Below are 57671 nucleotides of genomic sequence, written 5' to 3' on the forward strand. Positions count from 1 at the left end.
ATTATTTTAGATTTTCAACGGTTTAATATAACCGTTTGAAGAATAAACATTTAACTGAGTATTTGAGAAACAGTGGTAACGAGTTAGCAACTGTGCTATTTTCAGCGTTTTGCGGTGCTATACTGTCAAATAACTCTTTCATTTGCAAAGTTATTACTTTTTATTGAAACGCACACTTTTCCGATATGAAATTTAACAAAAAGTCTCCAACAAATATATGTTAGAGACTTTGATTCATTACAATTGGATTTTTATTTATTCAAATGACGATAAACTATATTTGATATATCTGCCATTATTTTGGCGTTATCATCATCAGACTCACGAGAATCCTTTATCAAAACGACAATGTAGCACTTCTCACCGTTGGGAAGATATATCACTCCTGCATCTCCCTCGCTTATCTGTATGCCATCAGCAGTTCGGTTAGAACGTCCCGTTTTATGCCCAAATTTTATATCGGTAGGCAACCCCGCTATTAGTTTGTTCTTGCCAGACACACAATCAAGCATGGCTGTCTCTAAAAACGCAAAATGCTCTTTTGTCAAAATATTTTCTGTATGAAGTTTCTTGAGCAATTGCGCAATAGCTAATGGTGTGCTCCAATTGTTGTAGCATAACATAATGTCCGTATGCATGCTTTCCTCTGTCTCCGTGAAATTCATATCCTTTATCCCAAGAGATTTTATGTAGGAGTCCACTTTATCAATACCACCAACAAACCTTATTAACCAATCGCATGTGTTGTTGTCGCTAATCGATACTGTGTATTTGATTATATCCCTATAAGATATACGAATCCCTTGGTCGGGATATTTATCCCTTAACGGGCTATACGTGTTTTTCAGCATTTCTTTCTGTTTGATATACACCATTTTGTCCAGCGGAATATTCTCTGCTTCCATTTTTTTCAGAGCTGTCACTGCTATATGGAATTTGAATACACTCATAGTGGGATATTTGTCCTCGTTGGCAATGGCAATTATATCGTCATTATGGATAATTGCTACCCCGACAGACGCTTGCTTCCCTTTGATAATCTTTTCAATTTCTTGGGTCATGTTCTGCCCGAAAGCCATAATGCTGCAACAGCAACAAAGCATAACTGATAATAGCGTTTTTGTCATGTTCATTTTTGATAGTGGAACTTTTTGTTTCATATAGTTTTCTTTTTTGCTTCTTAGCCCAAAGAAGCGGATGCTCAAATGCAGAAACGTGGACTACCAATGCAACATTCTAAGTCGAAGGTCGTAGGAAACCTAAATGCACGAATGTAGTATAGCAGCCCACGCTATATGCGTGAGAACCACTATGCCATCCTTGTGCAGTGTCTTGAATTTCCTACGTTCTCGACTTACAAGAAAGCATAACGCTTCTTTTTCTTATGTCTTGGATAGAGTTGCCTCAATCCGAGTGCAAAAGTACAAAAAATCCGTGATATGTCATTCAACAATCACGGACTTTATTTTGATTTACAGTTGCATACCTCTGTTTTGTCTTGGTTTCGGTATTCCGATAGCTTCCCTAAACTCGTTCATCTTCTTTCTGAACCAGCTTATATGTGATACTCCATCAATCTTGAAATCGAACTTTCCATTTTCATCCTCTTTAATGGAGCAGACGGCACGTTGGGTTTCAAAGCCTTGGTTGAACTCGGAAGAATGTAGCTTGCCTTTTATGGGAACGTCCTTGAATGTGCATAATCTTCGGATAATATCGTCATTGAAGCCCAAGCGTTCACGCAGGAAATTTATTGTCGGTATCAGCTTCTCCACATATGGGAAGTAGCGTTTCACAAAGTCTGTAAACTCGGACAATTTGCGGTGTCGCAGCTCGTAAGCGTCTGTTATCTCCTGTATGTGTTTCGCCTGTTGCTGTTCCCTTTGTCGGGCTTCTTCTTGAAGTTCTGATACACGCTCATGCAGATTCTTGTTCTCCCTCTCCAGCGTCTTGACCTTGTTGCTGCCGAAAAAAGAACCGACACTCTCGGCTATGTTGGTCGCTGCGGTCGTGGCTGCGCCTTTCAGTTTCTCAGTCTGCACCTCTTTCTTGGCTTGGCGGAGTTCCTGCCGTGCCGCTTCTTTCCGCTCCTGCAAATCTACCACTTCCGCTTTGAGGCTATCGACAAGTTTCTGTGTGTCCCGATAATACTGCTGCGTGGACTTGTGCCGTGCCGTTGAACCGTCTATGCCACGCTGCAATCCGTACTTTGCCATCGCAATGGCGTAGGTATCTTGGTAGGTCTTCAATTTCAGCCGTGTCATAATGTCATCGGCACACAGTCTTACGGTGTCGGTCGGCTTCTTGCGGTAGCGTTTCTTTGTCTGTTCCTCCCGTTTCCTGCGCTTACGTTCCCCCTTTACGATTGGAACAAGGGTGATGTGTATGTGTGGCGTTTCCTCGTCCCGATGAAGGTGCGCAGCCACAATATTCTCCTTACCGAACATGAAGGCAAAGTAGCTCATGTTGTCGGCACACCACTCGTCCAATCTGCCTTCTTTTTCGATACGCTCCATGTCCTCATGCGTTCCCGACACGATGATGCGGATTGCCTGTACTTGGTTGTTACCGATTTTGCGTGTCAACCCTGCGTTTTCCAAACGGTGTTGGATGGCTGCTGTTCGGTCTTTCACTCCATCGGGATAGTCGATGAGTTTTCGGTTAAGATGCGTGCGAGTTGGATCGGCGTTCTTCGGTATGATAAAACGCTCGATGTGGGCGGTCGTTCCGCTGTCGGAACCGTGCGCCTTTTCCATATGTAATACGACAAATCCCATATATGGTTTTCCTTTCTTTTTTAGCTTGTGAAACAATGGTTGATTATTCTCCTGTACGGCTTCTGCCGTTGGCTTGGGAGAGTCCAGAGAGGTGCAACCTCTTTGGCTTATTGGGGAATTTTCAGCGTTGCTTGCAATGCGGCTCGGAAAATTCCCTAATAAGCTATGGTATTTTCCGCTTGTAAATATCCGCACGGCTGCAAGCGTTCTCACTCCCTACATCTTCAGCCCTCGCTTTTTCGGTGGCTGCATCATCCGCCTTGCGGATTGGACTTGCCTCTCCTGCTTCATCGGCTCTGCCGATTGGGACAAGGGCTTACCGCACAGGTAGTCGTTCAAGTCCTTATACTCACTATAGTGTATGGACTTGTCGGAAAGGCGTTCCCCGAACCTTGCTTGCAGATGCTCACAGGCTGTCCGTCCTGCCGTATCGTTGTCAAGGAAACAGCCGATTTGGGAATAGTCAGCCAATATGCCCTCCGCCTTTGCGAGATTGGAAACGGAGTTCAAGATGATATAATCCTGCGTGGTCAGTCGGGGGCATTGCGGATTGTTCCTCACACGGATGGAAAGGAACGAGAGGTAATCCATGAAGCCCTCGAAAAGATAACAGGTTGTCGGCTGTTCTCCACTTTGTCGGATATGGGTGATGTCCTTTGGAGCGACACAACCTTTGAAATAGCGGTTGCGCACCTCATAACCACCTGCCATATTCGGGAAACCGATGGCGAAGTATGGTCTGCCCTTGTTTTCAAAATGCAGTTCCTTACATTCCCTCTTGGCGAGTTCGGTGCTTATTCCTCGCTCCTGCAAATAGGATAATAGTACAGGAGAGGATAACTCCGAAACTTGCAGATGTCGGTACATCGGTTCTGAAACGGATTGCCGACCAAAAGAAAATGGTACATGGATGGCGGTGTGCAGATGCGGTGTCTGTTTGGCGATGCACTCCAACAGATACGGCACGTTGTCGGAGCGGTAGAGTTCCGAAGCCAATGCGATGATATTGCCACCCTTGCCGATGCCGAAGTCATACCATTGGTTGAGTTCGGTGTTTACCTTGAACGAGGCTTCGGCTTCCTCTCTCAGCGGTGACTTGTACCAAAGGCTGCTATCTTGTCGCTTGACGGGTGTGTACCCCAGACTTTGCAGATAGTCTGCTATTCTGATTTGTTTTGCTTCCTGTATTGTCATAATGTATATTCCTACGGATTTGATGATGGTTGATAAAGCGATGATTTGATGAACATATGGTTTAACACATTGATTTATATCTATATATCATCTCATCATTTATTCATCAAACCACTCACGAAAAGAGAAATTCATCGTTTACGGTGTCGGGCATGGTCTGTCCGTCCTGTTTTCTCCTTTCATCAGTGAGATACTTTTGATGAATGTTTGATGAGAATGTAAATATCTATATTTCAATATATTTATATACTTATTCATCATTTCATCAAAATAATCATAGTGTTTCCAAAAACGATTTTGTCACGGTGTAGAACCGTCCTGTCTTCCGCATGGGCGAATAGTGACAGTCACGGGTATAGTCCAACTGATAGGTGGTATAGGTAAGCGTGTTGGGTGCAGGATTAAGTTTCCAACACTCTTTCAATACCCTGCGTACTTGATGTTTCTCCACTTTTGCCTGTGAATACCGCAACAAAAGAAAAATATCGTTGCAGTCAAAAGAGAAAGTGTCCGTGCCTACACTTTCCATAATGTCAAGGATAAGCTCGTGCATCTCTATCTCCAATCTGTTGCGGTTGCTGCGGATAATCTTCTGCAAGGCTTCGGTATGCAGTAGTGAGGGCGTGAACCACATACGGCTTTTCTTTTCGGTGGATAGCTGCCTATGCTGTAAATGGTGGAGAAAAGCAGGTATCTCCGCTTTCAGTTTTTGCAGGAAGTCGGTATCATCCGACTGCAAGCGGTCTATCTTGCGCACCCAATAACGGGTTTCACCTGCATCAATGATGACAGGCAGGTACTCGTTGTTTGAACACAGCACGAATTTGGCGAAGAACGCAATTTCGTCACGGTCTTTGCCTTTGGCTTCCACCTTGTAGGATAGTGCCGTGCTCAGGTTCTTCAACCGCTCGCTGTCCTCCCGGCGGCTCAGCAATACTTCGTCCACCACGATAAGGAGTTTCCCAGCCCAGTCGGAATTGAACTGGCTGCGGAAATCCTCGTTGGTGTTGAATGTCACGTTATTCTGAAACAGGGCTTTCAGAAAATTGAGGAATGTACTTTTGCCTGTGTTGCGCTCCTCCGACACCAACAGCAGGATGGGCAACTTCTGAATGGGTTGCAGGTAGAGCAGTTGAAGATAGTCCATTCCCAACTCGTATTGCTCCCCGAAGATATGTTCCACCAATGAGCGGACAGAGGGGAAATCACCCTCTTGCGGTTGGTGGGGTATCGGCTCGTAGAGGTTAAGGAACTTGCCGATTACAGGCTGATAGCTGACGTGTTCGGGTACGGTGCAGAAGCCGTCATACTTGGGTACGCTGCCGATGTAGTCCTTGCCATAGTCTTGGCGCAGGGTCTCGTTGTTCCATGCGATGCGCTTCCTTACATACCCTCCGTTCAGTCTTGGCTGCTCCACAATCTTGTAGAGCGTTGTGCCGACACGGATAAACTCTTCCTTTGCCATGCCGCCATCTGTGGGCGGTCGGTGGCTGTCATTTACTTTGTTTGCTTCCATATTCCAATGATTTAAGTTTGAAAAAATGTCAGCTACAAAAGTATAATCAACTGTCGGATAAGTTGATACGCAAATCACAGCAGAACGCAGCAAAAAATACTTCGGGGCTGTTCGGGGCTGTAAAAACAAAAAATCCGAAGAAACAGAGCTGAAAACAGATGCTTCTTCGGGTGCGTGAGTATGTGTGAATGGCAATACGCCTATGCAAAGTATTTCGGATTTGCCGTATCAGTGATGTTCAGCGAAAAGAAGATGCCTGTTTTTTCTTTTCGCAAGTACAGTCTTTCAAGTATGGCTCTGCGAACCTGTTCCGCTCCGAATGTGTTGATGCGGAAAGCAAGGGCGATGATGGCTTCAAGACTGTAAACCTCCATGCTGCGTTTGTCCGACAGTTTGATGGTATGCTTTGTCTCATATTCCCTCAAAACACCGCTTTTACAAAGAGCCTTTATCCCTGCTCGGATTGTTGGGGCGATAACCCCGAACAACTCGCAGAGTTCCCACTCGGTCATGGCAATGGAGACTGTATCGGTCGGCAGGGCGATGTTGCCCTGTCCGTCCATCGTGATGATGCTTCGTTTCTCTTTCATCTGTATTCTTCTTTATGGGTTATCAAATGGCACTGCAAATGCTTTTCTCCATATCCCCCAACTTGTCGGACAACAGTTCCAAGTCCTGACTTATCTTTTGGGCGGTTATCTTCGCGTAGATTTGAGTGGTCTTTATGTTGGTATGCCCCAACAGGCGGCTGACGGTTTCAATGGGTACTCCGTTGGATAACAGTATGGTAGTTGCTGCCGAATGTCTTGCGACATGATATGTTAAATGTGTCTTTATACCGCACAAATCGGCTATGGCTTTCAGCTTTTTGTTGCAGGTCGTATTACTTGGCATGGGGAAAACCTTATTGTCCTTTGCCATCCCCTTATACTTCTCTATAATCTTTCGGGGAACGTCCAACAGACGGATATTCGATTCGGTGTTGGTCTTCTTTCTTCGGGTGATAATCCATAAGTTACCGTCAAAGAAAGTTTGCAGGTTGTCGGTGGTGAGGTTCTTGACATCGGAATATGCCAACCCCGTGAACACCGAAAACAGAAACAGGTCCCTCACAAGCTCGTGGGTCTTGTCGGGCATCTCGGTATTCATCATGGTGTGTATCTCCTCTTTCGTGATATACCCCCTGTCCACGCTTTCGGGAGAGTTGATATACCCTGCAAAGGGATTGAACGGCAGACGACCGTCATTTCTCGCTATGGAAATGATGTGCTTCAACACAATCATATAGCCCCAAATGGTATTAGTGCGGCATTTCTTCACCGTGCGCAGGAAATACTCGAAGTCGTTGATGAACGTGAGGTTTAACTCTTTGAGGGGAATATCCTCACGCTTGTATGTATGGGGCAGGAACTCCCGAATATGCTTGCAGACGGTTATGTACCGTTGGAATGTTCCTTTGGCACGGCTGTGTCCGACTTTCTTTGCAAACTCCGCATTGTGCTGCTCAAAGAGTTTCAGCAAGGTTTCCTGCTTGATACCGATACCGAGATAGGCATCTTTCAGTTTGGCAGCGGTCACATATCCGTCTGTCTGCATCAGTTCTTGGTAGCGGCGGTTCACCTCCACCCGAATCTTGTCAACCGCACGGTTGATTCTCTGCGCTTCGGCACTCTTGCCCGAAGCACGGTTGTTCTTCACATCCCACAAATGGGGTGGAACTTCCATTTTGCAACTGAACTGCTTAATCTCTCCGTCCACCGTAAGGCGGCACATCAGTGGCAGGTTGCCGTTGGGCTTTGCACTGCCTTTCTTCACGTAGAATAAGACCTTGAATGTACTTCGCATAACTCACTTCTTTTTTGGTGACAAAATTAGTTTACCGTGAGTTACCAACAGCTACGCAAAATTACGCAAATCGCAGAAAAACAGATGCTTATTCTGGAAGTTCACACATTACGGCAGTAATGATGTGGTAACTGAACTCTTGCGTTGTGTGGCTTTTGGATGTCTGCAAACGACCTTTTCCACATCAAAAGCAAAAGCGTAACGACCACTCTTTCAGTTGAATCGCTACGCTTTTCTCAAATTTACTTTTTAGCTATCTGTTTATTTTATACAATCAGCAGGTGTCATTTTCACATTGAAAGCACATTCTCGAGACGCATCTGTCCCCTTCGCCCTCGGTCACATAGCCCGCTATGCTCCCTCACCCGAAGGAAACATCTGCGCCCCGATAATGCACTTTCAATGTAAAAATAATTTTGAACACCTACTTACTCATTAAAATTAGTGATATTTACAGATACTGTAACATAAATAGCCTTAGAACTTGCAACGAATGTTTATAATATTGTATATTTGCCATATTATCATACTTTATTAACCTTGCAATGTTAACAAGACATTGACATTGCGAAAAACAATTTAGGCAAATGAGACGGAAAACAATCATGAAAAATACGCTCGCGGCCCTTTTGCTCTTATTTAGTACAACCCCAGCGTTGGCGCAAGACAAGGTCAAACTCACCTCGAATGAAGGCGAGATTGTGTGGTTCACATTAGGTCAAGACCTTGACAAGGCAGAGGTGCCGTACGTTGTAGTTCGATATGACTATCAACAAGGCAATGGCTACATTATTACAACTCCCAATAGCAGTTATACTTTCAGTTTCGATGCAAATTGGTCGCTCGAACTCATACCCGATCCAGCTACCGGCATAGACGAAGTACCAGCCACCAACTCCAGCAAGCAGGTATTGTTCAGCCTGAATGGGCGTAAACTATACATCAAAAATCTGCCCGCCAAATCATCGGTGACGCTCTACGATTTGCAAGGCCGTTTGGCCATGACCGTCCAGGCCGACAATCAAGGTTGTGCCACACTGCAACTGCCTGCAACAGGCCTTGCCACCCCCTATGTGGTGCGCACAGCAAGTATTAACTTCAAAATCATTGCAAAATGAGAAATCTGTACAAACATATAGGCAGTGCCTTCATGGCAGCATTGCTTCCTTTGACAGCTGCGGCACAATCACCTCTCGAGTCGGGACATAGCATCATGGTGGGCGATGACACTTATGACATGACCGATATTTACGAAATAGCATTTGTTGACAAAGCAACACTCGGCAGTACCCCACAAGTGGCGGCTCCCTCGGTGGTCAAACTCCTAAAGCAAGCACCCAATATGCGCATTTGGGCCAAACTGCTCGATGCCACAGGTTGGGGGGCTAAGATGAAGCCAGATGCTAAAGCCGAAAAGGCTTTTGCCGAGAAATATAAAGCACATGCTGGCACCTACCCCAACAATACCGTTTCCTCAACCCCTTTCCAAGCATATCGCCGCCAAGGATTCACCCTTTTTGCCGAGACCGATGAAGTGTTTAACAAAGAGTGGGGGGTGCCCATGCCGGTATATGATGAAGCCACACAAAGCATTACAAACTGGGAGGCCATAAAGCAAGTACTGAATGAGCAATGTGGAAAAATATACTCCAACCTCAAGCCTGGCGACCTTACCGACAAGGATAATGCCGTAAACATATTCGTGGCCACCCACCTGCTCAACAGCAACATGCAATTAGCCAACAACAGCGCTGTGCGGCATGCCACAGAATATGGCTACACCACGGGCGAGAACATAAACGAGCCTTCTACCAACTACACCGTCAACGTGTGGGACTACTACCGCACTGCCTGGCCACAAGAGAGCAAATTGCTCAAAATCACGCAAACGCCCGACGGACAATTCTACCTCAACCGTTTCAGCAAGTACGACAACGGTTTGACGGGCACCTATGTCGAGACAGGCACACTGCAAGAGGGCATTTTGGCTCACGCCCGCAACGAGGTGGACAACTCTGTTTATAATAATGTGGCATTAGATGGCAGCTATCACCCGATAGATAATATACTAAGTTTCAACTCAGACTATGCAAGTGCCATGAAGAGTGAGCGCGTGCGTATGGACTTCACCACGCTGCTGCCCGAAATAGCAAGCAACAACTTGCGTGGCAAGGACGCCTACTTCCCCACCGACTACTTCAGCACACTGACCAATGTAAGCCCCGACACCGAAATCCAACTGTTATATGCGTCCAAAGGTTGGGTAGACTATCAAGGAGACGAATTTCTTGTTACTGGCAACTACGACTTCACGCTAGAAGTGCCCGCCATGCCCAATGATGGCAGTTACGAACTGCGCATGGGCTATAGTGTCAATGAGGTGCGTGCCAAGAGTCTGCTCACCTTTATCTGCGAAGACGAGGCAGGCAATCAAGGCACTTGGGGCAAACCCCTGGTGCTTGACCAGAGCGAACCAGTCATGGCCAACGACGGCATTGCCCAAAAAGATGCCGATTTGAATTACGACGAAACGCTTTGCGCCGAAAACGACTATGCGCTGCACAAATTGGGCTACATGAAGGCACCAGCTTACTTCCACATAGCTGGCGACCAACATGCCAACTCAGCCCGTGACGAGTTGGGTAGAAGCTATAATGGTGGCAACATGCGGCGTGTGCTCATTACCTCAAATATGTCGCCACGCATGAGGTATTACATTCGTTTTCAGTCACTGAACAACAGCGGTCTTGCACAGTTGCACCTCGATTATATTGAGTTCGTGCCGCGGCTCGTAGATGTAGCAGGCGAACCTTATCGTGAAGACGTGTGGTAACAATTTGTTCTGTATTCATTACGACATTACTGCACACCCTACAATATTCCTTATTCAACTCATTTCACACACTATGAATACCATATACAAACATACCATACGGCGCATCTTTGGTTGTGTGTTGCTATCAACACTCCCATTAGGCGTCATGGCGCAAAATGTGCGCGTAATAAAAAGCGACGGCACCATCAAGATGTACGATGGCAGCAAGCAAAACATCAAAGTAACGCCCGTGCCAACGGTCAATACCAACGACAAGGTTAAAACTGGCAGCACGCTTTATGACAATTTGCAAGCATTAGGCAACTACACCACCTATTTGCGCTTGATTGACTCTTTCGCTGGCATACAACGCGCGTTCAAGAACGAGCTGACCGACTACGAACGCAAATACATGGGTAGTTTTGACACGCTTACGGTGTTTGCTCCAAACGACGAAGCCTTTGACCGTTTCTTTGCCCACAACGCATGGACAGACGAACAAGGCAATGCCATAAGCAGTTATGAGCAACTGAGCGATAGTCAAAAGCTTTCTCTCATCTACATGAGTTATATTCCGGGGTTCGTCACAGCTAATAGTCTGCACGCAAGTAAGAGTGTCAGGGGCTACTTGCGTCTGTACAGCTATGACAGGCAGTTTAATCTTGTGCCCTACAAACACACGGGTGGCACAGATATCAAGACCTTTCCGCCAGATAGCTACAGTTATATTGACTACGCCAAAGAACTCAACCAGCACATAGTGGATGGTGTGTGGATTGGGTATGGCACAATAGGCGACTACACAGGTGCACTTGCTTATCGTGGCGGCACCATGATATGGAATGATGACTATTGGCAATACAATGGGCTGAGCCATGACGACTTGGTTTTTATAGGCGCAGCAGACACCGAGGGTTCAGAGCACATCACAATAGGCAACGCCCACATTACCCAACCCAACCAGCGGTGCCAAAATGGCTATCTGCATTTGGTTGACGAGGTGGTTGTACCGCAGCCCAACCTCATGTGTGCCCTGGCACAAGCGCGTTGGGGCGGGAAATGCTCATTGGCAAGCAGTTTGGTGCAAAGGTTCAACTACCTTAAATACGACCCAGATTATACATATTATGATGAACAGATACTTAACGATGGCGACTCTGCTATGACTGTCCGTAATTCGTTGCTTGACAGAGTGTCTACCACCACGACACAAACCCCTGCCATCATACTACCCACCGACGAGGCACTGAAGGCATTCCTCTTAGCCTCCGACAATCCTCTTTGGCAGTGTGGCATCAACAAAGACAACTATTACGACATGCTTATGTCCTTGCCGCGCGAGGTGTTGCAGCCCTTTGTCAAAGAGTGGTTCCGCACATCATTCACCGACGTGTTGCCGAGTCGTTATAGCAATATGCGCAGTGCCAAGGGACACCAGTTGTTAGCCGATGTCACCTCGCCCGAAGCCTACAAGCTCACGGTGCAGCAAGTCATTCCCGCTGTTGATGGTATTATTGTAGTAGTTGATGCTGTGCCAAATGCCGAGGACCTGCGCAACGAACTTACTTTTGTCAAGCTTGCCGGCCGAGTAACTGGTACTGCACTGACCGCAAACGACCGTTACGAAAACAATACTAACGCTGCCCCATTCTCTACCGATTACCAACGTGAGATGCACAACAAGTCATTTACCATGTTCGTGCCTACCGACGAGGGGCTGAAACAGCACGGATTGGTTGACCCTATGAGCATGGCTTCAAACAACCGCGTTTCGTGGCGTTATTGGTCATTAACCCCCGATAGTATCAGCTATAATGGAGATGGTCAAATAGCCGTGGCGGCAAGGGCCTATCGCTATGATTACAACAAAGTACGCAACGCCGAGACCGATAGGCCGTTGGGTGCGACGTTTTCAAGTAATGCCAACGAAAATTGTGCTAATGTCAACTATGGACCTACAAAACGCCAGTTGTTGACCGATATGCTCGACCAGCACATTGTGCTGCAAGATGTGAATAGTTTGCTCAACACCCCGCGGCACTGGTATCTTTCGCGTAGCGGTATGCCCATCTACATGAAGGAGCACACCGACCTCAACATTGTGGTAAATGGTGGTATGCAAATCGACCTCAACAGGAGAGATGCTGCCGACAAACACGATTGCATCATGCAGCTCGTAGGCCAAAACAGCACAGGCACAAGCGTCGTCATAGACCGCCCCATGCAGCCAACCACCCAAAATGTGTACCAACGTCTTAAGTCCAACGATGCCTTTAGCACGTTCTTTGAATATGCCGAGGCACTGAACAATGCCTACACACTGAAAAATATGCTATTTGGTAATGAGGCATCGGAGGCTCTGAGCCGGAAGTACACAATCTTTGCCGACCCCAGCGGCAGCTATGCACGTTATGGCAATGATAACACCATGTTGGTCAACTTCTTCCATAACTTCAATTACACCATCTTCGTGCCTACCAACGAGGGTATGCAAAAAGCCGTCGAAGCAGGTCTGCCCACCATCGAGAGCATCGAGCAATTTGTCGAAGAGAGTTTGGACGATAACGGCCAACTGCCCGACGACAAACGCGAGCAAGCTCAAGCCAGATACCTCACGCTGCTTAACTTCCTGAAGTACCACTTCTGCGACAAGTCCTACTTCCTCGAACCCGACCTTGAAAGCGGCGACACCGAACAGACTACTACCGCTTGCATCGATGCCAGCAACCAACAGGCTCTGACTGCAGACATCAACAGTGGCAATGGCATGCTGATGGTGCGCGATGCCAGCAATTATTACAAAGCTGTAAAGCCCGACCTTGCAAACATCATTGCACGTGATGCGGAATTTAACGCCGAACCTACGAAGGCTAAATATATTCTGTCAGCCTCAAACGTGGTGCTGCATGGCATAGACAATGCCGATTACCTGCTCTTTGACAACACACTCAATGGCGACTTTACGCGTGCATGGCGTACACCATCTGCCGCCCGCAAGTTTGTGAAGAAATATGGCAAGTAGGCATATCGCACTCTGACAACGTACCGCTTTCCACCTACCGCGTACAGCGACAAGTTAAAAGACTAAGCTTTTCATTTGTCATTGTACGCGGTTTGCATTACCTTTGCATCAACAAATACACGAAACAACCACAAAACAAACATATCACGCAATGAATTTTGTAGAAGAACTCAAATGGCGCGGCATGCTTCACCAGATGATGCCAGGCACAGACGAACTCCTTGAAAAGGGAATGACTACAGCATATGTTGGCATAGACCCTACTGCCGACTCGCTGCACATCGGACACCTCTGCTCTGTCATGATGCTTCGCCACTTTCAGCGTGCTGGCCACAAGCCATTAGCACTCGTAGGCGGTGCCACAGGTATGATTGGCGACCCCTCAGGCAAAAGCGCTGAGCGTAACCTCCTTACCGAGGATATTCTGCGCCACAATGTGGCCTGCATCAAAAAGCAGTTGTCACACTTCCTCGACTTCGACTCTGACGCACCCAATGCGGCAGAACTTGTCAACAACTACGACTGGATGAAAGACTTCACCTTCCTCGACTTTGCACGCGAGGTGGGCAAGCACATCACCGTCAATTACATGATGGCCAAGGATAGCGTAAAGAAACGTCTTAACGGCGAGGCACGCGATGGCTTGTCATTCACCGAATTTACCTACCAGCTGTTGCAGGGTTACGACTTCCTCCACCTTTACGAGACCAAGAACTGCAAGTTGCAAATGGGCGGTTCCGACCAATGGGGCAACATCACCACCGGTACCGAACTGATACGCCGTACCCTCGGTGCTGAGGCCGACGCCTACGCTTTAACCTGTCCGCTCATCACCAAGGCCGACGGCAAAAAGTTTGGCAAGACTGAACAGGGCAACGTATGGCTCGACCGTCGTTACACCACTCCCTACAAGTTCTACCAGTTCTGGCTCAATGTGGGCGACGAGGAGGCAGAGCGCTACATCAAGATTTTCACCTCGCTCGAGCACGACGAGATAGACGCCCTTATAGCCGAGCACCGTGCCGACCCGGGCCGCCGTTTGCTGCAAAAGCGCCTCGGCGAGGAAGTTACTTGCATGGTACACAGCCGCGCCGACTACGAAATGGCTCTCGAAGCTTCAAACATACTCTTCGGCAAGGCCACTAAAGACAGCCTGTTGAAGCTCGACGAGGAAACCTTCCTCAGCGTGTTCGACGGCGTGCCACACTTCGAGGTAAGCCGCGACCAGGCAGTAGGTGCAAAGGCCGTAGACCTCTTTGCCGAGGCCACCAAGTGTTTCGCCTCAAAGGGCGAGATGCGCAAGCTCACCCAGGGCGGTGGCGTAAGTCTTAACAAGGAGAAACTCGCCGCCTTCGACCAGGAAATCAAGGCAGAGGACCTTATCGACGGCAAATACCTCCTCGTGCAGCGTGGCAAGAAGAACTACTTCCTCATCACCGTGAAATAAGTCAACTCACAACCGGCCCCTCGCAGGCCGGTCTTCCTACCAACAACCCCCAACGGGCAGCATCAAGTGTGCAACCTGTTGGGGGTTGTTTTGTTAACATACGTGACGCACGATTGCTCTTTTTGGCCAATTAGTATATGCAGTCTAAAAAAATATAATTACTTTTGCAAGCAACGGAACATTATGTAGCGAGGCCTAACAAATACCTAACTCAAGTTTCGGATTTAGCAAGGGCGGGCTGAAAGCCCAATGGAGCACATAGCCCAGGGCAAGCGTAGCGGCACCCTGGGGTTCCCGCATAGTAGAGTCTCCGCGCCCTGTAAGGGCAAAAGCCTTAACCCTTTATGTTGTTATTCTTGCTTGATAGCTGATTTTGCAGTCTTAAAGTGGAACAAAGTATGTATATTTTGTTCAATACTTGCGCCATGTCTTAAAGCTTTTGCCCTTACAGGGCGCGACTGCTCCAACACGCGATACCCAGGGTGTCGCTTCGCTTGCCCTGGGCTATGTGCTCCATTGGGCTTTCAGCCCGCCATTGCTAAATCCGAAACTTAAAACACCTAACCCTATCTGTTGGCGGAATTTTGGGTTAACGGGTTAATTGGTTGACAGGTTAACAAGTAAGTTTGCAATAACTACTTGTTATGTTAAAGTCTGAATGCTAAGAAGCAAAGATGCTTGACAAACTTACCTGTTACCCTGTTAACTTGTCAACATGTTTACTGATTTCGTCAATGCGCTTAATCCTTGCAGTAATATGATTCAGTCAGAATTTTCACGTGTGGCACGCTCCAATCGCCGGCATGCTGTCAAACAAATGTTTGGGCTTTCCAGCGCCTTTGGCATGTTCATGGCCGTAGTGGCAATCATAGCCTTGACCGTGGCAACAGGTCTTGTCGTATGGTTCTTGATGGTAGCTTAGGCAAAAGTGTTAACCAAGGCTGTGCGTTTTTGTGTTAAACAACATACTGGCGGGCGCTAATCGTCCGCCTATTTATTTATAACTTTGCAGCGAAGTGTGGCGCGCATATTCTTTCTGCATATTTGCAGGCCACGCCAGGCAACTATCTAAACGCGAAAAATACAATAAACTACTTACATTCAATACATCATGCGAAAACAGTTACTTACAGTATTTGCATTATTCTTTGCAGCCATGAGCGTTTGGGCTCAGGGCTCACCATGGCGCTATAACCGCTACAACGGTTTCAAGGCTCACAAGATTACCGACAAGACTATCGTATTCTTTGGTAACAGTATCACCAACATGCACGAATGGTGGGAGGCCTTCAACAATCCCAACATCGTCAACCGTGGCGTGAATGGTGCCGAAACCCCCATCATGCTCGAGCATTTCGAGAGCATCTTGGTGGGCCAGCCAGCCAAAATATTCTTGATGATGGGTACTAACGACCTTGGCACTCAGGGCATGAACACCCCCTCACACGTGGCCAAGAGCGTGCGCACAGCCCTTATGCGTTGCCAGAAGGAAAGTCCCAACACAAAGGTGTATGTGCAAAGCATTCTGCCGTGTACAGGTAATAACATCAAGGACACCAAGAACGTGCCCATTACCAACGACTCGCTCAAGAATATCTGCAACGAGTTTGCCAACGCCACCTATATCGACCTTTACCCATTGTTGCCGGGCATACCCACCCATCAATATTCAGCTGACGGCACCCACCTCAGCATGACGGGCTACCGCATCTGGTGTAACGAAATAGCCAAATACGTGGGTTCAGACTGCGTATATCCTGCTGACGCCACCGACAATTGGGGCAATCTCGGCGGCATAGCCGGCATGCGCAACACCTACTTTGCCGCTCTGCCTGTCAAGGCTGACGACATCATCATGCTCGGCGACGACAACAACGACTGGCACGAACTGCTCCACGCCAACAATGTGAAGCAGCGCGGTGGCGCTTGGGGCTACCCCAGCAACGACCTCGGCACAATGACCTCGATGCTCAACAACATCTTCAAAGGCCGCTCCGACAACAAAGAGCCCAAAATGGTGTGCATCATGCAGGGCTACAAAGAGATGCAGGACGCAACAGACGTGGCAACAGTGGCTGCCAATTACAAGACATTTGTTGAGAAAGTGCGTAGCTATTGCCCCAATGCCGTTATCAAACTGTTTGCTGTAATACCTTCGCCCACACAAGCTAAGAATGCAGGACGCAGCGACGTCTTCAATGCTGAAATTGAAAAGATTGCGGCCAGCATGGACAACGTAGACTATGTACCAGGCTCATACACCTCGCTCTTGAAAGATGGTGTGCTCAATGCAAGCTACAACATGAACGGACGCCTCAATGCCCGTGGCTACGCCAAACTCTCGCAGGTTGTAGCCGAGGCTATTGGTGCTGAAAATGGCGTGACTGCCACAACCGACGCTGAGGTGGAAGAACTCATTGCCAAGATTGATGCACGCAGCAAATTGGTAAGTGCTTTGCAAACGGCGGGTAGCCTCAGCATTGGCAATGGTGTTGGCCAGTATACGACTGCCAACGTTGCCCCGGTGTTGACTGGCATTGACGAGGGTTATGCCCTGCTTGCCGACCCCGCCACCACCAACGAGCAACTCACCGCAAAGAGCAGTGCCTATGCCTCGCTCGTTACAAGCGTGTTGCCTAAAATCAACATGCCGCTCGCGTCAAACGACACCGAAGAGCATTGGTATCAGCTCTATACCCCCAATCGTGGCTCATTGTATAATACCTCGCAGGGTGCTGAAAAGGATTTGATAGGAGGACAGAATACAAAGTATAAGAACACCATGTGGAAGTTTGTGCAGCGTGACGACAAGTCATTCGACATCGTCAATCGTGCAGATCAAACTTACGTGAGTCCCGATGCCAAATACGACACAATGATAAAAACAACCGCAACCCGCCCTGACAAGGGTTGGACGCTGAGCTATGCCAATGTGTCTGGCGTGTTTATCATCTCATCGGGTAACGTGCAGCTTAACCAAACTGCCAATAAGAAAAAAAACAATGGTGTGTGCAACTGGAGCAACAAGAATACGTTAGGCCAAGACCGTAGCGACACAGGTTGCCAATTTGCCATAGTAGATGCGCCAGCGCCTGAGGATATAAATATTGAGGACATAGACCCAACTTGCATTAAGGACTACGAGATTTCTTTGCAGACGGGTTCATTCGTTAACCCCCAAACGGGCAAGAACAATAATTTCCCCGAAGGCTACGTATTGGCCAAATCGTGGGAGAGCAGCGAGACTAATCCCAAAATAAAGATCACAACGGCGGCAAACAACATGATGCCTTCTGAGGTGTATAAGGGTGATTACTTGATGTGGCACCCAACCGCAGACTACACCGTATCGGTTGAGGGCGTAGGGCCTAATGGTCAGAAGTGCATCATTACGGGTTACACCTTTACCTATTCATCAGCCACAGAAGGTCAGACCATAACAGTAGCAGGCAAGACATTCACAGCCAAGGCTGCCGAACAGCAGGCTGAAGTTACTGATTTGTGCGAGACATCAACCGTATTCAAGGCGGGTGGTACAAGTGTATTGGGCAAGAGTGTGATCCTCAAAGACTTCATTGTAAAGGTATTTGTGCCAGGTTCTGCTGGTGACGTAACGGCTATTGGCAATGCCACAGCTCCCGCTATCAGCGCGCCTGTTTACTACTACGACCTTCAAGGCCGCCGTGTGCTGACCCCCACCAAGGGCTTGTACATCACTAATACAGGCCGCAAGGTGGTGAAGTAATCACGCGCCACACACAAAATATAGTAAACGCAAACAAGCTCCAATGCGATGCCATAATTAAAACGCAAGCTCTAATGGGGGCGACGCGTCTCGCGTCGGGAATTAAGCAAAGGCTCACAGACAGACACGTAATTTGTAATTCGTGCTATCTGTGAGCCTTTATTCTGTGTGTGAACATTGCATTTTTACCGACGCGGGACGCGTCGCCCCCATTAGAGCTTGCGTCAAGGGCATTACGCACTATTGCCTGTAACCCCCATTACGCAAGAATAGAGTAGCCGGCTTTTTCGATGGCGTCGTGCAGTTGGTCGATGTGGCGCTGGTCGCGTGTTTCGAGCACCATGCGCAGGTTGCACGAATTAACGTCAGGACTTTCACCATTGCGCTCGTGGTGGATAGAAATGATGTTGGCACCCAACTTACATATAACCTGGCACAAACCCAACAACGAACCCGGACGGTCGGCCATCTCTATCAGCATCTCGGTGGTGCGGCCACCCTTCATCAAGCCTCGGTTAATCACACGGCTCAAAATAGTCACATCGATGTTGCCGCCACTCACAATGCAACACACATTCTTGCCTGCGATGTCCACCTTGTTAAACATGGCAGCGGCCACGCTCACAGCGCCAGCCCCCTCGGCTATCAGTTTGTGTTGCTCAATCAAGGCCAATATGGCAGCGCATATCTCGTCCTCGGTCACACTCACAATGTCGTCAACATATTGCTGCACAATCTCGAAAGTGTTAACTCCCGGCTCCTTCACGGCTATGCCGTCGGCAATGGTCAGCACATTGGTGAGCGTCTCTATTTGGTTGTGGTCTACACTGTTCAGCATGCTCGGAGCCCCTTGTGCCTGCACACCGACCACACGCACAGAGGGCTTGAGCGCCTTAACCGCAAAAGCCACACCGCTGGCCAGTCCGCCACCGCCAATGGGCACAAATATGAGGTCGATGTCGGGATTTTCGTTCAGTATTTCCATACCCACGGTGCCTTGTCCGGCAATAACCTGTTCGTCGTCAAAGGGGTGGATAAACGTCATGTGCTTCTCCTCGTTCAGCTGCATGGCTTTGGCGTAAGCATCATCGTACACGCCCGGCACCAGGCAAACTTCAGCGCCAAGTTCGCGGGTAGCTTCCACCTTTGAGATGGGTGCTCCCGAGGGCATACATATCAAGGCGGGTATGCCATAGCGCTTGGCAGCCAGTGCCACGCCCTGTGCATGGTTGCCGGCCGAGCAGGCTATCACGCCGTGAGCCTTCTCCTCATCGCTGAGTTGTGATATTTTGAAGCCCGCACCGCGCACTTTGAACGAGCCGGTTACTTGCAAATTTTCGGGTTTCAGAAATACGTTGGCCGCGGTGTTGATTTTTTGAGTAGGGATGAGTTGTGTGCGGCGTACCACGTCCTTCAGCACCGTCGAAGCTTTGTATATCAAGTCGAGTGTTATCATATTTGGCAGATATTATGTCGTTTTGATTGATAAGTGTGTTGATTACTTGCAAATGTACTAAAATAATAGCACAGAACAAACAAAAGGCGAGAAATGATGCGTGCTTTGCTCTGTGCGGTGGCTCGTAAACTGCGTTTTGGTGCTTGGGTTCGTTCGCATATAATTATAGCAGACGCCGTAGCGTTGCTACTTGCCACGCTACGGCGTCTGCCCATTGGCATAGTTGAAAAGTTGACAGGTTGAAAAGTTTACAAGTTGAAAAGTTTACAAGTTAACAAGTTAACGGGTTGACAAGTTAACGGGTTAACAGGTAAGTTTGCATAGCTTTTTTAAGCTTCCTGTCATTCTGGCTTTAACATAATAAGTAGTGTATAGCATACTTACTTGTTAACCTGTCAACTTGTTAACCCGTTAACCGTCATCACTTGAACGGCTTGCGCCACGTGCAGCCCTCCTTCCAACGTGAGCAACCATAGGCCGTGTTGCCCTTGATAACCTTGCCCTGGCCACAGAGCGGACAGATACTGCCGGCCCGAATGATGCGTTTGCGTGGCTTCGCCTCCTTGTTTGCGGCAGAGGTTTTGGCTGCAGGCGCATCGTCCTTGGCCTTGAGCTGCGCCGAAAGCGGAATGTCCTGTGTAATGTGACGGTTCGTGTTGTCGCGCAACACCTGGTTCACCACCTCCGTCACCATATCCTTAAGTTCCGCTATGAATTGCGGGGCACTGTATTCGTGGTGCTCAATTTGCCTCAACTTCTTCTCCCAAAGTCCGGTCAGCTCGGCACTTTTGAGCAACTCCTCCTTGATGATAGAGATAAGTTGCACCCCCGTAGGCGTAGCCACAATCGTTTTGCGCTGGCGGCGAATGTACTGGCGTCGGAACAGTGTCTCGATGATGGCGGCGCGCGTAGAAGGACGTCCGATGCCGTTCTCCTTCATTGCGTCGCGCAATTCCTCGTTGTCCACAGTGCGTCCCGCTGTCTCCATGGCGCGCAGCAGCGTGGCCTCGGTGTAAGGCTTGGGCGCTTGTGTCATTTTCTGTGCCAAGTCGGGCAGGTGCGGTCCGCTCTCGCCCTTCACAAAGTCGGGCAGTGTGCGCTCCGTTTCGTCCTTTTTGTCGTCATCGTCGTTGGCAGTGGCAGCCATTTTGGCGGCCGATGGCGGCACGGCGCGCCAGCCAGGCTCCAATATGATTTTGCCTGTAGCCTTAAACGGCACGTCGGCAGCCTGACCCATGACGGTGGTGGTGGCAAACTTGCAGTCGGGGTAGAACACCGTGATGAAGCGGCGTGCCACCAAGTCGTATACGTTGCGCTCGGTGTCGGTCAAATTGTTAGCCTCGACGCCGGTAGGTATGATGGCGTGGTGGTCGGTCACCTTGCTCGTGTCGAACACCTTTTTGCGTTTGGGCAGCACCCCGTTGTTGCCGCGTAGCGGTTCGAGCAGGTCGTTGTACTGGTTGCGTATGCCACGCAGTATGCCCGGGCATTTGGGGTAAATGTCGTCGGACAGGTAAGTGGTGTCAACGCGCGGGTAGGTAGTCACCTTCTTTTCGTAAAGCGACTGAATGAGCGACAGGGTGAGGTCGGCCGAATAACCAAACTTTTTGTTGCACTCCACCTGCAGCGATGTCAGGTCGAACAAGCGCGGTGGCTGCTCGGTACCACGTTTTTTGTCCACCGCAGTCACTACAAATGGTTCATTCTGTATTTTGGCCAGTGCGGCGCGCCCCTCCTCCTCGGTGGTGAAACCGCGTCGGGCAGGGGTTTGCTGTTGCTGTTTGGCCTTGTCTCCCTTGTCGTCGCCTTCGGCAGCCGGCTCGTCTTCATTGGGGTCGGCCATCACGGCATTGAAGGTGGTGTCGCGATAGACGGTGGTCAGCACCCAGTAAGGCTCGGGCTTGAAATTTTCGATTTCGAGCTGGCGGCGCACAATCAGTGCCAGGGTAGGCGTTTGCACACGTCCTATCGACAAGGGCGGTGCCCCATAGCCGCCACCATACTTGATGGTGTAGAGCCGTGTGGCATTCATGCCGAGCAGCCAGTCGCCAATGGCGCGGCACAGTCCGGCCTCGTAGAGCGATTTGTACTCCTGTTGCGGTTTGAGCGAACTGAAACCTTCGCGTATGCTCTCCTCGGTGAGCGACGAAATCCACAAGCGGTCGACAGGACATTTAACCTCGGCCTTTTGCATGACCCACCGCTGTATGAGTTCACCCTCCTGGCCGGCATCACCACAGTTGATGATGCGGTCTGCCTTTTGCATGAGTTTCTGAATGACGTCGAATTGAGCCTTCACGCCTTGGTCGTCCTTCAGGCGTATGCCAAAGCGTGCCGGCACCATGGGCAATGCCCCGAGCGACCACCGCTTCCATAGTGGCGTGTAGTCCTCGGGGTATTTCAGTTCGCAAAGGTGGCCGAAGGTCCAGGTTACTTGGTAGCCGTTGCCTTCGAGGTAGCCTTGATGTTGCTGCGTGGCACCTAATATGTTGGCTATGTCGCGTGCCACGCTGGGTTTCTCTGCTATGCAGACTATCATTGGTGGGTGTAAAATTTATATTGGGGGTTAACCCGTTAACCAATAAATCTGCCAACGGGTTATAAAGTAGTTCAGAAGTCAGTCTCTCATGTCGAAGCGCATGGTGGCTGCGTCGAATTGCACGCCTTCGGTGTTGAAGAACCTGCCTATGCAGCCGTTGGCAGCCAGTAGCTGCGGCGAGCCGCTTGTGAGCGTCTGTTGGTTGAGCAGCCACAGGTTGTCGGCCATGTGCAAGGCCAGTTCCACATCGTGGGTGGAGAGCAGAATGGTCTTTTGTGCGTCGTGCGCCAATTTCTTGAGCAAGCGCATGGTGGCAATTTTGGCCGGAAAGTCGAGAAAGGCAGTGGGCTCGTCGAGCAGAATGACGGGCGTGTTCTGCGCCAGCGCCTTGGCTATGAACACACGTTGGCGTTCGCCGTCGCTCAGTGTGCTGATGGGGCGGTGGGCAAAAGGCGTGGTGTGTGTGAGCTGCATGGCTTGCTCCACCGCCTGGCGGTCGGCCTCGGTGGTACCCGACAGCATGGTAGTGTAGGGTATGCGTCCCATCTCCACCACCTCGGCCGCGGTGAGCGCTTCGGCCTCGGGCTTGAAGGTGAGTACCACGCTCATGGTGCGCGCCAGTTGGCGTGCGCTAAGTTGGGCAGTGTCGGTGCCTTGCCAACTGATGCTGCCTGCCAATGGGGGCTGAAAGCGTGCCAGGGTGCGGAGCAGGGTGCTTTTGCCCGCCCCGTTGGTGCCGAGCAGGGCAGTGAGTGTGCCCTGTGGCAGTGTGGCGTTGAGGTTCCGGCTAATGATGGTGTGGCGGTAGCCGGTGGTGAGTGCGTGCAGTGTGAGCATATTAGACTCTCCCGTTAGTGGAAACTCTTGCCCTTGAGGGTGATGCGCACGCGGTTGGCCACAGACTGGCCGATGTGCTTGAACTGACCGTGGCGCAGACTGATGCACAGCTCCTCGAAAGAGCGCCACACCTTGACCCATGGGTGACGCCAGCCTACTATGCGGTAGATGCGCTGGCGGTGGCGCACATGCTCAATAATGTGTTTGGGGTGGCGCAGCGGGAAGTTGAGCTCGTAGCGCTTCATGGTGAATATGCGGCGGTAGCCCGACGGTAGCGACTGCACACCGCCCGAAAAGTGTACCGACTCTTCCATCACGCCGATGTTGTTGACCAGATTGACGCGTGGTACAATGGCCAGCTGCGAGTTGAGGAACATGTGTGCCATGAAGATGCTCTCGTAGTGTGCCTTGCCGCTGGCGCGGTGGGCGCGTGCCATGGGCAGGAAGTCGCTGCGGAGTTTGCGTTCCTCAACCATCTGTTCGAGTTCGGCCACGGTTTGTGGTGAGTCGAGCCAGGTGTAGTGTTCGTCCCATTGGTTGACAACGCGTGCCCATGAGGCCCAGCCCGATATGACAAAGTTGGTGGTGAAGAGGTAGTCGGCCTCGGTTACATCGTCGGTACGCTCCTCAAAGTTGCAACCTTGTATCATGCCGATGCGGTCGTCGTGCTCGTAGCGGTCGAGCATCTCCTGGCAGAAACGGAAGAAACTTTGCGACGGCACATCATCGTCTTCAAGTACAATGCACTTGTCCACTTGTGAAAAGGCCCAGCGCTGTGATATGAACTCAGAGGGGTCGCACCCGTAGTTTTTTTCTTGATACATGCGTTGTACCTCGCATGGCCAGTCGATGTTGTCAACTATCTTGCGGCAGGCCATGATGCCTGGCATATCGCGCTCGCCGCGTGCACCGTCTTGATAGAGGAACAGGCGTGCGGGTTTGGCTTTGCGCACTTCGGCAAAGACTTTCTCGAGCACGTCGGGACGGTTGAAGAAGAGTATAAGTATTGATATGTCCATAGGGGGGAGGGTTAGGAGGTTAGAGGGTTAGGGGGTTAGGGGAGAGGGTTAGGAGGTTAGAGGGTTAGGGGGTTAAAAGATTACCTAAGATTGCTCAGTTCGGGGTATTGGGGGGGATTGGTTAGAGGGTTAGGGGGTTATTGTGTTAAGGGGTAAAAAGTCGCCTTTATGAATTAGATGAGTAAAGGTAATCTTTTAACCCTCTAACCTCCTAACCCCCTAACCCTTTTAACCCCCTAGCCCTCTAACCCAATCCCCCCTCTAACTCCTCCAAATAGAATACGGCATGTCCGCCGCGTTTGTCTTCGGGCGGCAACTGCATATAGTTGCGGTAGAGGTCGGTAAGGTAGGCATCGGGGTTGGCAGGCGCATTGAACTCTGCATCTTCGAACTTGATGCGTTGCACAGGAAATATGCTGTCTGTTCGGTGCATGATGCCGTAGCCATTGTTGTTGAGCGTGTTCGAGGTATATTCGTTGCGCATTTTCAGCGCACATGCCACGTTCCATTGCAGTTTGCACCAAGCGCGTTTCAATCCGAAATAGAAGAACTCTGCAAATGAGCGCATGGAATAGTAGTGCTGGCTGCACAGAATGGCGTTGGCGCGGCAGTAGCCTTTGGCCACGCGCTTGATGAAAGCTTTTGAACAGCTTGGGTAGGGCATCATCGGAAAGATGTCGACGTACAGCCCCTTGCCGTAGGGACGGCTAAAATCGTCGGCCGCTTCGACAAGGAAGGAGTCCGTGTCGCGCACCTTGTAGATGGGCATGCGCACATTGGGGTCGGTGTCGGGTGTTTGTATATAAAGGCCCTCGGGCAGTTCGCGTCGTGCTGCTTCCACAAATCGGGGCAGGTCGTCGAGCCGCATGGCAATGTCGATGTCGTCGTCCCAAGGTATGAAGCCGCCGTGGCGTACGGCACCGAGTATGGTGCCGCCGTCGAGCCAATAGTCAATGCCGTGCCGCAGACAAATGGCGTCGATGGCCTTGAGTATGCCGAGCTGCTTGAGCTGCACCGCGCGGCGGTGGCGGTCAAGGTATGTTGTGAGTTTGTTGCTCATTGGGGGGGGGGTTAAAAGATTACTTTTGGTTGCCCAATTCTTAGAGGGTTATGGGGTTATTGGATTAGGGGGTTAAAGGTAGGGCGTTCAAAATCGGCATCAAAAATGAGACTGGTTTTGTTGCAAAAAACGCAAGCACTAATGGGGGCGACGCGTCTCGCGTCGGGATAGAGAAAGGAGGGATGATACGAACTCTACTAAATAATAGCTGTATCTATTCCGACGCGAGACGCGTCGCCCCCATTAGAGGTAGCGTTCTTTTAACCCTCTAACCTTCTAACCCCCTAACCCCTCATAACCCTAACCTTGCCGTTTAACATCAATGACTTGGCCAGTGTAGTCGGCCATGAGGCAGCGCACCGTGGCGTCGGCCACTACCTCAGACTTGAGCAGCGTATCGTCGGGCTCCACGCCAAAGTTTTTGACGCGCATGGGGGTTTTGGTGCGCTCAGGATTGATGCAGTTGACGCGAATGCCAACCGATTCCCACTCCTGTGCAATGGCCTGCACAAAGTTGACAATGGCAGCCTTGGTAGACGAATAAATGCTGTAGAAAGCCCGGCCGCGGGTGTAGCTGCTCGAGGTGAAGAAGATGAGCTGCCCTTGCGTTTGCTTGAGGTAATTGTATGCCTCGAGCGCCACATTGACGGTGCCCATATAGTTAGTCTGTACCGCAGCTTGAATGATGCTGTAGTCCATGGAGCAAAGCGGCTCCTTGTTCAGCACCCCGGCGGTGTTGATAACATAATCAATTTTGCCCTCCTTGTCGGCCACCTCCTTGAGCGCACGTGCCACGTCGCGGCGGTTGCCCACGTCGGTGCCAGTGAGGGAGCGCGAAAAGCTGTACACCTTGGCACCAGCGTTGCGCAGTTCGGTGGCAATATCCTTGCCTATGCCGTATGAGCCGCCAAACACTACTGCCACGCGGCCGCCAAAATGCTCCTTGCCAGGCACCTCGGGTGCCTGTGAACCGCGGAGCTGGAATAGTTTGTCGAGCAAGAAGGTGTCCTCCTTGTAGGTAAGTTTCATGTTGCTCTCTTCGCCTGCAACAAGGTGTACGGGCACCTCGGGCATGTACTTGACCACCACGCCGCAGTCGTCGGTCACCTTAAAGTCGGGGTCGTTGAAGGCGCGCTTGTAGGCTTCCGAAATGACCGAGAGGCGGAAAGCCTGCGGTGTCTGGCCGCGCTGTAGCCGCGAGCGGTCGGGAATGGCTGCAATGTGGTCGCCGTCGGCCTCGATAATGGTGTCGACAGCTGGCACGGTGACATCGATGGCCTGATATGTGTTCAAGGCTTCGCACACATTGTCGATGATGCGTTGCGACACCAATGGGCGCACGGCATCGTGGAACACGAGGTTGACCTCCTCGCCGCCCTCGTAGGCATGAATGGCTGAAAGGCTCGAGTCGTAGCGCTCCTTGCCTCCCTTCAATATCTTTTTCACTTTCTTCCACCCGTTGCGCAGCACGATGTTTTCAACGTCGGGCACGTAAACGGGGTTCGACACAATGGCAATCTCGTCGATGTGAGGGTTGCGCTCAAAGGTGTCGATGGTGTGTTCGATGACCATCTTGCCGGCCACCTTGAAAAACTGTTTGGGTGTGCTCAGGCCCAGACGGCTGCCAACGCCGCCGGCCAGCACAATGGCTATGTTGCGAATCATATAAGAGAAGAGTGTTGCTATTTTACTAAGCAGGTGTTTGTAGCCTGCTTATTTTTCGAGTTTGAATAGATCGTTGCCGTAGGCCGAAATCAGCGGATAGAAAAATCCGCGAATGCGCCCTTTCAGTCCCCGTGGCCTGCCGGGGTAGATACGGTTGTAGTATTTGGCGCAGATGAGGCACAGCTCCAGCACGGCAAACGGACAGCGGCGCAGCATGAGACGCGCTATGCGTGCCGGCACGGGGTGCTTGCGGCGGTCGATGTGCTGTGCAAGGTAGGTGTAGAAGAAGCGGTAGTTGCGCTTGCGCTGCAAGTGCAGCCTGTGCAGTGTGCCCCATGCATAGGGTTGCCATGTGGGGTGTGGCACAGCCTCGTAAAAGCCTTTGCGATAGACGTGCGTGGTGGCCGAACCATCGTAGTGGCGGTGCCAGTTGAGCGCTTCGTCCACCTTGACCAAGCCGTGCCCCATCTGGGCGTGCATACTGAGCCACCAGTCATAGTATATGTCGTAATTCCACAGTTTGATGCCTTTGACAAAGTCGGTGCGCAGCAGCATGCTGTGTCCTGGCGTGCAGTCGTAAAAGAGCATGTGTTCGAAGTCGGTGCGCGGCGACACATAGTTGTGCAGTGGCAGTGTGTAGTGCAGATCTGTGTAGTAATCGGAAAAACACAAGTCAGCGTTGCCTATGGCTGCTACTTGCTTGCTTATTTTCTGTGGAAACCAAATGTCGTCCTGGTCGCTGATGGCCACGTATTGTCCTGTGGCACGCAGCAGGGCCGTGTGAAAGTTGCGGTTGAACCCCAGTTGCTCGTCGTTGCGGAACAGTTTGAACAGGCCCGGGTGCGCCTTGGCATAGGTTTGCAATATGTCCCAGGTGTCGTCGGTCGAGCGGTCGTCCTGCACAATGATTTCGTGCAGGGGGTAATCTTGCGCCAGTATGGAGTCCATTTGCTCGCGCAGAAATTGCTCGCCATTGTAGGTGCACATAACTACCGACACGGTGAGTGGAGTGCTGTTGTCATCGTTCATAGTATACAAAGGTATGCAAAATTTATAGTTATGACGGAGGAATGCAGCCACTATTTTTAATTAGTATAACTTTTTAGCCCGTACTGCGCAGGTTACGAATGCGTTAAGTGAGAGAATTATGTGCGGAGAAAGAGCCAATTTATAGATGCCAAATAAGTATCTTTGCAGCGTGCACTTTGGTACACGTGTATGAAAGGAGCACACCAGTTAATAATACACTATGACTACAAGATTCTTTACAACGATATGCGTTCTGCTGTCCGTCGTGCTGTCGGGCCAGGCCCAGAGAAGGACGTATGATGAGGCTGCCAAGGCGGCAAGCAACTTCTTTAAGACAACGGGACAAGACACTGCTGTCAGTTCGTGGCGCATGAAGCGTGACGATGGCGGTCGGCGGGTGCTGACCAAGCAGACGGGCGAGATGCCGTGCCAGGCGGCCTATTATCTGTTTACCAATGCACAGAGCGGACAGCTGGTAGTGGTGTCGGGCGATGAGCGTATGCCCCTCGTGTTAGGATATACCGACCAAGCCGTGACGGCAGACAAACTGCCCGACGGTTTGGTAGAACTGCTCGACGGATATAAGGCCCAGTACGCGGCGTTGGCTGAGGCTCCAGCCAATGCGGCCCGTGTGGCAACGCTCCATAAGGGCGAGCGCCAACTAATAACTGCCGATTGGGGACAAGGTGACCCCTTCAACCGCATGACGCCAGAGGCTACCCCAACGGGCTGCGCCGCTACGGCAATGGCTATTGTGATGCGCTATTACCAGTGGCCCGAAAGTGGGGCGGGGAGTAAGACACATATATGGAAGGACTCTGTAATGACGGCCAACTTTGGGCAGACACATTACGATTGGGGCAATATGCCGCTCAGCTACACTTCGTACACAGAGCAGCAGGCCAAGGCGGTGGCGCTGCTCATGCGCCATGCGGGCATAGCGGTGGAGATGTATTATAACGCTGAAAGCAGCGGTGCAAACCAAAGTCTGGTGCCGGGTGCGCTCCAAAAGTATTTCAGATATGCCGCTACGGCCCGCTTGTTGTCGGCCAGTAACTATGATGCGGCAACGTGGGACGGCATGATGCGTAACGAAATAGACAACGGGCGCCCTGTGCTATACACTGGTGAGTCTACCTTAGGCCGCGGCTCGCACGGCTTTGTGCTCGATGGATACCGCGACAACTTGTTCCACTTTAATTTTGGGTGGAATGGCAGTGGCAACGGCTACTTTGCCGTGTCGGCATTGAATGCAACAGGCCATTCAATAGAGTTTGCCAACCGGCAGCAGGCAGTGGTGGGCATTGTGCCGCTCAAAGACGATGGTTGTGCCCCGTTGACACTCGAACGCGACAATAAGTATCAAGGCTATTATACACCCCTCACAACGCTTGTGGCCAACACTGCGGTGGACATACATTTGTCAAACCTCACCGCGCTGCGCGACTGGAAGGGCCAGATGCAGTGGCACTTGTGTCATGCTGACGGCACGGTGGTGGAGCGTGTTGGCAGTAAGGACGTGGCAATGAATGGCGGAAGCAGCCAGAGTGTGGACTTTAGCTTGAGCGCTGCAAACGGTGCCGAAACAGGCGACTATTTGTGTCTTGTGGCACGAGAGGACGGTTCTGCCCAGTGGCAACCAGTGAGGGACGCCAAGGGGCAGAACGTGGTAGTGCCGGCTTTTGAGCGCAAGGTGCCGGTGGTGCAGGTTGTTTGTGACACAAAGCACGCTACCATCGACGACCAAAACCTTGGTAATGTGAGCTATGAAGGCAAACCCTTGCTCGGTTCACCCTATCATTATAAGGTAACCTTTGACAATGGTGTGGCAAAGCAGCTTGTGCAGTGGCGGCAGGGTGGCAGTTGGCAGACGGCCTCAAATGGTGCCTTGACGCTGACGGCAGACACGCTCTATATCAAGGCAAATGGCTATATGCCATCGGAGCTTGTGGCAGCGTGTGAGGTGAAAGTGGCTAATGCGGGAGCGTTGCAGTCCGCCTTGCTAAAGGTTGCTGCGGACGCTGATGCCGTGGAGTCGCTCACGTTGGCAGGTAATCTTGACAACAGCGATGTGCAGTATCTTTCAACTCTTCAAACGTTGAAGTCGCTTGATATGGAGCGCGCTACTGTGGCACAAGGCTTGTTTGGCGCCCCGTTCAAGGGGTTTGACCGTCTGGCAACCTGTGTGCTGCCCCGTTCCTTGACACAAATGGGGAGCGAGACGTTTAAGAATTGTAGTGCCTTGAAGTCGATCACATTGCCAGTCAGTCTGCAAACCACAGGCACAGACCTCCTTGCCGGCTGCGGCGCACTGACCGATATCTATGTGCCATCATCGTCGCCCGATTGTGTGTCCACAGGAGCGTTTGGCAATATGCCTGATGCCAGTGTCGTAACGGTGCATGTGCAGCAAGGGCTTGCAGAGGTGTTTAAGCGCAGCGACAAATGGAGCAGTTTCAGCCATTTTGTTGACGACCTGCCAGCACTGCCTCAGCGGTTTAGCAGCAATGGTATCACATATAACGCTATATATAAAGGTGAACCTGTTGGCGGAATTAATTTAGTGCATACTTAATTCTGCCAATGGGCTTGTCGTTAATGAAGTTTACGTATTGCAGAATGGTAAGTGCACTAATTTTGCCAATGATCCTGGCAAACAAACCATTCGTTATTTTCGCATAGTTCCTGATGACCAAGAACTGGTCTGTAAGTTGTGAGAATATTGTCTCAATCCTCTTTCTTGCCTTTGCAAACGGAATGAATGTCGGTTTCCAATCCTTTTGGTTGAGCCGATACGGACACTCCAGTCTTATGTGTGCGGTTTCGAACAAGTCAAGCTGTACGTCAGCTCCAATATACCCTTTGTCACCATAGATGCTACAGTCGTGATAAGTATGTTTTACATCCTTCATATAATGGAGGTCCGCCACACTTGCCTTTGACAGATCATAGGAATGGATAACTCCACTTAACCCACAGAGAGCGTGTAACTTATAACCAAAATAATACGTGTTCTGCGAAGCACAGAAGCCGAAGTCGGGAGCTTGCGAGAAATTGCCGGTACGTCCCATCTTGCAACGTTTTCCTCTTGCAACCCTACAGACCTCTATCGGCTTGGAGTCAACAAAGAATTGTTCCTCTCCGCCATCCATTTCCATGGCAATCCGCTTGCGCAGTTCCTCACACAGGCCTGCCGTTTTCTTCCTGCGGTCATTGAACTGTCTCCTTGATATGAGATTAGGAANAAGTCAAGCTGTACGTCAGCTCCAATATACCCTTTGTCACCATAGATGCTACAGTCGTGATAAGTATGTTTTACATCCTTCATATAATGGAGGTCCGCCACACTTGCCTTTGACAGATCATAGGAATGGATAACTCCACTTAACCCACAGAGAGCGTGTAACTTATAACCAAAATAATACGTGTTCTGCGAAGCACAGAAGCCGAAGTCGGGAGCTTGCGAGAAATTGCCGGTACGTCCCATCTTGCAACGTTTTCCTCTTGCAACCCTACAGACCTCTATCGGCTTGGAGTCAACAAAGAATTGTTCCTCTCCGCCATCCATTTCCATGGCAATCCGCTTGCGCAGTTCCTCACACAGGCCTGCCGTTTTCTTCCTGCGGTCATTGAACTGTCTCCTTGATATGAGATTAGGAATGTTGTCCTTGTACTCTTGCAATTTATAGTCGAACAACCACTTCTCACTATCAATGCTCTCGGTCTCTGCCGTCAAGGATAGCGCCACCACTTCCAAATCCGAAAACTTGGGAACAGGACCACGACGTGGAACATTACCCGATTCATTGACGAGATTTTCAGAGAATTGCTTGCATATCTCGAGTATTTTGACGAATTTTGTATAAAGGTTGTACATACGATGGTTTGGACTTAATGTTTTGAACACCACTAAGTTACTAAAAATCAGCGATATGTGCAACTTTTTACTCATATTTATCAACTTAAATTAATTCCGCCAACGGGTAAAGGTGATGGCAATTATGCCGAGGTGGCCATACCGAGTGGGCAAACCACCTACTACGGCGGAGAGGTGACCATACCGGCCACGGTGAGTTGTGAGGGCCTTGATTACACAGTGTGTGGTTTTGAAGAAACTGACGGCCTTTCGCCCTTTGTGGGTAATATGTTCGTGACATCGCTCAATTTGCAGTTGCGTGTCGACACACTCAAGGCCAAACAGTTTATGGGCTGCGTAAATCTTGCTTCGTTGCAGTTGCCTCCCACTTTGCGCTATATAGGCAGTGAATGTTTCCGCAACTGCCCCATGCTTATGCAGATAAGTCTGCCCGCCAGCGTAGAGGGACTGGGCGACAATGCCTTCTGTGGCTGTCAGTACCTTACCGACATATACAGTTATGCGGTGATGCCGCCAACAGGCAGCGATGGCAATGACTATCCTTTTGCCCAGTGCCGCCCGAATAATGTGACGCTGCATGTACCCGCATCTTGCGAAGAGGCTTATCGCACATCAGGCTTTTGGGGCAAGTTTGGCACAATAGTTGGCGACCTTGAAAATGTGGCCACGGGCCTGACGCCGGCGACTACGGGTCGTGATGCCGCCTTCACTATAAAGGCTGCAGGCTGCCAGTGGCTCGTTCTGCATCTTGACAAGGCACGTAGCGTAAGCATTTACCACCTCGACGGCACTTTGCAGCGTGTGGTGCAGTTGCCAGGCGGCGAAAGTCGTGTTTGGCTTGACGCGCCCAGCATATTGGTAGCGCCATAAGGTGGCAAGCACAAAATACAAGTACAAAACGCTAGCGTTTCTTCAAACACAAAACGATAGCTCAAAGTGCTAGCACTAAACGCGAGTGCAAATGCTAGCTCAAGACGCTAGCTCTAAACGCTAGCTCTAATGGGGGCGACGCGTCTCGCGTCGGGCAGAGAAAGGAAAGGCATACAAACTCTACTAAATAATTGCTGCATCTTTTCCCGACGCGAGACGCGTCGCCCCCATTAGAGCTAGCGTTTTGTGCTAGCATTTTGTGCTAGCGTCTTGAGCTAGCGTTTTGTGGTAACGTCTTTACTTGCGCCTTTACTTGCATTCCCCCCAAAGATTGAATTTGTTGATTTTGTCTGCACTCTGCACTTTTTGCCTGCACTGCATTGATAATCAATGTGTTGCAGAGTGTAGGTATACCTGCACTCTGCCTACACACTTACACTTTGCCTGCACTACACACTTACACTCTGCACTACCCAGAAACTGAGTAGCTCGCCTTTGGTTGTTCTGCCAACAGGCGCAAAACGAGGAAACTATGGTTAGCCCACACAGTAGTGTGTGCGACAAGATGGTTGTAGCACCGTGGCAGTCCTGTTACGGGGGAGAGAATTTTCAGTTGGAGCAATCGGCACGCCTACCTCCCAATGCAGGCAATGCCAACAGTCATAAGTGAACGCGTGCCCTGGTGTGGCCGAAGCACAATTATACTTATGCCTTTACACGAATTTGACTAAAAAACGTGCGTACTTGTGCCAGTAAGCAAATGTGTAAGCGCGTGTAGACAAAGTGTAGGCGAGTGCAGGTAAGTGTAGATAAAATGTAAGCGAGTGCAAGTAAGTGTAGACAAAATGCAAGCGAGTGCAAGTAAGTGTAGATAAAGTGTAAGAAGTGCAGGCAGAAGTGCAAGCAAGTGCAGACAAGTGTAGAAGAATTATTGACAAGTGCAGGTAGCGTGTATGTAAAATGCAGACTTACCTACACTCTGTAACGCATTGATAATCAGTGTAGTGCAGGTAAAAAGTGCAGGGTGTAGACAAAATCAACAAAATCAATTATTGGGGGTGCGTGCGCCACAAAAGCGCTGCCAAGAAACGCAAGCACTAATGGGGGCGACGCGTCTCGCGTCGGGAAAATATTCAGCTATTATTTAGTAGAGTTCGTATTTTCCTCCTCTCTCTATCCCGACGCGAGACGCGTCGCCCCCATTAGTGCTTGCGTTTCTTGGCAGCGCTTTCAGGCAACTTAAAACGCCCCTAAAAAGAAGCCTTGTCCTTGATGCCAATTTTGAACACCCTGGTTAATAAGTCAACCCGTTAACCCGTCAACTTGTTTACTAATTCTGCCAATGTGTTATGCGTTTGAACACCTGCTTGTGCAAAAATGTCCACGTGTGTGGCCCGCTCTCACAAAAAAACACTACCTTTACGCCTTAAATAGTAACAACATTATCAGAATAATGAAGCGTATATATACCTTTTTGTTAACCCTATTGCTGCTTTGGCCTTGTGTCTCGGCCCAGGAAGTACTGCCCAAACGTGAGTTTCGTGGGGCATGGATACAGATGATAAATGGCCAGTTTATGGGCATGGACCGCGACGAGATGCAGGCCAATTTGACACACCAGCTCAACGTGTTGCAGCAGTGTGGCGTTAATGCCATTATGTTTCAGGTGCGTGGCGAGGCTGATGCCATGTATGCCTCGCCCTACGAACCGTGGAGCCGTTTCCTAACAGGGCGACAGGGCACGCCCCCCAACCCTTATTGGGACCCCCTTGCCTGGATGGTGACAGAGTGTCACAAGCGCGGCATGGAATTGCACGCATGGATTAACCCCTTCAGAGCCAAGACCAAAACAACCAAGGAACTGGCTGTGACGCACCCTTATGTAAAGCACCCCGAACGCTTCTTTGAGTATGACGGGCTTTACCTGTTCGACCCGGGGCTCGATGTGAACCGCTCTTACATTTGCAAAATAGCTGCCGACATTGTGCGACGCTACGATGTGGACGGCGTGCATATTGACGACTATTTTTATCCCTATCCCGTGGCGGGGGTGAGCATTCCCGACCAGGCTACCTACGAAACGCACAAGAATGGCATCAACAACATCAACGATTGGCGCCGCTATAATGTCAACCTCTTTATTAAAGCCTTGCACGACAGCATTCGGGCTGTAAAGCCTTGGGTGAAGTTTGGCGTGAGTCCGTTTGGCATTTATCACAATGTGAAGGCCGGCTCAAACATTCCTGGCTCCAAAACCAATGGACTGCAGAACTATGACGACTTGTATGCCGATGTGCTTTACTGGATAAACCAGGGGTGGGTGGACTACAATATTCCGCAACTGTACTGGGAAATTGGACATAGAACGGCCGACTACGAAGAACTTGTAAAGTGGTGGAGCCGCTTTGCCGGCGGGCGTCCCTTGTTTATAGGTCAGGACGTGGAGCGCACGGTGCGTGCCGCCGACTTGAACAATCCGAATGTCAACCAGATGGGAGCCAAACTCCGCTTGCAGCGCACCTTGCGCGGCATTCAGGGTGGCTGCCTGTGGTATTCGGCCGCGGTGGTGCGCAATGAGGGCAACTATGCCACTGCACTGCAAAAGGTGTACAACCGCACTCCGGCCTTGCAACCGCTCTTCCCCTTTATTGATGATAAGGCACCGGGCAAACCACGCAAACTGAAGGCTATGTGGATGCCTAACGGCTACTACCTGTTCTGGACGGCACCGAAGGGTAGCAAGGAAATGGATCGCGCACGCAACTATGTGGTTTACCGCTTTAAGAAGGGTGAACGCGTTGACTTGTTCGACCCCTCGCACATTGTGACAGTGACACCGCAGACTTGCTACAAACTGCCTTACCAGGGCGGACACGACAAATATGTGTATGTTGTGACCGCGCTCGACCGCTTGCAAAACGAGTCGAAGGGCGTGAAGCGCAACGTAAAACTTTAGCACGTATAGGGTGTTGGGAGCTGCGGCCGGCGGTGCAGCTGGCCGGCATGCTCCTGTACATATCAACAAACTAAACAGACGCATGAAAGTACTGAAATTTGGCGGCAGCTCGGTGGGCACTGCCTTTGCTATAAAACACGTAAAAAGCGTTGTCGAGCGTGCTGGCACCCCCCTCATAGTGGTGGTGTCGGCACTTGGCGGCGTGACAGACCAGTTGATAAAGACCACCCAACTGGCCTCGAAGGGCAATGTGGCTTATTTGGCCGAGGTGGAGGCCATCACGGAGCGCCACCACCAAATGGTGTCGGACGTGATAGCTCCCGAAAAACAGGCACGCCTTGTGGCAAATATCGATGCTCTGCTGGGCGAACTGCGCAGCATTCTGCATGGCGTGTGCCTTATTCAAGACCTCACACCAAAGATTAGTGATGCCATTGTGGCATACGGCGAACGCTTGTCGTCGCTCATTGTGGCAGAACTCATCAGTGGCGCCACGCACTACGACTCGCGACGCTTTATTAAAACTGTGCATGAGAGCGACAAGCACTTGCTCGACTTTGATGTCACCAACCGCTTGATAACCGAGACTTTCGGCCGTGAACAGAGCGGGGTGGCCGTGATGGGGGGCTTTATAGCCAGCGATGCCGAGACTGATGTAACTACCAATCTGGGGCGTGGAGGTTCCGATTATACGGCGGCCATAATGGCGGCAGCCCTCGATGCGGAGGCACTTGAAATATGGACTGATGTGGACGGCTTCATGACGGCCGACCCACGCATCATACCAGGGGCTTTCACCATCGACGAACTGTCGTATGCCGAGGCCATGGAACTTTGCAACTTTGGCGCCAAGGTGGTGTATCCGCCCACCATCTATCCCGTGTGTCAAAAGAACATACCTATATATGTAAAGAACACCTTCCGTCCTGAGGCCAAGGGCAGTGTCATACGCAAGGACGCTGCACCGAGCGGACGCCCTATCCGTGGTATATCATCGGTCAAGGACACCAGCACCGTCACGGTGAGCGGTTTGGCCATGGTGGGTGTGATTGGCGTGAACCGTCGCATCTTTACCACTTTGGCGGCTGGCGGCATCAGCGTGTTTATGGTGGCACAAAATTCTTCGGAGACCAGCACGACTCTGTGTATGACGCCTGACGACGCCCGCGAGGCTTGCCGTCTGCTCGATGCCGAATTTGCGACCGAGATTGCTGATGGTGCCATGAATGCGGCCGTGTTGGTTGACGGACTGTCGAGTGTGGCGGTTGTGGGCGAACGTATGCGCCACATGGCTGGCATTGCCGGACAGTTGTTCAGCGTGTTGGGACGAAACGGTATCAGCATCAATGCCACCGCCATGGGTGGGCAGGAGATGAACTTGTCGTTTGTGGTAGATCGCGCACAGTTGCGCAAAACGATTAATGTGCTGCACGACAGTTTCTTCCTGAGCGAACACGAAGACCTCAACCTGTTTGTTTGTGGTACGGGCACCGTGGGCAGCAGTTTGCTCAGTCAGATAGCGGCGCAACGCGACAAGTTGTTGCGTGAGCGCGGCTTGAAACTCAACCTTGTGGGGGTGAGCGGCCGCAGCCATGCCGCATTTAATGTTGAGGGCATTGACCCTGCCAATTACCGCGAGGCCATGCAGCAGGGCGGCACGGGCGGCGTGGAGCGCATGATAAGCGAAATTGAAGAGATGAACACGTTTAACAGCGTGTTTGTTGACTGTACGGCGAGCGAGGAGGTGGCTGCACAGTATGGTCGCTTGTTGCGTCACAACGTAAACATTGTGGCTGCCAACAAAATTGCCGCATCGTCGGATTACGACAACTACAAGATGCTCAAACAAACAGCCCGTGAGCGTGGTGTAAAATTCTTGTTCGAGACCAATGTGGGTGCCGGCTTGCCCATTATCAGCACCATCAGCGACTTGCGTGGCTCGGGCGACCGTGTGCTCAAAATTGAGGCTGTGCTGAGTGGCACACTCAATTATGTGTTCAACACCTTGTCGGCCGATATTCCGCTCAGCCGTGCCGTGCATTTGGCACAGGAAAACGGTTATAGCGAGCCCGACCCCCGCATCGACCTTTCGGGCAAGGACGTGATACGCAAACTCGTTATCCTGGCACGCGAGAGCGGCTATCGTGTCAATGTGGAGGACGTTGAGAGCAACTTGTTCATTCCGCAGGCGCTCTTTGATGGTTCGCTCGACAACTTCTGGGCGCATCTGCCCGAACTTGATGCACAATTTGAGGCCGAACGGCAACGTCTTGCATGCGAAAACAAGCGTTGGCGCTTTGTGGCAGAATGGGCCGATGGCAAGGGCCGTGTGGGTTTGCGCGAAATCAGCCAGGGCCACCCGCTCTACGACCTCGAAGGCTCCAACAACATATTACTGCTCACCACCGAGCGCTACCACGAATACCCCATGCTCATTCAAGGTTATGGTGCCGGCGCCGATGTGACAGCAGCCGGTGTGTTTGCCGACATCATGCGCGTGGCTAATGTGTAAGCGCGGGTGGGCCGTACTGACCAGCTCTTCACTCTCAAACTCAAACACAAATGGGGGCGATGCGTCCCGCATCGGTAATATAGCGTGATAGCCCACGAATAGTTGGCTTGAAGGCAATATTCCGATGTGGGACGCATCGCCCCCATTTGTGCTTGAATAGAGTTAGATATTTCTTAACAACAGAGGAGGCAAATGCTTGACGATATGCAAGCATTTGCCTCCTGCTAATTTCAGCTATTGTGCAAGCGGTGCGTTTAACACATGAACAGTATAATGGATTGTGCCACCAAGATGCGCAAGAACATTGACAGCGGGTAAACCGTTGAATAGCCTACCGATGCAGCATCGTTGTTAGCCGTTTGGTTGGCGTAGCCCAATGCAGGGGGGTCGGTGTTAGAACCGGCAATGATACCCATCAGCGTGAAGTAGTTGAGTTTGAAACGCCAACGGGCCACCACACCCATAATGAGCAGAGGTATGATTGTAACCAAGAAACCTACCCACACATAGGTAAGTCCATCGCCCTGCACCACAGTGTCCCAGAAATTGCTGCCGGCCTTGATGCCTACAGCGGCAAGGAACAAGATGAGGCCAATTTCGCGCAACAGCAAGTTGGCCGAGGTAGTGGTGTAAGTAACCAGGTGGAACTTGTAGCCATAGGCACCAGCCAAGATGGCAATAATCAGCGGACCACCTGCCAAGCCTAACTTGAGCGGAGTGGCCATGCCGGGGAACTGGAACGGAATGCTACCAAAGATAATACCAACCAATATGCCAAGGAAGATGGCACCCACGTTGGGGTGGTCAAGACGCTTGACAGAGTTGCCGAGCAAGCGTTCCACGCGTGTCACACTGTCCTCGGGGCCTGCCACCATCAAGCGGTCGCCAATTTGTATGCGCAGCGCGCGGTCGGCAAAGAGGTTCATGCCCTGGCGGGTGATACGTGTTACATTCACGCCATACATAGAACTGAAGTGCATCTCGCCAAACGTTTTGCCGTTAACCTCGGGTTGGGTTACCAAAATGCGTTTTGACACGATGGGAGCCTTCTCTGCCTGCCAGTCCACTTCAATTTCGCGACCGATAAAGGCCGTTGCCGCTTCGGCGTCGTCCATGGCGCACACAGCGTTCATTTCGTCGCCAACGTGCAGCGTGGTATCTTTGGTGGGCGAGATGATCTCGTCGTTGTGCTTGTAGTGCGTACACACAAAGGTACGACCAAGGAACTGTGTGAGTTGTGAGAATGTTTTACCCTCGAGTGCCTTGTTTTCAACACGCAATGACAGGTGGTGAGGCTTGGCGTGGGGGTTGTCCTGCTGCGACATGCGTATCTGCTCCTCCTCCTTGTCGAGCTTGATGCGGCAAATGTAACGAATGGCGATGGTTGCGCCAATGATGCCCACTACACCAAGCGGATAGGCGCAGGCGTAACCAGCAGCAATGTTCTGCCCCTTCATGTCGATGCCAAGTGTGTTGATGGCCTCTTGTGCGGCACCAAGACCTGGCGTGTTGGTCACAGCACCATAAAGCACACCCACAGCCATAGGCAGGCTGGTAGGGTCTTTGGTGTCGAACACCAGATAGTAAAGGCCAAGCAGTGTGATAACGTTGAGCAATACGATGCCCACCGCCACCATGTTCATCTGCACACCGTCCTTCTTAAATGACTGGAAGAAGCTCGGGCCCACTTGCAAACCGATGCAATAGACGAAAAGTATCAGTCCGAAGTCCTGGATAAAGTTCAGCACTTTGGCCGGACACGCATACCCGCCGTCGGGATCGGTAATGCCCAGCTGGTGGTAGATGTGCCCTACCACGATGCCGGCAAACAACACAAAAGTGACGCCCAACGATACGCTGCCCACCTTAATCTTGCCCAGCATTACGCCAACGGCAATGACCAAGGAGAACAACAGCACGATGTGAGCCACCGAGTCGGTCGTCGAAAATAGAGATTGAAACCAATCCATGGTTGTAAAGATAAATAATTATGGTTATTGAAAATGTTTTATCAAGCAGTCACAATAAAGTTGTGTCAACAAGGTTGCGTCTTAATGTCTGTCGTACACTCTTTAGCAAGGTGTCAGACCTTAGACCTTGGCAAAGATACTCACATTTTCGATTTGGACAAAATAAACGCCTTTTTTTAGCGCGTACAACGTGGTGACTGCTTGCTCCCTTGCCTGTTTTTGTGCCGGCAAATGTGACTTTTGGGACTGATGTCTTGACAAGAGGCAATATAATTACTATATTTGCGATAATTACCAAAGCTTTATATAATTCATCAAAAAACCAACACTATGAAGACAAAAGCATTCTTTACTGCCATTCTTTTTGCCGTAACGCTGTCCGCTTCGGCTCAGGTAGAATTTCTTTACACCGACTTTGGACGCAATGTGATTTGTCGTGAGAAAAAGCTGTTCTGGATGGACGGCGACTCCGATCCGTGCTTTAACATTGTCAACTACAAAAAAGTGGGCAACAAAGAGACGTTCAACCTTACCCCAAAGGAGAAGGGCGATGGAAAATATAGCGTGACAATAACCCTTAAAGGCGACAGGGCTACAAGCATTGTGATGAAAGGCGAACAAACCTACTCTTCGTCGGTAACGGTCAAGACCGAGAAGGAGGCCGACCGCGATTTGGTGACCTATTTCAGAAATGAGGCTGGGTACCCCAGTACGCCTTCGGTAGCAGGAGGCGGCATACCCAGTAAGGACAATTTGACACCGGGCAATGCAAAAGAATCAGCAGGCTCGGTGGGGCAAACTGCCAAGAAAGCCTTTGGAAAAATAAAGGGCGTGTTTAAGAAAAAGAAGTAACGCCCTTATAGGCGGGCGTGTTCGAAATAGACTTTTTAGCGAGACCGTTTGGGGAATTTTTAAGTTGCCTGAAACGTGCTGCAAAAAACGCAAGCACGTTTCAGGCAACTTGAAAATCACCTTCCTTACCAAGCGGTTTTGTTTCTGATGTCAATTGAGATTCCCTTTTTCTTCACGAGTGGTGTCTTTTGCTACATCAGACACCGGTTCAGTATCAGTTTTCTCCATAGAGCGAGGTCCTTTACCTGTAAATATATCAACAAAGACTTTTACACGAGCAAAGTATTCCCTTATGTAGGTCATGATAGCCATGTTAGAAGTAGCATCAGCAGCATTGAAACCTACAAGGTTATGTACATCAAGCCCGCAATGCTCTGCGAGATAGATGGCACGCTCGCAGTGGAACTTCTGTGATATAACGACATAGCTGTGCACGTTATAAATTTTTGTTGCTCGAACAACAGCGTCGAGTGTCCTGAATCCTTTTTCGTCCAGAATAAATGCATTCTTTGGTATGCCTCTGGCGACAAGGCTGTCTTTCATGCACTCAACCTCATTTATTCCGTCAAGGCTGTTTCCGTCACCACTTATCAAGATTAACTTGATCTTTCCTGCTTTATACAAAGACTCTGTTGCGTCAATTCTGTATTTGAAAAACTGATTAGGTTTGTGTCCTATACGTGTCTGAGGCGTCGTACCTAATAACAATCCAACTTCTGACGGTGGTATAGAACCAATATCTGTGTATAACCTGCCTTCTGCATTACTGCAAATAATATTGTTGCATGTAGCCAAAAGCAATAGGGTGGTTATAACAGCACCAATAATTATATAGGAAAAGACTTTATATTTCTTCATCATAGCGAGGCTTTAGAACTTTCTTTTTTTTGCCGTGGAGGATAAGATCATCGCCTCCTTCTTATTTTAGCCTAAGGCACACAATGCAAAAAAAAGAGAGTATTACTTGCGTAATACTCTCCTCTGATTACTCTTTTGGTGACTTGCTTGGAATCATAAGTGACTCGCTTGGAAACATGCACTTAAATAGTTTGTTGATTTCACTAAATGCATGATAACCATCTCATTTTGAGCCTATATTTTGTCAATATAGCTGAATGATCAAATCCTTTTGTAAGCAGATTTTTCGGGTTCAAATCTTTATGTATCACCTTTTGTATCACCATGTAGCCTACATAAGCCTACATGTACCTTAGTCTTTTAATTCACCAAGTGATACAAGAGGAAAAGCATATTTCCAATATTGGAGATGTTTGATTTTTTTTTGTGGTAGCACTTTGCAAGTGCATTTGTTTCAAAGTGTTAAAGACTTAATACATACATATTTTTAGTACTACTTAAGATTTCTTTCGACAATTTTCATGGTCTATATTTGCACCCGTAAACGAAATGCAAACAGACAAATGGTCGTTCACTAAAGCAAAATGTTGAGTCTGAATCACTTAATTAACTGGCTACAAAGTTAGCTAAAAAAAGTGGATTAAGCTAACTTTGTGATAGTTATTTAGGACCTTTTGCATGTGTAAAGGTGTGCACGCCCGACAAGTCATTTCTATTGTTCAACTTATAAAAGGAAAGAAATGGATATTATTCCAAATATGACCGAATGGTCAATGAACATAGAATTAGGGGGCATAAAATGTGGTCGGCTAAAGCCACACAGCAGTGAGGACTCTTTTCGTTCTACTGTGGCATCACTAAATCGAAAGGTGTTTTACAAAAGAGGACTTGCTTTGCATGTCCGTAGCTATTGGAAAGAAAATGCTGTCGGCATCATCTGCGTTTCGAGAAAAGAATTCGATGAACATAAAAACGATCCTGTTTATGAAAACCAATGGCAACGCAAGATTGACGACTTCCACGACAGACTCCTCAAAGCTGAGGAGCTTGATTGACACGCAGGAAGTCATTTATAACATCACCCAACTCGCTAAGGTGTTGGACGTAACACCTAACACAATCCGCAAACGTATTAGGCGTGGTATTATTCCTGCTCACAAGGAAGGACGTTTCTATTACATCCTTAAAAGTGAGTATGTGAATGCTTTGCGAAATAAGTAGTAACATCACTTAATTCACTATATACTTTTTGCCCCTGCCTACGCTGTGAAGCGCATGGGCAGGGGCTTTTTAATCTCAAAACGTAAACAATGATACCAGACGATATAAAAGACCGCATATTGGAGGCTACGGATTTAGTGGCACTCGTCAGTCAGACGGTGCAGCTGAAGAAAAGTGGGCCTCGCTATGTAGGTTGTTGCCCGTTCCATGCGGAAAAGACGCCCTCGTTCTATGTGTTTCCGCAAACAGGCACATTCAAATGCTTTGGCTGCGGTGAAGGAGGTGATGCCATTGCGTTTCTGATGAAGCGTGATGGACTTTCTTATGTGGAAGCAGTCAAGCAGTTGGGCAAACTGTGTGGCATAGAAGTGGCGGAGCAGGAGGAAGATCCCGAAGTCAAGCAGAAACGCATGCACAAGGAAGCGCTGTTGGTGGCAAACGAACAGGTGGCAAAGTTCTATGTGGAGCAGTTTGCGCTATCTAAAGAAGCGCAAAACTATGCTTTTGGACGTTGGGGCGAGGAGTATTGTACGCTCAAAGGCATTGGCTATGCTCCGAAGTCGGGCAAAGCTCTCGCAAACTTGAATATCAAGCGCGAGTTTTTGAGTGAGTTGGGCTTGGTGAACAAAGGCGGCTATGACCAGTACCAAGACCGCGTGGTGATACCTATCCATGACCGATATGGGCATGTGATAGGCTTCACCGCACGTTGTTTGGGTGATGAGCAACCCAAGTATAAGAATAGCGCAGATTCGATTTTGTTTCATAAGTCAAGAGTGCTGTTTGGTATGGAGGACGCTTGGCGACAAGCTGCCAATACGGATAAGATGTTCCTCGTTGAAGGCGCACCCGATTGTATGCGGTTGCAAAGCATCGGGGTGCTGAACACGGTGGCTGCACTGGGTTCTGCCTGGAATAAGGACCACTTTGCACTGATCAAGAAAAGTGCAAGCAAGGTATGTTTCTTGCCCGATGATGATCCGCCTAAAAGAGGCGAACATTTCGGGCATGGCGTGCAAGTGGTGTTTGAGGCAGGCAAATTGGCTATGAAGTGTGGCTTGTCGGTTTCCATCAAGGAAATACCCGACATAGAGAATGCACACAAGCAGGATCCCGACACGTTCTATCAGAATATGAACGTGTTCCGCTCTGTGGAAGAGGTGGACTTTATTCTGTGGCGGGCGCAAAAGGCTTTCAGATTTGCGCAGACCACGGAAGAACAGCGTGTGGTGGTGCGCGAAATTGCGTATTTGCTGACATTGATTGACGACCCGACGGGCGTATCAATGTACGTAGATAAGTTGTCTGCCATTTCGGGCAAAAAGGGCTTTTGGAAGGAGGCTATCAATGCGGAGAAGAAACGCATCGAGGAGGAAGAGAAACGAGAACGAGGGGAGGCGGTGGACGACCTTTATAAACGCTTTGGCTTTTATGTGGAGAACGGCAAGTATTTCTCTATCACGGAGAAAGGGAATGTCTATGAGTGGTCGAACTTTACGATGGAACCGCTTTTTCATATCAAGGATAATCTCAATCCGAAACGTCTGTATACACTAACAAACGAATTACACATGAAGGTGTTGATTGAACTCAACCAAGAGGACTTGGTGAGCATTTCTAAGTTTAAGCAGAAGATCGAAGGGCAAGGCAACTTTATTTGGAAAGCTACGGAACGTGAGCTTACCAAACTCAAATCGTTTCTCTATGAGAAAACGGAAACGGCTTCGCAAATCAAGCAGATGGGCTGGCAACGTGAGGGCTTTTATGCTTTTGGCAATGGGGTGTTCTTCAAGAATAAGTTTTACACGGCTGATGATTATGGCATTGTGCGTTTGCCCGACTTGGGCAATTACTATTTGCCTTCTTCATCGAAGATTTACAAAGATGATGCCCGGCTTTTCACGTTTGAAAAGCAGTTTGTGCATCTCAACTACTCTTCCGTTACGCTGAAAGAGTTTACCACACAACTTTTCAAGGTGTTTGGCGATAATGGGCGGATAGGCTTCGCGTTCTATCTCGCCACCCTATTCCGTGATGTGGTCACGAATGCTTCGGCAGAGCATTGGTTTCCGATTCTCAACCTCTTTGGTCCGAAAGGTAGTGGTAAGTCGGAACTGGGACATACGCTTTTATCGTTGTTCACGATAGCGTATAAAGCTCCGAATATCCAAAACTCAACAATCTCTGCCCTCAATGATACAGTGGCAGCTTCGGCAAATGCCTTAGCGCACATTGATGAGTATAAGAATGACCTCGACCCCAAGGTCATTGAGTTCTTGAAGGGTCTGTGGGACGGCACGGGACGTAGCCGTATGAACATGGATTTGGACAAGAAGAAGGAGGTGACAGCCGTAGATGCTGGCATCATCTTGTCAGGACAAGAGATGCCCACGGCTGATATTGCGCTTTTCTCGCGATTGATTTTCTTGCAGTTTCCGCGTTCCACGTTCACGCAAGAGGAGAAGAAGAATTATATGCGACTCATGGAGATGCGTTCGGGTGGTTTGACACACCTCACCATCGCTCTCCTCAAATACCGCAAGCGGTTTGAGGAGCGTTTTACGGGTACGCTCAAAGAGGTACGCAAACAGGTAAGTGTTGCTTTGCAAGGCAAGCAATGCGAGGATCGCATTGTAAATAACTGGTGTGTGCCGTTGGCGGCATTGCGTGTACTGCAAGATGCAGTTCCTACGCTGGCTTACGATGACCTTTTCAAGATTGTCATCGAAGGTATTCTCAAACAGAATGCGGAGTGTAAGACGAATGGCGAGCTGGGCAGCTTTTGGAATGTGGTGCAGTATCTTGCAAGTGAGGGTATCATCAATGATACGGGCGATTTTGTTATTCGCTACCTCACCAAGCTTAAAACGGACATGGTGGATACTTCTTGGCTGGATAAACGAGCGGTGTTGTATATGCAGACTTCACGTATCTTCAATCTTTATCGCAAGGAGGGACGCAAGACGGACGAGAAAACTTTGCCTACTGATGCTCTCAAATACTACCTTGCCAACAGTGCTGCTTATCTCGGTCAGAAGGTGGTGCGCTTTATTGTGTTCCGCAATGGCTACCCTGTGTTGGACTCTGCCAAACAGGACAAGCATGGCAACCCGGCCAAACTCTCTCAATCGGCACGCAGCTATTGCTTTGACTACCAGAAGTTAGTAGACCAGTTCGGCATCAATCTGATTACAGGTGATTCGGACGATGAAGAGGAATAATCAGCGGAACTTTTCGTTTATTACAAAAGGCACGGAGCTTTCACCCCGCTTCCGTGTTTTTTTGTGTTTTAGAGGTACATGACCATTGCAAAAGGTGCAGCCCGTCCTAATCCCATGCACAGCGTGCGTTATCGAAGGAGAGAATGCCCGTCATGCTATCCAATCGCAGCACGGAACAATGGTATCGGCAAAATCCTCCTCCGTCTCAAATTTTCCTTTATGTGTGGCGAGGGCGAAAAATCGCTGTAACATTTGTAACATTTGTAACACTCTCATTTTCAGACATCTAACAGTATTCTTTTCTTGTAATCGAATGTAATTTCTTGTAACATTTCTCTCAATACCATGCTTTGGGGAAGCCTTTTCATCTTAAAAGCGGTGGCGGGAACCTCTTCGTCATCATGCAGCAGGGCGGTTTTATGAACTCCTCGCTGCTGTCGAAAACGTACATATCCTTATCGCCAATCTCCCATGTCAAGGTTGTACTTCTTGTTCGTGCCTTTCATGGGAGGCTGAACCCACAGGCATTCAACGAGGTAAGGCTGCATTCATGGAGCGCTCTGCCGAACCTAACTTTAATGTTTGGGCTTCTGTGGTGTCGTGTCCATTTCTTGATTTGAATGTTTACCCGTGACGGCCTACGGGCGGAGAGATTTTTCCTGATGCAAAGGTAATGCGAGCGTGAACGGACAAGTACCGCGTTGCTATGGCTGCACAAAAAATCCGACAACTTTCCTTCTTTTTTCTCGTGCCTCACAAAAAGGAGGTATTTCAGATTTTTTCTTTGCCATTACTTGCTCCTGTGTTCACTTCCTCTCGCATTCTTTTCGCATCGTAAAAAGTCCTCACCCGGAGGACATCACTTAAAGTTTCACATTCAAATTCTATCAAGAAATGGACACTACAAACACCACATCAGCTCTTCAAACATTAAAGTTAGGCTCAGCAGAGCGCGAAGAAAAATTGCAGCCTTACCTCGTTGAACACCTATGGGATCAGCCCGCTGTTTATTGCGGCACGTACAAGAAGTACAACAATGGCTCATTGGACGGAGCTTGGCTGGATCTGGAAGCATTCGACAGCTACGATGAGTTCCTTGAAATATGTGCCCTGCTGCACGATGACGAAGAGGATCCCGAGTTCATGTTTCAAGATTATCAAGGCTTCCCCGAAGCATGGTATTGCGAGAGTTGTCCAGGGGAAGATACATTCGACAAGATTATAGAATACTGTCAGTTGTCTGAAGATGAGCGCGAGGTTTACGATGCTTACTATGAATGTACAGGTGATGATTCTTTCGCCCACGCCAAGGATCACTACGTGGGAAAATTTGATTCGGAGGAAGCTTTTGCCGATTATATCATCAGTGAGTGCTACGATTTGGACAGCATGATGGGTAATCTCTCCTTCTACTTCGATTACGAACGCTATGCAAGGGATTTGTTCATGACGGACTACACTTTTTGCGATGGTCATGTCTTCAACAATTACTAAAAACACGGGAGCGGGGTGAAAGCCCCGTTCCTTTTGAAACCCTCTTTTGAAACTCTTTTGGATTGTCTTACGGGGAACCATTAACCAACCAACAAAATAAGTTTAATTACTTAATACATACATAGAAATACTTGATATACATCTTCTTCAGTACAACTTAAAAGGTGTATATTTGCAGCATTTCAAACACCCTAACTGTACTCCATGAGTGACTATCTTGTCTACATAAAAATGCCATCGTATTTGCGCCAATGGTTCGTTCACCGTCACAGCGGTTCCGAGCCAGTGGTGCTCAGGCAAGGTAGCATAGAGTCGAAGTTGATAAAGTTGGCACAAAGCCGCCAGCCCGATGACTTCTTTCCTCCGCTTCAAAAGGAGGACGAGGTGGCTATTTGCATTCCTTACTCCAAGGCACGTGACCCACGTACCTACAACTATATCTCTCCCACGGGCAAGAAGGCATTGCTTGACAACATCAAGAATGCTTTTGCCGTGGATTGCTGGAATTTCCTGCACGACTTCGGACATATCGGTCAGCAACAAAAGGAACTGATCTATTTGTATATGGAGCAACGGGGCATCAAGGAGGACGGCACTTGTTGGGACAGCATTGCGAAGGCTTATCAGCGACTTCGCAAGAACTACCTCTCAAACGAGAGTAGAAAAAGAACCCGACAACAGCAAGCTGAAAAGTCACAAGCAGAAAGCCAAGAGTTTGTAGAACATAATTCTTAATACCGAAGTTAGACATGAACAGATTGCCGGGTATCAGCCATATTGCATACGTATCGGCTGAAGCTCTCACACCGCACATCACCTTGCAGGCGATAGCGAAGGTGCCAGTGGGCATCTTTGCTCGGCTTTCTTTTGTTCCGTTCAACAAGCGCACTGCGCTTTGTGAAACGGAAACGGAGTTTGACAATAACAGCACGCTCGAAACGGCTACGCTGACTTTCTATTCTCCCGAAAACTTGCCATCGGGCAATCTTTGCTTTGTGGTGACAAGTGTGAATGGGGAGCAATATCTCATCGGAACAAAGGAGGCGCCTTTCCCTTTTGTTAAAAAGGAACAAACCACAGGGTTGCCTGATGGTGACGCCAATACCGCAAAATACACAGTTTCCTACTCAAATCGGGTGGCTTTGATACCGATTTTGAGCTAAAATCCCTTGATTTTGTAACTTTTTGGGGGTATTTGTAACAGCGAGTAACTTTTTGGCGTTTACAGAACGCTTGAAAATCAAGCAGTTGAGAAAAAGTTACAGATGTTACAAATGTTACAACGAAAATGGTCTCGCGCGAGCGCGAAACAAAAATTTCTCTGACGCAACATTTTCATAAATTTATACTTTTGAACGATGGACAGGTGCAGCCGTGAGGTTCCACCTGTCTTTTTTACTTTTTATATGTGCGTATATCTTTGCCATAAATAACACACGCGATTATGGCAAAGAACAAATACCAACTTCATTTGAAAGGCTATGTGGGCAGCTGGGACTTTGATGCTGACTACGTGGACTATATTCTGGGCAAGAACCCCGACAAGGAGGTGGCGGTGCTGATTGACAGTCCTGGCGGACAGCTCAACACGGCATTGAGTATCTCTTCTGCTTTCAAGCGGCATGGCAATGTCCATGCGCACTTTGTGGGCATGAACGCGAGTGCTGCCACCATCGCTTCGATGGGTGCCAAGCACATCACCATGGATAAGTCTGCCATGTATCTTGTGCATCAATGTGCGCTTCCATTTTTTGAGTATGGCAATCTCAATGCCACGGGCATGAGCCAGCTCATTGAAAGTCTCGGCAAAGCCAAGACGGATTTGGAAAAGATGGATGCAAATGTGGCTACAATGTATGCCACACGTTGCAAGAAAGAGCCAAAGGCTTTGCTTGACCTCATGAAGGTGGGCGGCTGGCTTACCGCACAAGAGGCTCTGGATTGGGGCTTTGTAGATGAACTGACAGAGTTCGAGGACGAAACGGCTCCTGTACTCACGGCTTCTCTCGCTGCCGATTTTCAGGCGAATGGCATTCCGCTACCGAACGTCCCTAAGAGCAAGTCGGAAGAAACGTTCTTCCAAAAGATGGCGCAAGCGCTTGCTGCCGTTTTCAAACCAACACAAGTAAACAATCAACATACCCCGAAACCTATGAACAAGGTCTATAAAAACATTTGCAAGTTTCTTGCTTGCGAACACTTTTCCGTAGAAGAAGGAAAGGTGACGCTCACCGAGGAACAGATGGACAACATCGAATGCTCCTTACAAGCTAATCACGATATGATAGCGGAGCTATCTATCAAGGTGAAGAAAGCAGAGGACGAGAACAAGAAACTCACCGAGACGAACAAGTCGCTCGATGAAGCAAACAAAACACTCGAAGCGAAAGTGGCCAACCTCCCTGCTGCATCAACCACCGCCATCGTAGATGACAAGAAGCATGAGGAGCATGAACCCACAGCTTACGAGCAGTTCATCAATGCTGGCGAAACGGCACGCAAACTTTATGACAGTTTGCCATAGTAATCTTATAACCTCATAACCTTAAAACTCCAAACTAACATTATAACCTCATAACCCCAAAACTTAAAACTCATTCCTATGGCTGGAAAATTCTCTTTCACCCTACAAGAATATAAGGACGCGGCACGCAAATACCGCTCCGACTTCCTGCGCTTGCCGATTATCGGCTGCGAGGAAACGCTCAAATTCATGACAGGTCGCCCAGGCATTCGCTACAAGGAAAGTGTGGGTACGCTCACCGCTGGGGCGCAGTTCGCTCCTTACAAGCCTTCTCGCAAGACAGATGCCAACTTAAAGTTGGACTACCGCACCTTGGAAACGTTCTTCGGATCGGTAGTGGCTAACTTTGAACCGAATACTGCCATCTCTACCTTGCTTGGCACAGGTGCCACCAAGGGAGACGGACAGAAGTCTACGCCCACAGCTCGCGAGGTGCTGGGACTGATTGCCAAGTCGCTCTCTGAAAACTTGAACATGGCGATTTGGAAAGGCACACGCAATGCGGACGGTGATACCACAATGGACCTCTTCGATGGTTTTGACACCATCACGCAAAAGGAAGTCACTGCGGGGACGATTGCTGCGGAACCTGGCAATTATCTGAAACTGGACAAAGCGATCACGGAAGCCAACGCGGTTGATGTGGCAAAAAAGATTCTCTTCTCGCTCGATTCGCGTTTGCGCTCACAGGAACTTTTCCTGTATTGCTCGCAGGAGTTTGTAGATATGTACAACGAGGCGTATCTTCTCACGCACTCGGCTATTCCGTACAACACGAAGTACAACCAGCCCACGGTGGAGGGTTCTAATGGCAAACTCACTTTCTGTCCGCTTTGGAACAAGTCGGACTCGAAGTTCATGCACGTGTCACCCAAAATCAACATGCTTTATGGCTATGACCAGATGGGCGACATCGAAAGTGTTGATGTGGAACGCTTTGAGCCGTTTGTGCTTTCTTACATTGCCACCATGTTCTTTGGCGTGCAGTTCGAGAGCATTGACAAGCGACGCTTGAAGGTTATTGAGTTGGCTGAACAAGGTTGATAATCAGTGGAGAAAGGTGGGCGCGGTGGTAATTTATCTTGATTGTCACCTCGCGCTTGCCTGCTATCCAGACTAAATATTTTCAGAAAAATGGCAAAGACTTGCACATCACTTCAAAAGTCGCTCGGCTGGTGCCAAGGCACGCCTGAGCTTCCCGGCGTTCGTCGCCGTATCTATTATACTTCCAAGGGAGACATTGCCCAATGGCCCACACTTCCACGTGACGAGAACGGACGGGTAACTGCTGCCACGTACACGGGCAGTTTTACCCTAAAGGCTGATGCCAAGTGGAAGTATATCGACATTTTGCCTGAAAAGTCGCAACTCACCTCTGAGGCACAGGGCGAGTTGCCCAGTCAGACGCAGTTGAACAAGCTGACAGCTGTTCACCCTGGGGTGGGTGCAGAGGCGAGTGCCGCTTCTGCTTATCTCAACAACAATGACAATGTGTTTCTTGTAGAAGATATGAAGGGCAAATACCGTGTGGTAGGTTCTGAAGCCTGGACTACCAAGACTACGGTGGCACAGGACCTTGGACAGGGTGCCACTGGTACCACAAGCACCACCATTGCGGTAGAAGCTACGGACGAATGTCCTGCGCCTTTCTACGAGGGTACTATCACAACGGAAGAAGGTGACATCGAAGCTGCTTAGTCAGTTTGTAGTTTTGAGGTTATAAGGTTATAAAGTTTGTTCTTGGGAACAAAAGGTAATCTTATAACCTCATAACCTTAAAACCCAAAACTTAATATGATTGATTTGGGGGAAATCTTAGAAGAGATCAACGTCCCAGACCTTTCGTGCCCGCTTGCTTTGGAAAGCAAGGAAACAAAATTTGCCCAAGGCAAAGACATTTTTGCCGAGCAAAAACGCCATGCTTGGGACAAGTCGGTCGAAGCGCGTTGCGACTTCTCCCGTAAAGTCCGCATCACACGAAGGGCTGATGTGTTCTTTATCTCACTTTGGCAGAAGTCACTCTATGGGCGCACCTTGACGGACATCAAGGGCGATGACTGCATGGTGGACTTCTTTGCGGAGAATGTGGCTCTGCTCATTGCCGACATTTTGGGCAATGAATTAAAGCATGGTAATTGGTGTATTGTCACCACGCCCAAGCGTAGGCACTTGGTAAAGAACTTTGCCACACGAATAAGTGAAAAGATAGCAGCTCTGCTATCCATTCCCTTTTACGAAGATGTGGCGCATTGCCATAGCAAAAAGCGCATTGGAGCTGTGTTCTCGCTCAACGTGTTGCCACGTGAGCAGAACTGCATCGTGTTCGATGATTTCGTGACAACTGGCTCTACCCTAAAGGCTATGAAGAACTTGCTCATGGAGAACCATAAGAATTGCGTGTTCTTCACGGGCATCAATAACAAATTATAAGATATGGACAAAACATTCACAGATAAATTACAAACATGGCTCTCCCTACCTCGCGAACAGCGCGATTGGGACGAGGGCGCATTGATGCTCCTGCAACTGACAGGCAACAAAATCATGTATCGCAACCTCAGTGTGAACCCTGAGGGCAAGGCTAACTTCATTGAAGGCAAACTTCAGCAATACTTGGAGTTCCGCTTGGCGGAATTGACGCATGAACAGGTCAAGGAGATGCAGCACGCTGTCGAGGAGATAGTAAAAGAGCATACCGAGTTCAAGAGTGATGACAATGAGGCAAAGAATTTCAAAGCTGGTAAGCGAGCTGACCATGACACGCTGCCCGAAGAAATACAAGCTCTCTATGTCGAGAACCTTGATTTGGTGCATCGTATGCGTGAACTTCATTTGAAGCTCCGCACGATGAGCACGACGGACTCCACTTGTGCGGACTCCGACCGTTATCCTTTCCTCAAAGAATTTATCAAATTGGATAAAAAACTGCACGACAATTGGAACGTTTATGACCATTTCGTGACAAAGGCAGAAACGGCAGAAAGTGCAGAAGAGGCAGAAGCGAAACCTAAGGCGAAGAAAAGCAAGAAGGCATGAAACGCTCGGCATCGATCTCTGACTATTTGAAACCATTGGCAGATACGCCCAACCAGGCGTATCTCACCAATGCGTTACAGGTGGCAGATGTCTTGGAGTGGATTTTGTCGCAGGTGGGCAAGGCTAAGGTATGGCAAACTTCGTTTTCCATCTCGGAAGAGTTCTTGCGTAGACTCTTCTTTATCGAGAAGGGAGGCAAGGTGTTGGAGTTTAACTTGGTGCTGGATCACAAAGCTACGAACAAGACCTTGAAACTCTGGTCGTTCATCTGCCAAGTGATGAAACGTACCTATCTCGCGGATAACCACTCGAAGATCTTGCTGGTGGAGAGTGAAGCGGGTGACACCATTTCGGTAGTCACCTCGCAGAACTTGACCCGAGGCAACCGCCACGAGTCTACGTTTATTTCTACCGACAAGGCTATCTTCGCTGCCTTGCACGGACAGGTGACGGATTTGATACGTAACCATTCTGTGCCACTGAATGACCTGTTTGCACAGAGGCTCACGCAGAACGGAGCGAATGATTAAACGCTCTCCCGTAACAGATTTTTCTATCCCCTATAACAGAAAATGCTATTTCTATGGACTACACCGAAGAACAACTTACCCAAATCGAACAATACGCTTCCATCTATCTTAAAATCTCTGATATGGCGGTCATTCTCGGCATATCGGCAACCCAGCTTCGCGAGGATATTGCCGACAAGAGTACGGAGGTATCAAGGCGATACCACCGTGGCAAGGCGGCTTCACGTGTGAAACTGCTGCATCAGGAGATGCAGCTGGCTTATGTGGGTTCTCCGCTTGCCTTGGAGAATACACGCAACAATTTGTTGGACATGGAAGATGATGAATAACTATGAGCTTACCGAACATTGTAGAGGCGGCTAAAGCCGACCTCTATACTGCCAAAGAGGAACTTTTGCAGAAATATGCGCAATCGCAGGTGGAACACTTGCTTCGATTGCGCGACATGGTTACTTGGTCTATTGCCAATCCTGATGCGAAGGATCGCCAGTTTGTGGACGAGGAGCGAACCCGTTACGGGTTGTCGCTCGTTACTGCGTATGCGGACTTGAAAATCGTGAAAGCCATTCTGCCCAATATGGGCGAGGCTTCGCGTGATTTTCATCGATGGCGCTACAACGAGATGATCCTTGAAACGTACCAAATGGCGAAGAAACGCAAGGACACAAAGACGATGGAAAAGGCGGCTACGAGCTATGCCAAGTTTAACCGCATTGATATTGAAGATGAACAATCGGTGCCGTACCACATGATTGTGGTGCAGCCTTTCTTTCCCACCACCGACCCGCGTGTGGTGGGCATCAATCCTGTGCCGAATATTGATGAGCGTATTCGCAAACTCACACGTGAGTTAAGTGATACGCACCCCGATACGGAGAATGTGGAATATGAAGAGGCTGATTTGCCGCTTGATGAAATCTTTAAGGAGGAGAATGATGAACAAGGAGAAGAATAGTGTGGATACGTCATTATGGGACGAAGAAAGCAAGGCACACGCTAACCGCGTGTACTTCAATAAACCGCAGCTTTTGACACAATACATCGGTGCTAAAACCACCGTGATTGTGGCTGGACGACGCACGGGTAAGACGGACTCCATCGCCTCGCCCTTTGTGCTGCGCAATATGCAGCGCATGCCGGGAAGCACGGGAGGAATTGTGGTGCCTACTTTCAAACATGGTTTGACCAATACGCTTCCCGGTCTGTTTGCTGCTTGGAAACGGTGGGGCTACATCAAGGGTGTGCATTATGTGGTGGGACGCAAACCTCCACGCTCTTTCTCTAAGCCTATTACGGAACCTGCGGATTATGAGCATGTGGTGACTTTCTATAATGGCAGTGTTGCCATTATCATTAGCCAAGATCGTCCTGGCTCATCGAACTCACTGACGCTTTCTTGGCTCTTGATTGATGAAGCGAAGTTCATTGATTATGACAAACTCAAAGATGAAACGTTGCCTGCGAATGGTGGCATTCGTTCTTATTTCGGGCATCACTCGTTCAACCATTCGATGATGGTTTTGAGTGATATGCCTCAGACCACGAAGGGCTCGTGGTTCCTGCACTATGAGCAGAAAATGGATAAGGAGTTGATTGATACCATCAAAGGTACAATCTATAAGATTTGGCAGACCAAACAGCGAATTGCTGATTTGAAAGCGGCACATCAAGTTGTGCCTGCTTATTTGCCGAGTTATCTGAAATGGCTCGACCAATCGCTGAACAAAATGCGCAGTGTGGCGGTATATTACAAGGAATACTCCACCCTCGAGAACTTGCAGTTGCTCGGTGAGGAATATATTCGTCAGATGAAGCGCGACCTTACGCCAAAAACTTTCCAAACGTCTATTCTTTGCCAAAAGATTGGTATCTCGCATGATGGCTTTTACTCTTCTATGCAGGAGTGGCACAAGTACGATGCTTCGGATTTTGGGTACTTAGATAGTTTGGGGTATGACCGCATTATCGAAGAGGCACAGCAGGAGCGGTATTCCATACGCTCGCTGAGCAACTTTTCCTCGCTTCACTCGTCTCTTGACTGCCGCACCGATGCCGACCTTGATCCGATGGCTCCGCTTTGTATTGGCATGGACTACAATGCCAATATCAACTGGATTGTGTGCGGTCAGCCTCGCGGCAACCGCTTAAATGTGCTCAAATCTTTCTACGTAAAATTTGAGCGCAAAATCCCTGCGCTCATTGCAGACTTCTGCACCTACTATGCGCCCCATGCCAATCACAGTATCATCTATTACTATGATGCTACCGCTCTTGGCTCTAACTATGCCGTGAACGACCAAGACTTTCATTGGGTAGTGGTGCATGAGTTTGAACGCCACGGTTGGAGTGTGCAAGATGTGTATCTTGGCAACCCTATGCGCCATGATGAAAAGTACTTGCTCATCAACCAAGGATTTTCAGGCAAGCAACGCTTGATGCCTTACTTCAATCGCCAGAACAATGATGACCTTATTCTTGCGGTGCAATCGGCTGGCGTGGAACGTGGAAGAAACGGCTTTCGCAAAAACAAGTCCACTGAGAAGAATCCAGAATCAGAGGAGGACTTGTTGGAGCACCGCACCGATGGTACGGATGCTTTCGATACGCTGTATATTGGGTGTGAGAAGTTTCCGCAGCATGATTTTTATGGATATTCGGTGGGGGGAGTGAGATAACATCTATAACAACTTCAACAAATCAGTGTGTTTGTTTAACTTTGCAAGCAAATAAAAAAATAGAATGGTAAGATACAATAAACCACCTCTCAACTATTCAGAACAAGTAAAACTACTTGAATCACGAGGCTTGATTATAGGAAACAAAAAGAAAGCCGAACGATTGCTGGCTAATATCAGCTACTATCGTTTGAGTGCATATATGTTGCCGTATAAGGTATGCATGAATGGCTTTATACAAGACCTATTCAAAGATGGTACAACTTTGGATATGGTTTATGACTTGTATAAATTTGATAGAAAACTTCGATTGCTACTTTTCGATGCGATTGAACGAATTGAAGTAGCCATACGAACGCAAATAGTGACTCAACTGAGTTTGAAATACGGATCACATTGGCAAGATAATCGTAGCATTTTCAGAGAGCCTCGCCAATGTAGAAGACGAAATGGGACAACATTCACTGATGATGTGTTCAGTGATATTCAAGAACACATTCAAGATAGACTACGCAATGATCGTTCCGAAACATTCATACAGCATTATCGAGAAACTTATTCAGAACCTACTAATCCACCTTCATGGATGAGTGTAGAGATAATGTACTTCAACCAACTATCACGTATTTGTGATGGTTTGAAACGAAGAGCTGATATCGTAGGCATTGCAAAATACTTTTCTTTGCCACCTAAAGAGTTTCAATCATGGCTTCATGCTCTTAATTTTATTCGTAACTTGTGTGCTCACCATGCACGTTTATGGAATCGAGACATGAATATTGTTCCAGAGAAATTGGAGTTTTCAAGGACTCTAACGTGGATAAGCAATCCTGACACGGTTAGGCGCAACAAAGTGTATTATACATTGTGTATGGTCAATTATTTCCTACAGACGGTAACACCATGTTCTATGTTTAGAAAGAGATTGAAGGTTTTGTTGCAGCAATATGCGGCCGTACTTGATTTATCTTCAATGGGATTCCCTGAAGATTGGGAAAACGAAGAAATGTGGAAATAAATGCTCAAAAATATTGCACAGTCAGAAATGAATTCTTATCTTTGCAGTTGTAAAAAGATAGTTCTATAACTAAAAGATAATAGGCCTTTCA

At 49.1% G+C, this 57671-nt stretch carries 42 protein-coding genes and 2 pseudogenes; 27 read left to right on the forward strand and 17 right to left on the reverse strand.

The genetic code is table 11. The features are described 5' to 3' along the window. Positions 1-251: 251 nt before the first annotated feature. From BQ5453_RS02985 to BQ5453_RS03010, 6 genes are all read right to left on the reverse strand, one after another. Positions 252-1160 carry an MUN family extended-spectrum class A beta-lactamase MUN-1 gene (locus BQ5453_RS02985; protein WP_206340447.1) on the reverse strand — a complete coding sequence of 303 codons (909 nt, stop codon included), beginning with the start codon at positions 1158-1160 and terminating at the stop codon, positions 252-254. 312 nt (positions 1161-1472) lie between these two features. Beyond that, positions 1473-2777, reverse strand: a complete 1305-nt coding sequence (gene mobV, locus BQ5453_RS02990; protein ID WP_048927168.1) for a MobV family relaxase — start codon at positions 2775-2777, stop codon at positions 1473-1475. Positions 2778-2993: 216 nt separating this feature from the next. Next, positions 2994-3971: a toprim domain-containing protein gene (locus BQ5453_RS02995; RefSeq protein ID WP_048927169.1), complete on the reverse strand. Its 978-nt coding sequence runs from the start codon at positions 3969-3971 to the stop codon at positions 2994-2996. A gap of 274 nt (positions 3972-4245) precedes the next feature. Beyond that, positions 4246-5487, reverse strand: a complete 1242-nt coding sequence (locus BQ5453_RS03000) for a primase-helicase family protein (RefSeq protein WP_054350315.1) — start codon at positions 5485-5487, stop codon at positions 4246-4248. Between the two features lie 200 nt (positions 5488-5687). Then, positions 5688-6077, reverse strand: coding sequence for a virulence RhuM family protein (locus tag BQ5453_RS03005; protein ID WP_048927171.1), 390 nt, complete (start codon positions 6075-6077; stop codon positions 5688-5690). Positions 6078-6099: 22 nt separating this feature from the next. Further along, the gene (locus BQ5453_RS03010; protein ID WP_048927172.1) at positions 6100-7332 is read right to left on the reverse strand and encodes a site-specific integrase; all 1233 of its coding nucleotides are present in this window, start codon (positions 7330-7332) and stop codon (positions 6100-6102) included. 605 nt (positions 7333-7937) lie between these two features. On the opposite strand from BQ5453_RS03010, the gene BQ5453_RS03015 reads away from it, so the two are divergent. The 6 genes from BQ5453_RS03015 (at position 7938) to BQ5453_RS03035 (ending at position 18361) form a co-directional block, all read left to right on the forward strand. Beyond that, positions 7938-8450 (forward strand): hypothetical protein, encoded by a 513-nt coding sequence (locus tag BQ5453_RS03015; protein WP_143033277.1) that lies wholly within the window; start codon positions 7938-7940, stop codon positions 8448-8450. A gap of 32 nt (positions 8451-8482) precedes the next feature. Then, positions 8483-10165, forward strand: a complete 1683-nt coding sequence (locus BQ5453_RS03020; protein ID WP_235860019.1) for a hypothetical protein — start codon at positions 8483-8485, stop codon at positions 10163-10165. A 73-nt stretch (positions 10166-10238) separates the two neighbouring features. Then, positions 10239-13169, forward strand: coding sequence for a fasciclin domain-containing protein (locus BQ5453_RS03025; RefSeq protein ID WP_071122101.1), 2931 nt, complete (start codon positions 10239-10241; stop codon positions 13167-13169). 151 nt (positions 13170-13320) lie between these two features. After that, positions 13321-14616 carry a tyrosine--tRNA ligase gene (tyrS, locus tag BQ5453_RS03030; RefSeq protein WP_071122263.1) on the forward strand — a complete coding sequence of 432 codons (1296 nt, stop codon included), beginning with the start codon at positions 13321-13323 and terminating at the stop codon, positions 14614-14616. Positions 14617-15373: 757 nt separating this feature from the next. Beyond that, complete coding sequence (locus tag BQ5453_RS14310; protein ID WP_154668734.1) at positions 15374-15538, forward strand: hypothetical protein; 165 nt, start codon at positions 15374-15376, stop codon at positions 15536-15538. Between the two features lie 189 nt (positions 15539-15727). After that, complete coding sequence (locus tag BQ5453_RS03035) at positions 15728-18361, forward strand: GDSL-type esterase/lipase family protein (RefSeq protein ID WP_083361106.1); 2634 nt, start codon at positions 15728-15730, stop codon at positions 18359-18361. Between the two features lie 259 nt (positions 18362-18620). On the opposite strand, the gene ilvA is transcribed toward BQ5453_RS03035, so the two are convergent. The 7 genes from ilvA to BQ5453_RS03070 all read right to left on the reverse strand — a co-directional run bounded on the left by ilvA (position 18621) and on the right by BQ5453_RS03070 (position 27966). Further along, entirely contained in the window at positions 18621-19817 is a 1197-nt protein-coding gene (ilvA, locus tag BQ5453_RS03040) for a threonine ammonia-lyase (RefSeq protein WP_071122103.1), read from the reverse strand. Positions 19818-20238: 421 nt separating this feature from the next. After that, on the reverse strand, positions 20239-22356 hold the full coding sequence (locus BQ5453_RS03045; RefSeq protein ID WP_071122104.1) for a DNA topoisomerase 3: 2118 nt from the start codon (positions 22354-22356) through the stop codon (positions 20239-20241). 78 nt (positions 22357-22434) lie between these two features. Beyond that, a complete protein-coding gene (locus tag BQ5453_RS03050) occupies positions 22435-23193 on the reverse strand; it encodes an ABC transporter ATP-binding protein (protein WP_071122105.1) in 759 nt (252 codons plus the stop codon). Positions 23194-23207: 14 nt separating this feature from the next. Then, positions 23208-24212, reverse strand: a complete 1005-nt coding sequence (locus BQ5453_RS03055; RefSeq protein ID WP_071122106.1) for a hemolysin activation protein — start codon at positions 24210-24212, stop codon at positions 23208-23210. Positions 24213-24456: 244 nt separating this feature from the next. Continuing rightward, positions 24457-25272, reverse strand: a complete 816-nt coding sequence (locus tag BQ5453_RS03060; protein WP_071122107.1) for a LicD family protein — start codon at positions 25270-25272, stop codon at positions 24457-24459. 300 nt (positions 25273-25572) lie between these two features. Next, a complete protein-coding gene (locus BQ5453_RS03065) occupies positions 25573-26937 on the reverse strand; it encodes a bifunctional cytidylyltransferase/SDR family oxidoreductase (RefSeq protein WP_071122108.1) in 1365 nt (454 codons plus the stop codon). Between the two features lie 48 nt (positions 26938-26985). Continuing rightward, positions 26986-27966, reverse strand: a complete 981-nt coding sequence (locus BQ5453_RS03070) for a glycosyltransferase (RefSeq protein WP_022101762.1) — start codon at positions 27964-27966, stop codon at positions 26986-26988. Positions 27967-28186: 220 nt separating this feature from the next. Between BQ5453_RS03070 and BQ5453_RS03075 the strand changes: the two genes are divergently transcribed. Beyond that, on the forward strand, positions 28187-30541 hold the full coding sequence (locus BQ5453_RS03075) for a C10 family peptidase (RefSeq protein ID WP_083361107.1): 2355 nt from the start codon (positions 28187-28189) through the stop codon (positions 30539-30541). Here BQ5453_RS03075 and BQ5453_RS03080 read toward each other — a convergent pair. Continuing rightward, positions 30522-31208 (reverse strand): annotated as a pseudogene (locus BQ5453_RS03080) (IS982-like element IS1187 family transposase); the annotation flags it as partial. The gene BQ5453_RS03075 and the pseudogene BQ5453_RS03080 overlap by 20 nt on opposite strands. Next, a pseudogene (locus tag BQ5453_RS03085) lies at positions 31208-31918 on the reverse strand (IS982 family transposase); the annotation flags it as partial. The pseudogenes BQ5453_RS03080 and BQ5453_RS03085, both read right to left, overlap by 1 nt. Between BQ5453_RS03085 and BQ5453_RS03090 the strand changes: the two are divergent. From BQ5453_RS03090 to thrA, 3 genes are all read left to right on the forward strand, one after another. Then, a complete protein-coding gene (locus BQ5453_RS03090; protein ID WP_143033279.1) occupies positions 31901-32713 on the forward strand; it encodes a leucine-rich repeat domain-containing protein in 813 nt (270 codons plus the stop codon). The pseudogene BQ5453_RS03085 and the gene BQ5453_RS03090 overlap by 18 nt on opposite strands. A gap of 1453 nt (positions 32714-34166) precedes the next feature. Then, positions 34167-35669, forward strand: coding sequence for a glycoside hydrolase family 10-like protein (locus BQ5453_RS03095; protein ID WP_071122264.1), 1503 nt, complete (start codon positions 34167-34169; stop codon positions 35667-35669). An 82-nt stretch (positions 35670-35751) separates the two neighbouring features. Further along, positions 35752-38181, forward strand: coding sequence for a bifunctional aspartate kinase/homoserine dehydrogenase I (gene thrA, locus BQ5453_RS03100; RefSeq protein ID WP_071122265.1), 2430 nt, complete (start codon positions 35752-35754; stop codon positions 38179-38181). A 254-nt stretch (positions 38182-38435) separates the two neighbouring features. On the opposite strand, the gene BQ5453_RS03105 is transcribed toward thrA, so the two are convergent. Then, positions 38436-40151 (reverse strand): putative transporter, encoded by a 1716-nt coding sequence (locus tag BQ5453_RS03105; protein ID WP_071122111.1) that lies wholly within the window; start codon positions 40149-40151, stop codon positions 38436-38438. 330 nt (positions 40152-40481) lie between these two features. Between BQ5453_RS03105 and BQ5453_RS03110 the strand changes: the two genes are divergently transcribed. Then, positions 40482-41003, forward strand: coding sequence for a hypothetical protein (locus BQ5453_RS03110; protein WP_071122112.1), 522 nt, complete (start codon positions 40482-40484; stop codon positions 41001-41003). 150 nt (positions 41004-41153) lie between these two features. Here BQ5453_RS03110 and BQ5453_RS03115 read toward each other — a convergent pair whose 3' ends face one another. Continuing rightward, complete coding sequence (locus tag BQ5453_RS03115; RefSeq protein ID WP_071122113.1) at positions 41154-41864, reverse strand: SanA/YdcF family protein; 711 nt, start codon at positions 41862-41864, stop codon at positions 41154-41156. 737 nt (positions 41865-42601) lie between these two features. Between BQ5453_RS03115 and BQ5453_RS14430 the strand changes: the two genes are divergently transcribed. From BQ5453_RS14430 to BQ5453_RS03190, 16 genes are all read left to right on the forward strand, one after another. Continuing rightward, positions 42602-42916 carry a hypothetical protein gene (locus BQ5453_RS14430; protein ID WP_202614961.1) on the forward strand — a complete coding sequence of 105 codons (315 nt, stop codon included), beginning with the start codon at positions 42602-42604 and terminating at the stop codon, positions 42914-42916. Continuing rightward, positions 42846-43082 (forward strand): helix-turn-helix domain-containing protein, encoded by a 237-nt coding sequence (locus BQ5453_RS03120; protein WP_022102640.1) that lies wholly within the window; start codon positions 42846-42848, stop codon positions 43080-43082. The genes BQ5453_RS14430 and BQ5453_RS03120 overlap by 71 nt, the downstream gene beginning before the upstream one ends. 89 nt (positions 43083-43171) lie before the next feature. Then, entirely contained in the window at positions 43172-46303 is a 3132-nt protein-coding gene (gene dnaG / locus BQ5453_RS03125; protein WP_071122114.1) for a DNA primase, read from the forward strand. Between the two features lie 894 nt (positions 46304-47197). Then, a complete protein-coding gene (locus BQ5453_RS03130) occupies positions 47198-47797 on the forward strand; it encodes an antirestriction protein ArdA (protein WP_083361110.1) in 600 nt (199 codons plus the stop codon). A 204-nt stretch (positions 47798-48001) separates the two neighbouring features. Beyond that, a complete protein-coding gene (locus BQ5453_RS03135) occupies positions 48002-48532 on the forward strand; it encodes a hypothetical protein (RefSeq protein WP_071122115.1) in 531 nt (176 codons plus the stop codon). A 14-nt stretch (positions 48533-48546) separates the two neighbouring features. Beyond that, a complete protein-coding gene (locus BQ5453_RS03140) occupies positions 48547-48960 on the forward strand; it encodes a hypothetical protein (RefSeq protein ID WP_071122116.1) in 414 nt (137 codons plus the stop codon). Positions 48961-49241: 281 nt separating this feature from the next. Continuing rightward, positions 49242-50321 carry a Clp protease ClpP gene (locus tag BQ5453_RS03145; protein WP_071122117.1) on the forward strand — a complete coding sequence of 360 codons (1080 nt, stop codon included), beginning with the start codon at positions 49242-49244 and terminating at the stop codon, positions 50319-50321. Positions 50322-50399: 78 nt separating this feature from the next. Further along, the gene (locus tag BQ5453_RS03150) at positions 50400-51365 is read left to right on the forward strand and encodes a hypothetical protein (RefSeq protein ID WP_071122118.1); all 966 of its coding nucleotides are present in this window, start codon (positions 50400-50402) and stop codon (positions 51363-51365) included. A gap of 90 nt (positions 51366-51455) precedes the next feature. Next, on the forward strand, positions 51456-52019 hold the full coding sequence (locus BQ5453_RS03155) for a hypothetical protein (protein ID WP_071122119.1): 564 nt from the start codon (positions 51456-51458) through the stop codon (positions 52017-52019). Positions 52020-52115: 96 nt separating this feature from the next. Further along, on the forward strand, positions 52116-52751 hold the full coding sequence (locus BQ5453_RS03160) for a phosphoribosyltransferase (RefSeq protein WP_071122120.1): 636 nt from the start codon (positions 52116-52118) through the stop codon (positions 52749-52751). Positions 52752-52754: 3 nt separating this feature from the next. Further along, a complete protein-coding gene (locus BQ5453_RS03165; RefSeq protein ID WP_071122121.1) occupies positions 52755-53357 on the forward strand; it encodes a hypothetical protein in 603 nt (200 codons plus the stop codon). Next, positions 53354-53887 carry a phospholipase D-like domain-containing protein gene (locus tag BQ5453_RS03170; protein ID WP_071122122.1) on the forward strand — a complete coding sequence of 178 codons (534 nt, stop codon included), beginning with the start codon at positions 53354-53356 and terminating at the stop codon, positions 53885-53887. Before BQ5453_RS03165 ends, BQ5453_RS03170 begins: the two co-directional genes overlap by 4 nt. A gap of 53 nt (positions 53888-53940) precedes the next feature. After that, positions 53941-54216 carry a hypothetical protein gene (locus tag BQ5453_RS03175; protein ID WP_071122123.1) on the forward strand — a complete coding sequence of 92 codons (276 nt, stop codon included), beginning with the start codon at positions 53941-53943 and terminating at the stop codon, positions 54214-54216. 2 nt (positions 54217-54218) lie between these two features. Continuing rightward, positions 54219-54842, forward strand: a complete 624-nt coding sequence (locus tag BQ5453_RS03180) for a hypothetical protein (RefSeq protein WP_071122124.1) — start codon at positions 54219-54221, stop codon at positions 54840-54842. Next, positions 54775-56562 (forward strand): hypothetical protein, encoded by a 1788-nt coding sequence (locus tag BQ5453_RS03185; RefSeq protein WP_235860020.1) that lies wholly within the window; start codon positions 54775-54777, stop codon positions 56560-56562. The genes BQ5453_RS03180 and BQ5453_RS03185 overlap by 68 nt, the downstream gene beginning before the upstream one ends. Positions 56563-56626: 64 nt before the next feature. Next, on the forward strand, positions 56627-57580 hold the full coding sequence (locus BQ5453_RS03190) for an Abi family protein (RefSeq protein ID WP_071122126.1): 954 nt from the start codon (positions 56627-56629) through the stop codon (positions 57578-57580). The last annotated feature ends 91 nt before the right edge of the window (positions 57581-57671 follow it).

Origin of the sequence: Prevotellamassilia timonensis (genome assembly GCF_900106785.1) — a bacterium.
Lineage (GTDB): Bacteria > Bacteroidota > Bacteroidia > Bacteroidales > Bacteroidaceae > Alloprevotella > Alloprevotella timonensis.

What these genes read in the sequence shown, in the direction of transcription:
- BQ5453_RS14430 (WP_202614961.1), top strand. Translation starts at nt 42,602, where the DNA reads ATGGATATTATTCCAAATATGACCGAATGGTCAATGAACATAGAATTA.
- BQ5453_RS03025 (WP_071122101.1), top strand. Translation starts at nt 10,239, where the DNA reads ATGAATACCATATACAAACATACCATACGGCGCATCTTTGGTTGTGTG.
- BQ5453_RS03175 (WP_071122123.1), top strand. Translation starts at nt 53,941, where the DNA reads ATGGACTACACCGAAGAACAACTTACCCAAATCGAACAATACGCTTCC.
- BQ5453_RS03185 (WP_235860020.1), top strand. Translation starts at nt 54,775, where the DNA reads ATGAAGAGGCTGATTTGCCGCTTGATGAAATCTTTAAGGAGGAGAATG.
- BQ5453_RS03050 (WP_071122105.1), bottom strand. Translation starts at nt 23,193, where the DNA reads ATGCTCACACTGCACGCACTCACCACCGGCTACCGCCACACCATCATT.
- BQ5453_RS03005 (WP_048927171.1), bottom strand. Translation starts at nt 6,077, where the DNA reads ATGAAAGAGAAACGAAGCATCATCACGATGGACGGACAGGGCAACATC.
- BQ5453_RS03190 (WP_071122126.1), top strand. Translation starts at nt 56,627, where the DNA reads ATGGTAAGATACAATAAACCACCTCTCAACTATTCAGAACAAGTAAAA.
- BQ5453_RS03105 (WP_071122111.1), bottom strand. Translation starts at nt 40,151, where the DNA reads ATGGATTGGTTTCAATCTCTATTTTCGACGACCGACTCGGTGGCTCAC.
- BQ5453_RS03115 (WP_071122113.1), bottom strand. Translation starts at nt 41,864, where the DNA reads ATGATGAAGAAATATAAAGTCTTTTCCTATATAATTATTGGTGCTGTT.
- BQ5453_RS02995 (WP_048927169.1), bottom strand. Translation starts at nt 3,971, where the DNA reads ATGACAATACAGGAAGCAAAACAAATCAGAATAGCAGACTATCTGCAA.
- BQ5453_RS03155 (WP_071122119.1), top strand. Translation starts at nt 51,456, where the DNA reads ATGGCAAAGACTTGCACATCACTTCAAAAGTCGCTCGGCTGGTGCCAA.
- BQ5453_RS03015 (WP_143033277.1), top strand. Translation starts at nt 7,938, where the DNA reads ATGAAAAATACGCTCGCGGCCCTTTTGCTCTTATTTAGTACAACCCCA.
- BQ5453_RS03045 (WP_071122104.1), bottom strand. Translation starts at nt 22,356, where the DNA reads ATGATAGTCTGCATAGCAGAGAAACCCAGCGTGGCACGCGACATAGCC.
- BQ5453_RS03130 (WP_083361110.1), top strand. Translation starts at nt 47,198, where the DNA reads ATGGACACTACAAACACCACATCAGCTCTTCAAACATTAAAGTTAGGC.
- BQ5453_RS03000 (WP_054350315.1), bottom strand. Translation starts at nt 5,487, where the DNA reads ATGGAAGCAAACAAAGTAAATGACAGCCACCGACCGCCCACAGATGGC.
- BQ5453_RS03145 (WP_071122117.1), top strand. Translation starts at nt 49,242, where the DNA reads ATGGCAAAGAACAAATACCAACTTCATTTGAAAGGCTATGTGGGCAGC.
- BQ5453_RS02985 (WP_206340447.1), bottom strand. Translation starts at nt 1,160, where the DNA reads ATGAAACAAAAAGTTCCACTATCAAAAATGAACATGACAAAAACGCTA.
- BQ5453_RS03165 (WP_071122121.1), top strand. Translation starts at nt 52,755, where the DNA reads ATGGACAAAACATTCACAGATAAATTACAAACATGGCTCTCCCTACCT.
- BQ5453_RS03070 (WP_022101762.1), bottom strand. Translation starts at nt 27,966, where the DNA reads ATGAACGATGACAACAGCACTCCACTCACCGTGTCGGTAGTTATGTGC.
- tyrS (WP_071122263.1), top strand. Translation starts at nt 13,321, where the DNA reads ATGAATTTTGTAGAAGAACTCAAATGGCGCGGCATGCTTCACCAGATG.
- BQ5453_RS03060 (WP_071122107.1), bottom strand. Translation starts at nt 25,272, where the DNA reads ATGAGCAACAAACTCACAACATACCTTGACCGCCACCGCCGCGCGGTG.
- ilvA (WP_071122103.1), bottom strand. Translation starts at nt 19,817, where the DNA reads ATGATAACACTCGACTTGATATACAAAGCTTCGACGGTGCTGAAGGAC.
- BQ5453_RS03020 (WP_235860019.1), top strand. Translation starts at nt 8,483, where the DNA reads ATGGCAGCATTGCTTCCTTTGACAGCTGCGGCACAATCACCTCTCGAG.
- BQ5453_RS03065 (WP_071122108.1), bottom strand. Translation starts at nt 26,937, where the DNA reads ATGATTCGCAACATAGCCATTGTGCTGGCCGGCGGCGTTGGCAGCCGT.
- BQ5453_RS03120 (WP_022102640.1), top strand. Translation starts at nt 42,846, where the DNA reads ATGAAAACCAATGGCAACGCAAGATTGACGACTTCCACGACAGACTCC.
- BQ5453_RS03150 (WP_071122118.1), top strand. Translation starts at nt 50,400, where the DNA reads ATGGCTGGAAAATTCTCTTTCACCCTACAAGAATATAAGGACGCGGCA.
- BQ5453_RS03180 (WP_071122124.1), top strand. Translation starts at nt 54,219, where the DNA reads ATGAGCTTACCGAACATTGTAGAGGCGGCTAAAGCCGACCTCTATACT.
- BQ5453_RS14310 (WP_154668734.1), top strand. Translation starts at nt 15,374, where the DNA reads ATGATTCAGTCAGAATTTTCACGTGTGGCACGCTCCAATCGCCGGCAT.
- BQ5453_RS03010 (WP_048927172.1), bottom strand. Translation starts at nt 7,332, where the DNA reads ATGCGAAGTACATTCAAGGTCTTATTCTACGTGAAGAAAGGCAGTGCA.
- BQ5453_RS03055 (WP_071122106.1), bottom strand. Translation starts at nt 24,212, where the DNA reads ATGGACATATCAATACTTATACTCTTCTTCAACCGTCCCGACGTGCTC.
- mobV (WP_048927168.1), bottom strand. Translation starts at nt 2,777, where the DNA reads ATGGGATTTGTCGTATTACATATGGAAAAGGCGCACGGTTCCGACAGC.
- BQ5453_RS03095 (WP_071122264.1), top strand. Translation starts at nt 34,167, where the DNA reads ATGAAGCGTATATATACCTTTTTGTTAACCCTATTGCTGCTTTGGCCT.
- BQ5453_RS03075 (WP_083361107.1), top strand. Translation starts at nt 28,187, where the DNA reads ATGACTACAAGATTCTTTACAACGATATGCGTTCTGCTGTCCGTCGTG.
- BQ5453_RS03160 (WP_071122120.1), top strand. Translation starts at nt 52,116, where the DNA reads ATGATTGATTTGGGGGAAATCTTAGAAGAGATCAACGTCCCAGACCTT.
- thrA (WP_071122265.1), top strand. Translation starts at nt 35,752, where the DNA reads ATGAAAGTACTGAAATTTGGCGGCAGCTCGGTGGGCACTGCCTTTGCT.
- BQ5453_RS03110 (WP_071122112.1), top strand. Translation starts at nt 40,482, where the DNA reads ATGAAGACAAAAGCATTCTTTACTGCCATTCTTTTTGCCGTAACGCTG.
- BQ5453_RS03140 (WP_071122116.1), top strand. Translation starts at nt 48,547, where the DNA reads ATGAACAGATTGCCGGGTATCAGCCATATTGCATACGTATCGGCTGAA.
- dnaG (WP_071122114.1), top strand. Translation starts at nt 43,172, where the DNA reads ATGATACCAGACGATATAAAAGACCGCATATTGGAGGCTACGGATTTA.
- BQ5453_RS03135 (WP_071122115.1), top strand. Translation starts at nt 48,002, where the DNA reads ATGAGTGACTATCTTGTCTACATAAAAATGCCATCGTATTTGCGCCAA.
- BQ5453_RS03035 (WP_083361106.1), top strand. Translation starts at nt 15,728, where the DNA reads ATGCGAAAACAGTTACTTACAGTATTTGCATTATTCTTTGCAGCCATG.
- BQ5453_RS03170 (WP_071122122.1), top strand. Translation starts at nt 53,354, where the DNA reads ATGAAACGCTCGGCATCGATCTCTGACTATTTGAAACCATTGGCAGAT.